Source organism: Flavobacterium hiemivividum (genome assembly GCF_004349145.1).
Classification (GTDB): Bacteria; Bacteroidota; Bacteroidia; order Flavobacteriales; family Flavobacteriaceae; genus Flavobacterium; species Flavobacterium hiemivividum.
Genome location: NZ_SMFO01000003.1, coordinates 1 through 57671 on the forward strand (window position 1 = coordinate 1; position 57671 = coordinate 57671).

52 protein-coding genes and 1 tRNA gene (1 of these 53 running past the window's edge) are annotated in these 57671 nt (G+C 33.9%); 27 read left to right on the forward strand and 26 right to left on the reverse strand.

Going from position 1 to position 57671, the window contains the following annotated elements; translation table 11 throughout:
• On the forward strand, positions 1-264 hold a 264-nt coding region (locus tag E0F98_RS05915), incomplete at its 5' end, for an IS3 family transposase (protein WP_132109699.1).
• Between the two features lie 1058 nt (positions 265-1322).
• On the opposite strand, the gene E0F98_RS16020 is transcribed toward E0F98_RS05915, so the two are convergent.
• Both E0F98_RS16020 and folB read right to left on the reverse strand, forming a co-directional pair.
• Positions 1323-1393 (reverse strand) — tRNA-Cys (locus tag E0F98_RS16020).
• Between the two features lie 126 nt (positions 1394-1519).
• Complete coding sequence (folB, locus tag E0F98_RS05920; RefSeq protein WP_132109700.1) at positions 1520-1879, reverse strand: dihydroneopterin aldolase; 360 nt, start codon at positions 1877-1879, stop codon at positions 1520-1522.
• Positions 1880-2026: 147 nt separating this feature from the next.
• Between folB and E0F98_RS05925 the strand changes: the two genes are divergently transcribed.
• From E0F98_RS05925 to E0F98_RS05940, 4 genes are all read left to right on the forward strand, one after another.
• Entirely contained in the window at positions 2027-4129 is a 2103-nt protein-coding gene (locus E0F98_RS05925) for a glutamine--tRNA ligase/YqeY domain fusion protein (RefSeq protein ID WP_132109701.1), read from the forward strand.
• A 305-nt stretch (positions 4130-4434) separates the two neighbouring features.
• Positions 4435-4764 (forward strand): YtxH domain-containing protein, encoded by a 330-nt coding sequence (locus E0F98_RS05930; RefSeq protein ID WP_132109702.1) that lies wholly within the window; start codon positions 4435-4437, stop codon positions 4762-4764.
• A gap of 36 nt (positions 4765-4800) precedes the next feature.
• Positions 4801-5151 (forward strand): phage holin family protein, encoded by a 351-nt coding sequence (locus E0F98_RS05935; protein ID WP_132109703.1) that lies wholly within the window; start codon positions 4801-4803, stop codon positions 5149-5151.
• Positions 5152-5154: 3 nt separating this feature from the next.
• Positions 5155-5409, forward strand: coding sequence for a DUF6327 family protein (locus E0F98_RS05940; RefSeq protein ID WP_132109704.1), 255 nt, complete (start codon positions 5155-5157; stop codon positions 5407-5409).
• A gap of 32 nt (positions 5410-5441) precedes the next feature.
• On the opposite strand, the gene E0F98_RS05945 is transcribed toward E0F98_RS05940, so the two are convergent.
• On the reverse strand, positions 5442-6428 hold the full coding sequence (locus E0F98_RS05945; RefSeq protein WP_132109705.1) for an SPFH domain-containing protein: 987 nt from the start codon (positions 6426-6428) through the stop codon (positions 5442-5444).
• Positions 6429-6505: 77 nt separating this feature from the next.
• On the opposite strand from E0F98_RS05945, the gene E0F98_RS05950 reads away from it, so the two are divergent.
• The gene (locus tag E0F98_RS05950; protein WP_132109706.1) at positions 6506-7147 is read left to right on the forward strand and encodes an outer membrane beta-barrel protein; all 642 of its coding nucleotides are present in this window, start codon (positions 6506-6508) and stop codon (positions 7145-7147) included.
• Between the two features lie 35 nt (positions 7148-7182).
• On the opposite strand, the gene gltX is transcribed toward E0F98_RS05950, so the two are convergent.
• Positions 7183-8688, reverse strand: a complete 1506-nt coding sequence (gene gltX, locus E0F98_RS05955; RefSeq protein ID WP_132109707.1) for a glutamate--tRNA ligase — start codon at positions 8686-8688, stop codon at positions 7183-7185.
• A gap of 313 nt (positions 8689-9001) precedes the next feature.
• Between gltX and E0F98_RS05960 the strand changes: the two genes are divergently transcribed.
• From E0F98_RS05960 to E0F98_RS05985, 6 genes are all read left to right on the forward strand, one after another.
• Positions 9002-12151, forward strand: a complete 3150-nt coding sequence (locus E0F98_RS05960; RefSeq protein ID WP_132109708.1) for a DUF4175 family protein — start codon at positions 9002-9004, stop codon at positions 12149-12151.
• The gene (gene ybeY / locus E0F98_RS05965; RefSeq protein ID WP_132109709.1) at positions 12148-12567 is read left to right on the forward strand and encodes an rRNA maturation RNase YbeY; all 420 of its coding nucleotides are present in this window, start codon (positions 12148-12150) and stop codon (positions 12565-12567) included. Before E0F98_RS05960 ends, ybeY begins: the two co-directional genes overlap by 4 nt.
• A 230-nt stretch (positions 12568-12797) precedes the next feature.
• The gene (gene mnmG / locus E0F98_RS05970) at positions 12798-14669 is read left to right on the forward strand and encodes a tRNA uridine-5-carboxymethylaminomethyl(34) synthesis enzyme MnmG (protein WP_132109710.1); all 1872 of its coding nucleotides are present in this window, start codon (positions 12798-12800) and stop codon (positions 14667-14669) included.
• A gap of 223 nt (positions 14670-14892) precedes the next feature.
• On the forward strand, positions 14893-15741 hold the full coding sequence (locus E0F98_RS05975; RefSeq protein ID WP_132109711.1) for a class I SAM-dependent methyltransferase: 849 nt from the start codon (positions 14893-14895) through the stop codon (positions 15739-15741).
• Between the two features lie 243 nt (positions 15742-15984).
• Positions 15985-16560 (forward strand): OmpH family outer membrane protein, encoded by a 576-nt coding sequence (locus tag E0F98_RS05980; protein ID WP_132109712.1) that lies wholly within the window; start codon positions 15985-15987, stop codon positions 16558-16560.
• Between the two features lie 145 nt (positions 16561-16705).
• The gene (locus tag E0F98_RS05985) at positions 16706-18976 is read left to right on the forward strand and encodes a helix-turn-helix domain-containing protein (protein WP_132109713.1); all 2271 of its coding nucleotides are present in this window, start codon (positions 16706-16708) and stop codon (positions 18974-18976) included.
• Positions 18977-19527: 551 nt separating this feature from the next.
• Here the strand turns inward: E0F98_RS05985 and E0F98_RS05990 are convergent.
• The gene (locus E0F98_RS05990; RefSeq protein ID WP_132109714.1) at positions 19528-20463 is read right to left on the reverse strand and encodes an HU domain-containing protein; all 936 of its coding nucleotides are present in this window, start codon (positions 20461-20463) and stop codon (positions 19528-19530) included.
• A gap of 103 nt (positions 20464-20566) precedes the next feature.
• Between E0F98_RS05990 and dprA the strand changes: the two genes are divergently transcribed.
• Positions 20567-21667 (forward strand): DNA-processing protein DprA, encoded by a 1101-nt coding sequence (dprA, locus tag E0F98_RS05995; protein WP_132109715.1) that lies wholly within the window; start codon positions 20567-20569, stop codon positions 21665-21667.
• A gap of 124 nt (positions 21668-21791) precedes the next feature.
• Here the strand turns inward: dprA and trpS are convergent, their stop codons facing one another.
• Entirely contained in the window at positions 21792-22766 is a 975-nt protein-coding gene (gene trpS / locus E0F98_RS06000) for a tryptophan--tRNA ligase (protein WP_132109716.1), read from the reverse strand.
• A gap of 366 nt (positions 22767-23132) precedes the next feature.
• Between trpS and E0F98_RS06005 the strand changes: the two genes are divergently transcribed.
• On the forward strand, positions 23133-23906 hold the full coding sequence (locus E0F98_RS06005; RefSeq protein ID WP_132109717.1) for a lysophospholipid acyltransferase family protein: 774 nt from the start codon (positions 23133-23135) through the stop codon (positions 23904-23906).
• Here the strand turns inward: E0F98_RS06005 and E0F98_RS06010 are convergent.
• The 8 genes from E0F98_RS06010 to E0F98_RS06045 all read right to left on the reverse strand — a co-directional run bounded on the left by E0F98_RS06010 (position 23877) and on the right by E0F98_RS06045 (position 30354).
• Positions 23877-25277, reverse strand: coding sequence for an outer membrane beta-barrel protein (locus tag E0F98_RS06010; protein ID WP_132109718.1), 1401 nt, complete (start codon positions 25275-25277; stop codon positions 23877-23879). The two genes, E0F98_RS06005 and E0F98_RS06010, sit on opposite strands and share 30 nt — an antisense overlap.
• Positions 25274-25816, reverse strand: coding sequence for an RNA polymerase sigma factor (locus E0F98_RS06015; RefSeq protein ID WP_132109719.1), 543 nt, complete (start codon positions 25814-25816; stop codon positions 25274-25276). Before E0F98_RS06015 ends, E0F98_RS06010 begins: the two co-directional genes overlap by 4 nt.
• A 15-nt stretch (positions 25817-25831) precedes the next feature.
• The gene (locus tag E0F98_RS06020) at positions 25832-26245 is read right to left on the reverse strand and encodes a hypothetical protein (protein ID WP_132109720.1); all 414 of its coding nucleotides are present in this window, start codon (positions 26243-26245) and stop codon (positions 25832-25834) included.
• A 224-nt stretch (positions 26246-26469) separates the two neighbouring features.
• Positions 26470-26880 carry a hypothetical protein gene (locus E0F98_RS06025; RefSeq protein ID WP_132109721.1) on the reverse strand — a complete coding sequence of 137 codons (411 nt, stop codon included), beginning with the start codon at positions 26878-26880 and terminating at the stop codon, positions 26470-26472.
• A gap of 156 nt (positions 26881-27036) precedes the next feature.
• The gene (gene recA, locus E0F98_RS06030; protein ID WP_132109983.1) at positions 27037-28044 is read right to left on the reverse strand and encodes a recombinase RecA; all 1008 of its coding nucleotides are present in this window, start codon (positions 28042-28044) and stop codon (positions 27037-27039) included.
• 223 nt (positions 28045-28267) lie between these two features.
• A complete protein-coding gene (locus tag E0F98_RS06035; RefSeq protein WP_132109722.1) occupies positions 28268-28777 on the reverse strand; it encodes an acyl-CoA thioesterase in 510 nt (169 codons plus the stop codon).
• 40 nt (positions 28778-28817) lie between these two features.
• Positions 28818-29201 carry a DoxX family membrane protein gene (locus E0F98_RS06040; RefSeq protein WP_132109723.1) on the reverse strand — a complete coding sequence of 128 codons (384 nt, stop codon included), beginning with the start codon at positions 29199-29201 and terminating at the stop codon, positions 28818-28820.
• 4 nt (positions 29202-29205) lie between these two features.
• Complete coding sequence (locus tag E0F98_RS06045; protein ID WP_132109724.1) at positions 29206-30354, reverse strand: DNA polymerase III subunit; 1149 nt, start codon at positions 30352-30354, stop codon at positions 29206-29208.
• Between the two features lie 286 nt (positions 30355-30640).
• Here E0F98_RS06045 and E0F98_RS06050 point away from each other — a divergent pair, with 286 nt between their 5' ends.
• The 4 genes from E0F98_RS06050 to E0F98_RS06065 all read left to right on the forward strand — a co-directional run bounded on the left by E0F98_RS06050 (position 30641) and on the right by E0F98_RS06065 (position 35474).
• Complete coding sequence (locus E0F98_RS06050) at positions 30641-31828, forward strand: phosphoglycerate kinase (RefSeq protein WP_132109725.1); 1188 nt, start codon at positions 30641-30643, stop codon at positions 31826-31828.
• A 109-nt stretch (positions 31829-31937) separates the two neighbouring features.
• Entirely contained in the window at positions 31938-33956 is a 2019-nt protein-coding gene (locus E0F98_RS06055; RefSeq protein WP_132109726.1) for a LysM peptidoglycan-binding domain-containing protein, read from the forward strand.
• A gap of 48 nt (positions 33957-34004) precedes the next feature.
• Positions 34005-34988: a DUF4837 family protein gene (locus tag E0F98_RS06060; RefSeq protein WP_132109727.1), complete on the forward strand. Its 984-nt coding sequence runs from the start codon at positions 34005-34007 to the stop codon at positions 34986-34988.
• A gap of 39 nt (positions 34989-35027) precedes the next feature.
• Positions 35028-35474 carry a GNAT family N-acetyltransferase gene (locus E0F98_RS06065; protein WP_132109728.1) on the forward strand — a complete coding sequence of 149 codons (447 nt, stop codon included), beginning with the start codon at positions 35028-35030 and terminating at the stop codon, positions 35472-35474.
• Positions 35475-35666: 192 nt separating this feature from the next.
• On the opposite strand, the gene E0F98_RS06070 is transcribed toward E0F98_RS06065, so the two are convergent.
• Positions 35667-37304, reverse strand: coding sequence for a S41 family peptidase (locus tag E0F98_RS06070; protein WP_132109729.1), 1638 nt, complete (start codon positions 37302-37304; stop codon positions 35667-35669).
• A 97-nt stretch (positions 37305-37401) separates the two neighbouring features.
• Positions 37402-37815: a ribonuclease P protein component gene (locus E0F98_RS06075; protein WP_132109730.1), complete on the reverse strand. Its 414-nt coding sequence runs from the start codon at positions 37813-37815 to the stop codon at positions 37402-37404.
• Positions 37816-38045: 230 nt separating this feature from the next.
• On the opposite strand from E0F98_RS06075, the gene E0F98_RS06080 reads away from it, so the two are divergent.
• The 3 genes from E0F98_RS06080 to E0F98_RS06090 all read left to right on the forward strand — a co-directional run bounded on the left by E0F98_RS06080 (position 38046) and on the right by E0F98_RS06090 (position 40551).
• Complete coding sequence (locus E0F98_RS06080; protein ID WP_132109731.1) at positions 38046-38780, forward strand: lysophospholipid acyltransferase family protein; 735 nt, start codon at positions 38046-38048, stop codon at positions 38778-38780.
• Between the two features lie 10 nt (positions 38781-38790).
• On the forward strand, positions 38791-39777 hold the full coding sequence (locus E0F98_RS06085) for an acyl-ACP desaturase (protein ID WP_132109732.1): 987 nt from the start codon (positions 38791-38793) through the stop codon (positions 39775-39777).
• A gap of 120 nt (positions 39778-39897) precedes the next feature.
• Positions 39898-40551, forward strand: coding sequence for an HD domain-containing protein (locus E0F98_RS06090; RefSeq protein ID WP_132109733.1), 654 nt, complete (start codon positions 39898-39900; stop codon positions 40549-40551).
• Positions 40552-40611: 60 nt separating this feature from the next.
• On the opposite strand, the gene E0F98_RS06095 is transcribed toward E0F98_RS06090, so the two are convergent.
• The 10 genes from E0F98_RS06095 to E0F98_RS06140 all read right to left on the reverse strand — a co-directional run bounded on the left by E0F98_RS06095 (position 40612) and on the right by E0F98_RS06140 (position 51094).
• The gene (locus tag E0F98_RS06095) at positions 40612-41013 is read right to left on the reverse strand and encodes a hypothetical protein (RefSeq protein WP_132109734.1); all 402 of its coding nucleotides are present in this window, start codon (positions 41011-41013) and stop codon (positions 40612-40614) included.
• Between the two features lie 73 nt (positions 41014-41086).
• Positions 41087-43726 carry a carboxypeptidase-like regulatory domain-containing protein gene (locus E0F98_RS06100; RefSeq protein ID WP_132109735.1) on the reverse strand — a complete coding sequence of 880 codons (2640 nt, stop codon included), beginning with the start codon at positions 43724-43726 and terminating at the stop codon, positions 41087-41089.
• A gap of 6 nt (positions 43727-43732) precedes the next feature.
• Complete coding sequence (locus E0F98_RS06105; RefSeq protein ID WP_132109736.1) at positions 43733-44464, reverse strand: GLPGLI family protein; 732 nt, start codon at positions 44462-44464, stop codon at positions 43733-43735.
• Positions 44465-44510: 46 nt separating this feature from the next.
• Positions 44511-44771, reverse strand: coding sequence for a hypothetical protein (locus E0F98_RS06110; RefSeq protein ID WP_132109737.1), 261 nt, complete (start codon positions 44769-44771; stop codon positions 44511-44513).
• A gap of 83 nt (positions 44772-44854) precedes the next feature.
• Entirely contained in the window at positions 44855-45637 is a 783-nt protein-coding gene (locus E0F98_RS06115; protein ID WP_132109738.1) for an enoyl-CoA hydratase/isomerase family protein, read from the reverse strand.
• A 9-nt stretch (positions 45638-45646) separates the two neighbouring features.
• Positions 45647-47062 carry a sensor histidine kinase gene (locus E0F98_RS06120; RefSeq protein ID WP_132109985.1) on the reverse strand — a complete coding sequence of 472 codons (1416 nt, stop codon included), beginning with the start codon at positions 47060-47062 and terminating at the stop codon, positions 45647-45649.
• 125 nt (positions 47063-47187) lie between these two features.
• Positions 47188-47745, reverse strand: coding sequence for a CopD family protein (locus E0F98_RS06125; protein WP_132109739.1), 558 nt, complete (start codon positions 47743-47745; stop codon positions 47188-47190).
• Entirely contained in the window at positions 47732-49087 is a 1356-nt protein-coding gene (locus tag E0F98_RS06130; protein ID WP_132109740.1) for an MATE family efflux transporter, read from the reverse strand. Before E0F98_RS06130 ends, E0F98_RS06125 begins: the two co-directional genes overlap by 14 nt.
• On the reverse strand, positions 49088-50119 hold the full coding sequence (gene hemH, locus E0F98_RS06135; RefSeq protein ID WP_132109741.1) for a ferrochelatase: 1032 nt from the start codon (positions 50117-50119) through the stop codon (positions 49088-49090). It abuts the gene before it with no gap.
• Between the two features lie 102 nt (positions 50120-50221).
• On the reverse strand, positions 50222-51094 hold the full coding sequence (locus E0F98_RS06140; RefSeq protein WP_132109742.1) for a helix-turn-helix domain-containing protein: 873 nt from the start codon (positions 51092-51094) through the stop codon (positions 50222-50224).
• 228 nt (positions 51095-51322) lie between these two features.
• Between E0F98_RS06140 and hemA the strand changes: the two genes are divergently transcribed.
• The 6 genes from hemA to hemE form a co-directional block, all read left to right on the forward strand.
• Complete coding sequence (gene hemA, locus E0F98_RS06145; protein WP_132109743.1) at positions 51323-52579, forward strand: glutamyl-tRNA reductase; 1257 nt, start codon at positions 51323-51325, stop codon at positions 52577-52579.
• A 44-nt stretch (positions 52580-52623) separates the two neighbouring features.
• Positions 52624-53544 carry a hydroxymethylbilane synthase gene (gene hemC / locus E0F98_RS06150; protein ID WP_132109744.1) on the forward strand — a complete coding sequence of 307 codons (921 nt, stop codon included), beginning with the start codon at positions 52624-52626 and terminating at the stop codon, positions 53542-53544.
• Positions 53545-53556: 12 nt separating this feature from the next.
• Positions 53557-55299, forward strand: coding sequence for a TrkH family potassium uptake protein (locus tag E0F98_RS06155; protein ID WP_132109745.1), 1743 nt, complete (start codon positions 53557-53559; stop codon positions 55297-55299).
• 10 nt (positions 55300-55309) lie between these two features.
• Positions 55310-56017, forward strand: coding sequence for a potassium channel family protein (locus E0F98_RS06160; RefSeq protein WP_132109746.1), 708 nt, complete (start codon positions 55310-55312; stop codon positions 56015-56017).
• 2 nt (positions 56018-56019) lie between these two features.
• Complete coding sequence (locus E0F98_RS06165; RefSeq protein ID WP_132109747.1) at positions 56020-56676, forward strand: uroporphyrinogen-III synthase; 657 nt, start codon at positions 56020-56022, stop codon at positions 56674-56676.
• Positions 56677-56763: 87 nt separating this feature from the next.
• A protein-coding gene (gene hemE, locus E0F98_RS06170) for a uroporphyrinogen decarboxylase (protein WP_132109748.1) crosses the window boundary here: on the forward strand, positions 56764-57671 show its 5' portion. The gene runs 118 nt beyond the window's last position; the window shows 908 of its 1026 coding nt (coding positions 1-908); its start codon is at positions 56764-56766; the stop codon falls past the right edge of the window.

The following is a 57671-nucleotide window of genomic DNA, read 5'->3' on the forward strand; positions in this document are numbered from 1 at the left end:
ATGAAACAGTATCAATTTCTATTGAAAGAAAAAGGAATTATACAAAGTATGTCAAGAAAAGGGAACTGTTTAGATAATGCTATTATCGAAAACTTTTTTGGAATACTTAAATCAGAATTATTTTATCTAAAGAAATACAGCTCTATAAACCAATTAAAAGAAGAAATAAAGGAATACATAAACTATTACAATAACGAGAGAATTAAATCTAATTTAAACAAAATGAGCCCGATCCAATATCGAGCTCATTATTATCAAAATTAATTATAAATTTGTCTAACTTTTTGGGTTCAGTCTAATTTGAGCGGTTTTTCTATGTCATTTATAATCGTTAAAACTCCTAAGATTTGAAAAAGTTTCATAATTGTAATTGATTGAATTGAAGTATTCACGCTTTTTTGTCAGTTCTATGAAAGAGGAATCACCTCAAACTGTTTTTAATATTTGATGGTTAATTACTTTACGGAATTTATAAAGAGATTTCTCCTTTTTCGAAAATACAATTTTGAGAATTTAATCAATAAAAAACCTCCAAGTTACCGCAGTACTGAGTCTTCGGTATAGAGTCATCGTGCGTCCCGACGCTTCTGGAGAACCGCATTATTCACACTATTTTGTCATTCCGATGAAAGAGGAATCAACTCAAACTGTTTTTAATATTTGATGGTTAATCACTTTACGGAATTTATAAAGAGATTTCTCCTTTGTCGAAAATATAATTTTGAGAATTTAATCCATAAAAAAGACCTCCAAGTTACCGAAGTACCGAGTCTTCGGTATATAGGCATCGTGCGTCGCGACGCTTCGGGAGAACCGCAATATTCACGTTATTTTGTCATTCCGATGAAAGAGGAATCACCTCAAACTGTTTTTAATATTTGATGGTGAATCACTTTACGGAATTTATAAAGAGATTTCTCCTTTGTCGAAAATACAATTTTGAGAGTTTAGAGCAAAAAAAATCCTCCAAGTTACCGAAGTACCGAGTCTTCGGTATAGAGGCACCGTGCGTCCCAACGCTTCTGGAGAACCGCATTATTCGCGCTATTTTGTCATTCCGATGAAAGAGGAATCACCTCAAACTGTTTTTAATATTTGATGGTTAATCACTTTACGGAATTTATAAAGAGATTTCTCCTTTGTCGAAAATACAATTTTGAGAATTTAATCCATAAAAAAAACTCCAAGTTACCGAAGTACCGAGTCTTCGGTATATAGGCATCGTGCGTCCCGACGCTTCTGGAGAACCGTAGTATTTCTTTATCTAATTTTTATTAAAAATTAAACATAAAAAAACCTCCAAGTTTCCTTGAAGGTTTTTGAGGCATCGTGCGGATTCGAACCGCAGTAGGAGCTTTTGCAGAGCCCAGCCTAGCCACTCGGCCACGACGCCATTTGTTGAATGGATGGCAAAAGTACTTAAAAAGTTTAGAGTTTAAAAGTTTAAAGTTTAAAATTTTAAAAAAAATACTGTTTTATGTTTTACCACTTTTCCAAATCTACCTTGTTTAGTAAGATTTTAATTTCGATATTCTTCTAATTCAACGGTAACCGATTCAACATCACCACCAATAGGAGGATTTAATTTTGATACACCTAGTAGTATTCTAGAAACTTCAGGAATTTCATTAAACACGCGTGTAATTATTCTTTGTGCTACATGTTCAAGCAAATGGGAACGAATTTCCATTTCTTCGACCACAATCTTATTCAATAAGACATAATCTACGGTGTCATTTAGATCATCTGAAAGACAAGATTTTCGTAAATCAGTTTTTATTTCAAGATCAATTGAATAGTCGGAACCAATTTTTCCTTCTTCGATCAAGCAACCATGATAAGAGTAGGTACGGATATTTTTTAGTTTAATTGTTCCCATAATGAGTATAGTGTTTTATTAGTTTGTTCATTTATTTTATAAAAGTACAACATATTTAAAATTTATTGGTCGAAATGGAAATATGCAAATCCTGCATTCGCTATTTAACCAACAATTTTGATAACTTTGCTTCTTTAATACAACATTATGTCTACAGAAGAAAAATCACTTCATTTTATAGAACAAATTATAGAAGAAAATATCGCAAACGGTTTTCCAAAGGAGCAACTTCGTTTTCGGTTTCCACCAGAACCAAATGGTTATTTACACATAGGCCATGCTAAATCGATCTGTCTTAATTTTGGTTTGGGATTAAAGTACAATGCTCCAGTTAATCTACGTTTTGACGATACAAATCCGGCTAAAGAAGAGCAGGAGTATGTTGATGCCATAAAGGAAGATTTATTGTGGTTGGGATTCAATTGGACTGAAGAACGTTATTCTTCTGATTATTTTCAGCAGTTGTACGATTGGGCAGTCGAAATGATTAAAAATAATAAGGCTTATGTGGACAGTCAGTCTTCTGAAGATATGGCAATTCAAAAAGGAACTCCTACAAAACCAGGAGTAGATGGACCTTATAGAAACCGATCTATTGAAGAAAATTTGACTTTATTTGAAGCAATGAAAAACGGTGATTATCCAGAAGGAAGTCATGTTTTACGTGCTAAAATAGATATGAAGTCGACAAATATGTTGATGCGTGATCCTTTAATGTACCGTGTTTTGCACCGTCATCATCATAGAACAGGAAATGATTGGAATATTTATCCAATGTATGATTACGCTCATGGCGAAAGTGATTATGTTGAGGAAATTTCGCATTCGATTTGTACCCTTGAATTTGTGATGCACCGTGAGTTGTACAATTGGTTTTTAGACCAAATTTATGATGAAAATAGGGTTAGGCCACATCAATATGAATTTGCTCGTTTGAACTTGAATTACACCGTAATGAGCAAGAGAAAATTATTGCAATTAGTTCAAGAAAATATAGTTAAAGGATGGGATGATCCAAGAATGCCTACGATTTCTGGTTTGAGAAGAAGAGGATATACAGCTGCTTCTATTCGTAAGTTTTGTGAAATTATAGGTGTTGCAAAACGTGAAAATGTTATTGATGTATCGCTTTTGGAATTTTGTCTGCGGGAAGATTTAAACAAGACTGCCCCAAGGGTGATGGCAGTTTTAGATCCTGTAAAAGTGGTTATTACAAATTATCCAAAAGATAAAGAAGAGTCATTAGATGCTGAGAATAATCAGGAGGATGATGCTGCAGGTTTTAGAAAATTACCTTTTTCTCGTGAATTATACATCGAAAGAGAAGATTTTCTTGAACAGGCTCCAGCTAAATTTTTCCGTTTGAGTATCGGAAATGAAGTGCGTCTTAAAAATGCGTACATAATTAAAGGTGAAAGCGTTGTAAAAGACAATGAAGGTAAGATTACTGAAATCCATGTAACCTATGATGAAGACAGCCGAAGTGGAAGTGGGAGTGAAGCTTCACAACGCAAAGTAGCAGGAACCTTGCATTGGGTTTCTATCAAACATGCCATTGAAGCCGAAGTTCGTTTGTACGATCGCTTGTTTATAGATGAAGCACCAGACAGCCATAAGGAAAAGAACTTTCTAGAATTTATGAATTCTAATTCTCTCGAAATTGTAAAAGGTTTTGTGGAACCAAGTTTAGCTTCTAGTAAAGCTGGAGATAAATTCCAATTCCAACGTTTGGGTTATTTCAATACAGATAAAGACAGCACTGAAGGGAAATTAGTTTTCAATAAAACGGTTGGTCTTAAAGATGCATGGGAAGAAAAAGGAAAGAAAGAAGGTAATTTATTGATGAATACTCAAAAGGAAATCAATAAATACGTAAAGGAAAAAGACAGCTCTAATGCCGAATTGATCCTTGAGAATATTGTTGCAAATATTAGAAGTATCGATAATTTTAGCCTGATTAACCAGACAGTTGTTAAGAATGTTAAGAACGATAATAATTCTTTGTTGTTTGCTAATTTAATTTTACTTCATTCTGATAAGGTAGAAGCAAAGGATATTGAAAAGGAAGTTGTGACAAAATTATATACAATGTCATTAAAAAGCCAGTTGGCTGCAGTTAGAATTTTAGCAATTGATAATCTAAAAAATGACAGTATTAATTTTGAAGATTATAAAGTTCAACTTTCAGAAATGAATAATACTGAAAAGAATGAAAAAGTTTCAGAATTATTAAAAACACTAAATCTTTAAGTTTATTTTTTAAGAATAGAATTTAACAATACAAAAGCGCCTTTTTTAAGGCGTTTTTTTATTATTACAAAATTCTATTGTATTTTATGTATCTATAAATTTAATCAATTAAAACTGCCTTTTATTTAGCCGTTTTAAGCTATAATTAGATTTTTTTCATAGCAGAAGGTAATGATGTAGGACATTTAAGCTGAAAATCTCTTATTTCAAGGACATGACTTGTAAAAACTATTTTAACGGCTTGTTAACAAGAAGTTGTTCATAAATATCGTATATTTCATTAATATTAATTAAATCAAAAAATTATGTCAAAGAATACAGGAAATACAATTTTAGCAATTTTAACGGGTGCAGCAATTGGAGCTGGAGTAGGAATTTTATTTGCTCCGGATAAAGGTTCACAAACGAGAGTAAAAATTAAAGAGGGATATAAAGACGCTCAAAAAGATTTAGAAAAGAAATATAAAGAACTTTCTGAGGAAGTAAAAACAAAATTTTCTAGCAGTAAAGTTGATTTTGAGGGAAGCTATGACGATTTACTTTCTAGCATGAGTCATAAAACGGAAGATGTAATTACTTTCCTTGAAAGTAAATTAGCAGAACTGAAACAGAAAAACGCAAGACTTCAGAAATAATTGAAAGGCTTTAAATTTGAAAATAAAAATTAATACATGGCTTTTGAAGAATTAAAAGAGAATGTAGGTGATATTCAAGATCATGCGCAAGCGTATATTGAAAATAATCTAGCCTATTATAAATTACGAGCGTTCAAAATGGCGATGAAATCGACCACTACGATTTTAAAGTTTTCTTTGATACTTTTGGGTTTTAGTATGGTAGTATTATTTTTTTCATTAGCGCTTGCATTTACTATCGGAAATTATTTTAATAGTTATCCTGTAGGTTTTCTAATAGTTGGTGGACTTTATCTTTTTGCAACTGGACTATTATTTTTAGTAAGAGACAAGATAGTGGAAGGACCGTTATTAGAAAAATTTTCTGAAATATTTTTTAACGACTAAACTATGGGAACTAGAAAATATTCATCGTATGCGCAAATCGACAGGGAGCTGGAGATATTAAAGATTGAAAAGGATATTAGCTATCAAAGGATTGTTTTGGGCTATCATAGAACCAAGGAAAGCATTGCACCGCATCATTTGCTTAATAATTTCCTAGAATCCTTTAAAACAGCCTTTAGCGGCTCTTTTGGAACTATATTAAACATTGCCGTTCCATTTGCAATCAATTGGATCATCAATAAAAAAAGAGGCCGTTAAGCCTCTTTTTTCTGTTATAATAGTAGAAAGTATTATTCCTCTCTTTCAGAGGTATCTTCTTCCTCTTCGTCTTCTATTGGAATAATAGTTTCAGTTTTTGCTTTCGATTTTCTACTTGCTTTTTTCATAGATTCACCCACCATATTACTTGCAGAGAAGCTTGCAACCATGTTGTTCAACATATCACTTCCAGCTTGTGGTGAATTAGGTAATAAGATTAGGTTAGAATTAGTATCTGCACCAATGGCTTGTAAAGTATCGTAATGTTGTGTCACCACAATTAATGCAGAAGCTTCCTGTGAGTTAATACCAACTCTATTAAGGACATCCACACTTTCTACTAATCCTCTAGCAATCTCTCTTCTTTGATCAGCAATACCTTGTCCTTGTAAACGTTTGCTTTCTGCTTCTGCTTTAGCTTTGGCTACAATTCTAATTCTTGATGCTTCTGCTTCAAATTCGGCTACTGTTTTTTCTCTATCGGCAGCATTAATTCTATTCATTGCATTTTTTACTTGAATATCTGGATCGATATCAGTTACCAAAGTATTGATAATTGTGTAACCGTAAGTGGTCATTGCTTCGTTTAATTCTCTCTTTACGGCAATTGCGATATCATCTTTTCTTTCAAAAACATCGTCTAATTTTAATTTAGGAACCTCGGCACGAACTACGTCAAATACATAAGAAGTAATTTGGTCATGTGCATATTCTAATTTGTAGAAGGCATCATAAACAGTGTCTTTAACAACCATAAATTGCACAGAAACTTTAAGTTTTACAAAAACATTGTCTTTTGTTTTGGTTTCGATAATTACATCTAATTGTTGGATTTTAAGATTTACTCGTCCAGCCACACGGTCTATTAGTGGTATCTTTAGATGTAATCCAGATTGTCGCACGCTGTGAAATTTTCCAAATCGTTCGATGATAACTGAGGTTTGTTGTCTTACAGTAAAAAAAGAAGACATAAGAATAAATAATCCAAGTACAAGAAGGACAATTAAAATAATGTTCATAATAAATATAATTAAATTAAAATTAATCTGTTAAAGTACAAAAAAACTTTAATTTTGTTAGTATTTAGTCTAACAATATGAAAAAGCTATATTTTGCATTAGTTCTAGTTTTAGTTACAAGTAGCATTTTTGCACAATATGGCTATCGGGATTCTAATAGGATTGGGGTAACATTAGGAGCAAACCAGCTTAGTTTGAATACCGATAATTTTCAAACAAAACCAGAACTTGGTTGGAATGCGGGATTATCTGTTAGAGGAAATTTTTATGATATGTGGGATATGGTATATTCACTGCAATTCAGTGAGAATAATTTCTCAGTTCCAACAAAGAAACTTAATGTTCAAAATGTAGATGTCAATTACAAATTGGCTTCGGCTCAAATATCGTTGCAATTAAGTTATATCCTGGTCGAAAACCATTTGAGTGTAGAGTTTGGTCCGATTGTTCAAGTGAATGGAAAGTTCAAAATTGATCCAGAATATAATAAAAACACCATTAATGGCACCACTTTGCTAGCGGAGGACATTATCGATATTTCTAAATTTAATTTTTATCCAACTATAGGAATCACAGCTGGAGTCCGTCATTTTAGATTTAATGTTTCCTACCAATATGGAATCAATAACATGCTTGGAAATTTAAATACTAAAGATTCTGGGATTAATTTTAAGGGACACGCCGGAATTATCAATGGAAATATAATTGTATATTTATAAAAAAAGCCTCCGCATTAACGGAGACTTTTCGATTTTTATAAAGTTTCAATTGCTTTTTGAATTCTTTTAATTGTTTCTTCTTTTCCAATGAGTTCCACAATATCAAATAGGTGAGGTCCTTTTAAAGCTCCTACCAAACTCAAGCGGAAAGGTTGCATTACTTTTCCCATTCCAATTTCGCTCTTGGTCATCCAATCTTTTACAATTGTTTCGATATTGACAGAAGTAAAATCAGCGATTTCTTCAACTACAGAAATCAATTCTTGCATTAAAGCTGGAGTTTCTGCTTTCCAGTTTTTACTTGCTTTTTCATCGTAAGATGTTGGCGCAACAAAAAAGAAATCAGCTAGATCCCAAAATTCAGATATAAACGATGCTCTTTCTTTTATAAGGGAAACAATTTTGGTTGTTACATCTGGCGTAGTCGAGATACCTTTTGATTCTAAAATAGGAGTGAAGGCTTTCGCCAAATCCTCGTCTTTTTGCTTAATTAAATATTGGTGATTGAACCATTTATTTTTCTCTGGATCAAATTTAGCTCCAGCTTTGTGAATTCTATTTAAATCAAAAGCTTCCACTAGTTCTTCCAAAGTATAAATTTCTTTGTCCGTTCCGTCGTTCCAACCTAGTAAGGCTAAGAAATTAATTACCGCCTCGGGAAAAAATCCTTTTTCTCTGTAACCTGATGAAACTGCATCTTCCGCTTTCCATTCTAATGGAAATACAGGGAATCCTAGTTTATCTCCGTCACGTTTAGATAACTTTCCGTTTCCAATTGGTTTTAAAATCAACGGTAAATGTGCAAATTCTGGGGCGTCCCAACCAAAAGCTCTGTACAGTAAAACATGTAACGGCATTGATGGCAACCATTCTTCACCACGAATTACATGCGAGGTTTCCATTAAATGATCATCCACGATATTTGCTAAATGGTAGGTTGGCATTCCGTCACTTTTAAACAATACTTTATCATCTAGCAAGCTAGTTTCAAATTTCACATCGCCGCGAATGATGTCTTTTAAATGTAATGTTTCATCAACGGGAGTTTTAAAACGGATTACATAAGCATCTCCATTAGCGATTCTTTTTGCCGTTTCTTCGCTAGAAATCACTAGAGAAGTATCTAATAATTTTCTATTAGTGTGATTATAAATAAAAGTATTACCTTGTTCTTCCTGTTGTTTTCTGGCCGTATCTAAGGCTTCAGGAGTATCAAAAGCATAATAGGCCCAACCAGTATCGATTAATTGGTCAGCATATTGTCTATATAATGGTTTTCTTTCGCTTTGACGATAAGGACCAAATTTTTCATTTTTTCCAATCGTTTCATCAGGAGCAATTCCTAACCATTCTAATGCTTCGATGATATAAGCCTCGGCACCGGGAACAAAACGATTTTGATCTGTATCTTCAATTCGTAAATAGAAAACACCATTATTTTTTTTGGCAAACAAATAATTGAATAGGGCAGTACGCACTCCGCCAATATGTAACGGTCCAGTTGGACTAGGTGCAAAACGCACACGAACTTGCTTCGACATTTTTATAAATTTTGATGCAAATATACAATTTCAATCGCTTTAAGTGGAGATATTGAAAACTAGATTATTATAAGATTTTTGAGATTGATTTGCTTTTAACATTTCTTTAATCATATAAATTATTACTTTTAATGGTTATATCAAATATACAGTAGCTTTGGAATCTTCAAATAGTATTTATCGAAAGTTAGAATCATTTATTAGGAAGTATTACACTAACGAATTGATCCGAGGAATAGTACTCTTCATCGGCTTGGGATTGTTGTATTTTCTATTCACACTTTTCGTGGAATATTTTCTTTGGCTCAAGCCAATGGGAAGATCTATTTTGTTTTGGACTTTTGTTGGAGTAGAAATAATACTTTTATTTCGCTTTATTCTCTTTCCTATATTTAAGTTGTTTAAGTTCCAAAAAGGAATCGATTACGACCAAGCTTCAAAAATTATAGGAAATCACTTTTCTGATGTCAATGATACTTTGACTAATTTTCTTCAACTTTCAAAAACAGATACTGATCAAGCGTCCTCTGAATTGCTTTTGGCTTCAATCGATCAAAGAGCAAAAGCACTGCAACCAATACCTTTTGGTAATGCAATCAATTTTAATTCTAATAAGAGGTATTTGCCATTAGCGATTGTTCCCATTTTTCTTTTTCTGTTTTTCTATTTGTCTGGAAATAATGCTGTGATTTCTCAAAGTCTGCATAGAGTAGTTCATTTTAACGATAATTTTTTACCGCCCGCACCTTTTAAATTTGTTGTGCTAAATAATAATTTGCAAACGGAGCAGAATAAAGACTTCATGCTAAAAATTAAAACGGTGGGAAAGGTAGTCCCTGAAAACGCGATGATTTTCATTAATGGCGAAAGTTATTTTATGGAGAATGTAAGGCCTGGTGAGTTCCAATTTAGAATTACAAAACCTATCACTGATGTATTGTTTCACGTGGAGGGTAACAAGGTTTCTTCGGAAGATTATGAGTTGAATGTTGTTGCTGTTCCTTCGATTGCCAATTTTGAGATGCAATTAAATTATCCATCCTATTTGAGTAAAGAGGCGGAAGTGGTGAAAGGAACTGGAAATGCTGTTATCCCTGAGGGTACGAGAGTTACTTGGAGAATTAACTCAATGGCGACTAAAGATATTTCATGGTCTAATGAAACTGCACGTTTTGAATTTAGTAAGAACGATAAATTGTTTTCATTATCTAAAAAGATCACTCAAAATACAGAATACCAAATTATTACTTCTAACGAACGGGTAAAAGAGTATGAGAAACTGAATTATCAGCTAACAGTTATTAAGGATCAGTTTCCTACGATCACTGCTGGTAATGCACCAGACAGCTTAAAGGTAGCTAAAAGTTTTATTTTGGGACAAATTGCTGATGATTATGGTTTGTCTAGACTACAAGTAGTTTATTATCCTAAGAACAAACCAGGGGCGGTTAAACGTGGAACTATACCGATTAAGAAAGTTCCTTATGAGCAATTTCTGTTTTCTTTCCCTGGTTCGCTAATTGTTGAGCAAGGAGTTTCTTATGAGTATTATTTTGAAGTTTTTGATAATGATGCCCTACATGGTTTTAAGAGTTCTAAATCTTCGGTGTTTTCTAACCGTATTGCGACAGACGAGGAAGAGAAAAGTCAATTATTGCAGGAGCAAAATAATACGATTAATAGCCTTCAAAAATCTTTAAAAAAACAAGACAAGCAATTATCTGATATAGATAAATTACAAAAGACAGGGAAGGAAAAGGATCAATTTGAATTTAAAGATCAACAAAATGTAAAAGATTTTATTGAGCAGCAAAAGAGACAGGATGAAATGATGAAGGAGTTTGCTAAGAAAATGAAGGAGAATTTGGAACAATTGAAAACTGCGCCAAAAGAGGATGCAAAGGAAGAGTTGAAGAAACGTTTAGAAAAAGCAGATGAAGATTTAGAAAAGAATCAGAAATTACTTGATGAGCTGAAGGAGCTGAATGACAAAATCAAAAACGAAGAGTTACTGAATAAATTAGATCAATTTAAACAGAATAGTAAAAATCAAGTTAAGAATTTAGAGCAATTAGTAGAGCTAACAAAGAAGTATTATGTAGAAAAAAAGGCGGAGCAATTAGCCGATAAATTAGATAAGCTTTCAGAGAAACAAGATAAGTTAGCAGATAATGAAAAAGACAATTCTGCTGAAAAGCAAAAAAATATTAATGCTGAATTTGATAATATTAGAGACGAACTAAAAGAATTGGATAAGGATAATTCCGAATTGAAATCACCAGTAGATTTGCCTGATGATGCTGCCACAGAAAAAAGTGTTGTTGATGATTTAAAGAAAGCGAGTGATGAACTTCAAAAAGAAAATAAAGCTAAGGCGAAACCAAGTCAGAAAAAAGCTGCCGATAAAATGAAGAAAATGGCCAAGATGATGGCAGATAGTTTAGAGGGAAGTGAGAAAGAGCAGATGGAGGAAGATGTGAAAATGTTGCGACAAATATTAGATAATTTACTTGCTTATTCTTTATCGCAGGAATATGTTATGTTGCAACTAAAAGACTTGAGAAAAGGATCTCCATCCTTCAATAAAAATATTAAATTGCAACAAGATTTAAAACTACAGTTCAAACATGTTGATGATAGTTTGTTTGCGTTGTCCTTACGCAACCCTAAAATTGCTGAGGATATTACTAAAGAGATTGGTAATGTGCATTACAATATTGATAAATCCTTAGTAAGTTTATCAGATGCTCAAGTTCCAAAAGGGTTATCTCATCAACAGTATGCGGTATCGTCTGCTAATAAATTGGGAGATATTTTGAGTGACATTATGAATAATATGCAAATGTCTTTATCTGGAATGGATAGTGGAAAACCCAAGCCAGGCAGCGGTGAAGGAATGCAGCTTCCTGATATAATTAAAAAGCAACAAGGGCTAGGTGAGAAGATGAAGAAGGGAATGGAAAAAGGGCAAAAGCCTGGTGATGGTAATGAAGGTGGAAAAGGAGAAGGTGGGAAGAAAGGAAAAGAAGGTGCTCAGGATGGTGGAACGGGAGAAGGTGATGCAAAAGCGTTGTTGGAAATCTACAAAGAGCAACAGCAAATCCGAGTAGCCTTAGAAAATGAACTTAAGAAACAAGGCTTAGGTGGTGGTGGCCAAAATACTATAGAACAGATGAAGCAGATTGAAAAACAATTATTAAATAAAGGTTTTAAGAATGAAACCTTGCAAAAAATTCTCAATTTAAAACAAGAATTATTAAAATTAAATACTGCAATTCAGCAGCAAGGAGAAGAAAAGAAGCGTCAAGCAGAGACTAATAAAAGAGAGTTTAATAATGATTCTAAACCTTTGCCAGACGCATTGTTAGATTATTTAAATAGCACTGAGATATTAAACAGACAATCGTTACCTTTGCGCTCCAATTTTAACCGCAAGGTTCAAGAATATTTTAATAAAAAATGATCAATTTTAATTACGAAAGTGAATTCAACTTAGAGAATGAAGAGGCTATTGGAAACTGGCTATCTGCTGTTATTTTATCTGAAGGTAAGAAAGAAGGCGAAATTAATTACATCTTTTGTGATGATGAGTACCTCCATAAAATCAATCTAGAGTATTTAAATCACGATGACCTTACTGATGTAATTAGTTTTGATTACACGATGGGGAATGAAATTAGCGGAGATGTTTTTATTTCTGTTGAACGAGTTCAGGATAATGCAGTTGATTTTAATGTAGCTTTTGAGGAAGAATTAAGAAGAGTAATTGTTCACGGTGTTTTGCATTATTGCGGATACAAGGACAAAGGAGAGAAGGATGAGCAGTTGATGCGATCTAAAGAAAACGAAAAATTAGCGCTGTTCCACGTGGAACAGTAAATAATTAATTCTTTTAAGTTTGTAATGTTTCACGTGGAACAAAGTGTGGTTGGTTTAGATTTTATCTCAATTGTTTTAAAATGTTTCACGTGGAACAAACAGTAAGGATGTTGTAATTGAACCAGGGTTAATAGCCGTAGTGTAAAATTAATAAATAAAGATTTCAATTCTAGCGATGCTTTGGTGTTGGGATCTTACCCCCGAATCTCGGGTCAAATTAATATAATAAAATGTTTCAAGAAGAATATGATGTGATTGTAGTGGGTGCTGGACACGCCGGTTCTGAGGCTGCTGCTGCTGCTGCAAACTTGGGTTCGAAAACCCTATTGGTTACCATGAGTCTACAAAACATTGCGCAAATGTCTTGTAATCCTGCTATGGGCGGAATTGCAAAAGGACAAATTGTGCGAGAGATTGATGCGCTTGGTGGATACTCTGGAATTGTATCAGATAGAACGGCAATTCAATTCAAGATGTTGAACAAGTCGAAAGGTCCTGCAATGTGGTCGCCACGTGTTCAAAGTGACCGTATGCGTTTTGCTGAGGAGTGGAGAATGATGCTAGAGGGAACTCCAAATCTTGATTTTTATCAAGAAATGGCTAAAGGCTTATTGATTGAGAACGGAAAGATAAAAGGAATTGTTACTGCACTCGGAATCGAAATTAAAGCAAAATCGGTGGTACTGACCAATGGTACTTTTTTAAACGGTTTGATTCATATTGGCGATAAAAACTTCGGTGGAGGTAGGGCTGGCGAAAGTGCTTCTCATGGAATTACTGAAGATTTAATTAATGCGGGTTTTGAAGCGGGAAGAATGAAAACGGGAACGCCTCCAAGAGTTGATGGGCGTTCTTTAGATTATTCGAAAATGAATGAAGAGAAGGGAGATGCTAAACCAGATAAATTTTCTTATTCTGATATTACTACTCCGTTGGTTCATCAAAGGTCGTGTCATATGACCTACACTTCTTTGCAAGTACACGACATATTGAGAGAAGGTTTTGATCGTTCGCCAATGTTTAATGGAAGAATTAAAAGTCTCGGACCTAGATACTGTCCGTCGATCGAAGATAAAATTAATCGTTTTGCTGATAAAGAAAGACATCAATTGTTTATCGAACCAGAAGGATGGAAAACTTGTGAGGTGTATGTGAATGGTTTTTCTACTTCACTTCCAGCCGATATTCAGTATAAGGCGATGCAATCTGTAGCTGGTTTTGAAAAGGTAAAATTCCTTCGTGCTGGTTATGCAATCGAATATGATTATTTTCCGCCAACGCAATTAAAACATACTTTAGAAACTAAGCTTGTTGAAGGTTTATATTTTGCTGGACAAATTAATGGAACTACTGGTTATGAAGAAGCGGCTTCTCAAGGTTTGATGGCAGGTATTAATGCGCATTTAAAAGTACACGAAAAAGCGCCTTTAATCTTGAAAAGAGATGAAGCTTATATCGGAGTTTTAATTGATGATTTAATTACCAAAGGAACAGAAGAACCTTATCGTATGTTTACTTCAAGAGCGGAGTATAGAACTTTATTGCGTCAAGATAATGCCGATTTCAGATTGACGCCTATGTCGCATGAAATAGGTTTAGCTTCTGAAAAGCGTTTTCGCCGTATGGAGCATAAACTTAAAGAATCAGAAAAAATGGTTTCGTTTTTTAGAGAGACTAGTATTAGTGTTGCAGAAGCGAATCCAATATTAGAATCAAAAGATACGGCGCTAATTACTCAAGGTGATAAATTGTTTAAAGTGTTCTCTCGACCTCAAATTGATATGGAAGATATCATGAAGTTTGAGAAAGTGAAAAATTATGTTGAAGAAAATGATTTAGATCAGGAAATTCTAGAGCAAGCCGAAATTCAAGTTAAGTATTCGGGTTATATCGACAAGGAAAGAAACAATGCTGATAAATTAACTCGTTTAGAAGACGTGAAAATTCCTGAGGATTTTGATTACGAAAAAATTAAGTCAATGTCTATTGAAGCAAAACAAAAGCTGAGTAAAATTCGACCAGTAACAATTTCACAAGCATCTAGAATAAGTGGCGTTTCGCCAAGTGATGTTTCGGTACTGTTGATTTATATGGGAAGATAAGGAAGTGTTCAGTATTCAGTTTTTTGGATACTTGATATAAATTTAGTTTAAAAAATATTGGATCTCCGGAAACTGAATACTAAAAATATGTTCCACGTGAAACTACGGCCGAAAGCCTTGTTATTACTAAGAAAATTGTAATTTAAAATAATAATAATTTAATATTTGTTTTTCTATCTTAAAAATTGAACTGAAGACTGAAAACTGCGAATGATGACTAAAAATGGATATTTCGAATAAAAAACATTTCCTCTCTGTAAAAGATCATTCTGTTTCTAAAGAAACATTTGATTTGTACCATGATGAAACAATGGATATGTTAATTACATCTCCGCAACCAAACTTAGAAAACTTGGGTAAGTATTATGAAAGTGAAGATTATATTTCGCATACAGATTCAAAACGATCGTTATTTGAAAAAGCATATCATTTTGTAAAAAGCATTGCTTTAAAAAATAAATTGGATCTTATCAATTCGCAGCAGCCTAAAAAAGGAAGAATTTTAGACATTGGCGCTGGTACTGGAGATTTTTTGGCTGTGGCCAAAGACAACGGTTGGCAAACAGTAGGAGTGGAGCCAAGTGATAAAGCCAGAGCAATTGCTTTGAAAAAAGAAGTTTCCTTTGTTGAAAATACTTTGGGATTAGAAAGTCATTCATTTGATGTGATTACAATGTGGCATGTTTTAGAACACGTTCCTAATTTGAATAATCAGATAAAAGAATTAAAAAGGTTGCTCAAACCTTCTGGTACTTTAATTGTCGCTGTTCCTAATTTTAAATCTTTCGATGCAAAACATTATGGAGCTTTTTGGGCAGCTTATGATGTGCCAATTCATTTCTGGCATTTTTCGAAAAAAGCAATAAAACTGCTTTTCGAAAAAGAAGACATGAAATTAGAAAAAGTACTTCCTATGAAATTTGACTCTTTTTATGTGAGTCTGTTGTCAGAAAAGTACAAATACGGAAAAATGAATTTTATTAAAGCATTTTTCATCGGATTGCAGTCGAATATTAGAGCCAAGCGAAATTTTGAGTATTCGTCCCATATTTACGTTCTAAAAAACAACTAAATTGAATTTTAGCCCTATTTAAGCTATGATTTTCCGCGTAACTAATATTTGTGTTGCTTATTTTTAGTTTGCAGCTCATTTAGTCGCTATTGAAGTCGATTTTTATAGGAATAAGTTATAAGTTCATCTTTATTAATAATAAAATCTGATAGTATAATTTTAAGCCAATTTTTATAGTTTTTTAGGATACTATCTATTTTTTTATATTTTTGCTATACATACATAAATTAGAAACAAACCAAAATGAAAAAAGTATTATTAATTATCGCAATTTCTATTTCAGTTATTGCTTGTAACAAAACCGCAGAGGTTAAAGAAGTAAAAACGGCATACGTTGACACTTCGGAATTAATGAAAGAATATACAGAGGCGAAAGATCTTGAAGCGAAATATAAAGCACAGTCTGAAGAAAAAGGCCGACAATTAGAAGCGGAGATTAATCGTTTTAAACAAGATGCTAGTAATTTTCAATCGCAAGCACAAGCTAACGGACAAGAATGGGCGCAGAAAAAAGGTGCTGAATTGCAAAAAAGAGAGCAACAATTGAGTTATGCACAACAAGCATTAGCGCAACAATTGCAACAAGAAAGCGGTACAGAAATGGATTCTCTAGTAAGTGGAGTGAAAAAATTCATCAAGGCATACGGTAAAGAAAAAGGTTATGCTTATATCTACGGTACTGGTGATGCAGCTTCAATCTTATATGCTGAAGATAAGTTTGACATTACAAAAGACATTATTAAAGGATTAAACGACAAATACAAAGCGACTGCTAAAACAGAAGCTAAAGTGGAAGATAAAAAAGAAGAGAAGAAATAATTTTCTATTTTTATAAAACTCAAAAGCCTTCATTCTTACTTTAGAATGAAGGCTTTTTTATTGTTTTTCGAATTATAATTGTGATTTTTTACTCTTAGAAATAACGTACTTTTACGTTTTTATTTTCCTCAAATATATACGCCTAATGCAAACCGTTTCTGAAGCAGCTGCTTATACCTTACAATTCATCAACCAAACGCAACGCTCCGTTTTTTTAACTGGAAAAGCGGGAACAGGAAAGACCACGCTTCTAAAGGAAATCATCGCAACGACACACAAAAATACGGTTGTCGTGGCGCCTACGGGTATTGCTGCTTTAAATGCGGGTGGTGTTACCATTCATTCTATGTTTCAGTTACCGTTTGGTGGATTTATTCCTGCCTTTGGTGTCGATTCTCAGTTTACAGATACCGTAAAATTTGAATCTAAGGATACTTTACGTCGCCATTTTAAAATGAGCGGATTGAAGAAATCGGTTATTCGAAATATGGAATTACTAGTCATTGACGAAGTGAGTATGCTACGCGCTGATTTGCTGGACGCTATGGACTACATGATGCAAACAGTGCGTAAGAACGCAACTCCTTTTGGAGGTGTTCAAGTATTATTTATCGGAGATTTATTACAATTACCTCCGGTCATTCGAGATGAGGAATGGCGTACGCTGCGGAATTATTACAAAGGAAAATTCTTTTTCCATTCGCATGCGGTACAACAAAGTCCGCCATTGTATATTGAGTTATCAAAAATATACCGTCAAACGGATACCGAATTCATCTCGGTTTTGAATAATTTACGGAACAATCAGATTACAGCAGCCGATGTTCAGGCATTGAACAAATATGTTAAACCTGATTTCGATTTAAAAAATAACAAAGGCTATATTACGCTAACGACCCACAACAACAAGGCTGATGCTATGAACGCACAAGCTTTGGAAGATTTAAAAGGGGAGTTGATTACCTATAAACCTGATATCGTAGGCGATTTTCCAGAGAAGATTTTCCCGATAGAGGAAAGTTTACAGTTAAAATTAGGCGCACAGGTGATGTTTGTGAAAAACGATCTTTCTTTCGAAAAAAACTATTTCAACGGAAAAATGGGAATTATAAAATCACTTTCGAGCCAGGAAATTCTGGTTCATTTTCCCGAAGAAGATAAAACCATAGAAGTTGAAAAATACGAATGGCAAAACATTCGTTATAAAATCGATCCTGCGACAAAGGAGATAGAGGAGGAGGTCTTAGGGACTTTTGTACATTATCCGATCAAGTTAGCTTGGGCGATTACAGTGCATAAAAGCCAGGGATTAACTTTTGACAAGGCTGCAATCGATGTTTCACAAGTTTTTATGCCAGGACAAGCGTATGTTGCTTTATCTCGTTTGCGTTCCTTAGAAGGGCTTATTTTGCTTTCTCCGCTGCGTATGAACGGCATTTCTAATGACCAAGATGTCATGGATTACTCTTTAAACAAGGCTTCAGAAGAATTGTTGAAGAACTCGCTGCATTTTGAAACTAAGAATTTCATTCATAACTATTTGATGCACAGTTTTGACTGGGCTAATCTAGCTCAGGAATGGCGGAACCACAAGTATAGTTATGGTGAGCAGTCGGAAAGTTCTGCTAAATCCAAACATGCGCTTTGGGCAACAAAGCAAATGGAAGCCATCGATTCTCTTTTGGATCCATCCAAAAAATTCATGGGCCAACTCAATAAAATATTCAATAATGAAACCGTCGATTTAATTCATGTTTCTGAGCGGATTGAAGCTGCTATTGGTTATTTCTTAAAACCCATGGACGAGCTAGTTTTTGAAATCCTCTGGAAACTGGAGGAAGTGAAGCGCGTCAAGAAAAGCAAGGCATATTATGACGAACTTATCGTGCTCGAAGAATTACAAACCAAAGCCGTTTTGCGATTGATGAAAGCCAAGCTATTGATAGAAACCGTTGTCGCAGGCGAACCTATTTCGAAGGAAAAACTAACCTCTAACGAGATCAAGAAATATATCAGTAGAAAAACTGAAGCGATTCAGAACCAATTTAAGAAAGCAAATATCACCTTGATCGAGGACGAAGCCGACTTGCAACGCTATACTTCTAAAAAAGGGACCAAGAAAGCACCTAAAAAATCGACCGTTCAGGAAACCTATGAGTTGTGGGTAGAAAAAAATTCAATTGCTGATATTGCTACCATTAGAGTGCTAACAATACAAACTATTTACTCGCATTTTGTCCAGCTTATACAAACCAAAGCCGTATCTATTACGGACGTTTTACCCGAGGATAAAATTCAGACATTAGCGCAAGCTTTCCAAGGTTATAAAGAGGAATCGCTAAACGCATTAATGGAGAAAAACAGCGGTAAATTTACTTGGGACGAAGCCAGAATGTATAAAGCGACTTTGAATTAGTTTTTAGTTTTAGCTTTTTAGCAGCACATTGATTACGGTTTTTAAGAACGAATCCTCCCGCTATACGTTGCAATCTTTTCTTTTTTAATAAAAAAAGAAAAGGATTTTCTCTCGAGGCTTCGGGACTATCGGGGAGAAAGTTTGGTTTTCTTGGATCAATTTAGCGGTAACTAGTCATTTCTTCGCCTATTCGGGGAAACCTTCGAGTCCGACGTAGGAGGAATCTAATCAAACAAATCTGCAACTCTCGGCTGCGCTGATAATTTTGTACACGAATAGATAGCGGATTTTCAATCCGTGCCAGAAAACGGTGTCTTTACTGTGTGGGCACGGAATACAATTCCGCCTATCTTGGTTAAAAATGCATTATTTGGAATGATATTCGTGTCGTTATTCAATTGCCTAGCCCAGATAATAGCGGCATCCTATTATGGTCTCCTCTTTTTTGAGACTACAAGAGATATAGCGGTTAGCTGGAAATTGCTCCCAAAAAAATACCCCCAAATAGCTTTTCGCTTTTTGGGGGTAGTCTAAACCATTACGGTTTTATTTTATAGTGATTCTATTAAAAGCCAAGCTTCTGGATTGTCATTTTTCTGGATTTCTCGCTTCGCTTTATCTGCTTCGGCAAATGTGGCATAACTACCATAAAGGACAGGGTATAGACCGTATTTATTAATACCAATGCGTCTGGCTTTGTAACCTTGGTCAGAAAGACGTTTGTATATTTTTTCAGCATTTTTTTCCTCTCTAAAAGCGCCTGCCATAATATGATAGGACATTTTGCTTTCTTTTACAGAAAGAGTTACAGCTGGTATTGGACTTTTTATAAAGAAAGTAGCCTCTTGAATTTTATTATTTACTTGTTTCTGAACTGATTTTTCCACCAAAACAGTTTCAGTAGCAATCTGGTTTTGATACGAGGTATAACCCACGCTGCTTACTAAACCTAATCCTAAAACAAAAATTGCTGCATATTTAAGGTACGAACGACTGCTTCTTTCTTCAGTGTCTAAAGTGATTACAGTATTTTCTTCTAGAGCTTCGATTTTTTGTTCGAAAATTTCTCTCTTTACAGCTGGAGAAACAAAGGCGCTTAAACCGAAAGAACTCGACAAATAATTGGTCTGATCTGATGGTTTGAAAACAATATTATTGTCAGCGTTAAGACTGATGTCTCCAATGTTTTTTATCGAAAAACTACCCTTTGCCTCCAATTCTTTTTTCCAATTCAAAACTTCATACTGAATAGCACTAACGGCATAGTCGTATGAGGTTTTTTCTGCCTGGGCAATATGGTTGGCTAAAAGGCCATCGTTATTTTTCAGATTGGCATTGAAAGAAATCATCTTTTTTGGAGGAAAAAATGAATTTGCACTTTCAATCCACTGTGCCGATTGGATTTCAGTCAAAAATGCACCGAATCCAGGAACGGTAACACATTGATAACGATATAAAAGCTGCGCGATGTAAGGTTCGATGTTCATACAGACAAAGTTATACAATGAAAATAGTTATCAAAATTTTATTCACAATTTTTATTAACAATCTGCGTAATTTTTTTATACATTTCAACTACAAATATTTAGCATGACAGAACAAGATTTATTTTATTTATTGGCTTTGCAAAGAGTGGAGGGCGTAGGTGATATTATGGCCAAAAAACTGCTCACGCATTGTGGCAGTGCCGAGGCAGTTTTTAAAACCAAAACAAGCCAACTTGCCGCTATTGATGGTGTGGGCTCGATGACGCTTAAAAATCTAAAAGACCAAGCTGTTTTTGATAAAGCAAATGTAGAATTGGAATTTATACGTTCAAATGACATTAACGTAGCACATTTTCAAGACGAGAGTTATCCCGAACGATTAAAACATTGTATCGACGGCCCTTTGTTATTGTTTACTTCTGGAAAAATTGATTTAAAAAATCGTCGAATAATCAGCATCGTGGGGACTCGTCAAGTCACCTCTTATGGTATGGAATTCTGTCGAAAGCTGATAGAGGATTTGGCTCCGCTGGATCCTGTGATCGTGAGTGGTTTTGCGTATGGTGTTGATATCGTTGCACATCAGTTGGCAATGGAACAGAATTTACAAACGATAGGAGTGGTGGCTCATGGTTTAAACCAAATCTATCCCAAAACTCACAAAAAGTATGTAGCTAAAGTAGAGGAGAATGGCGGATTTATAACGGAATTTTGGAGTTCCTCAAATCCCGACAAAGAAAATTTTGTGCGTCGCAACCGAATCGTTGCGGGAATGAGTGAAGCTACGATTGTAATAGAATCAGCAGATCGAGGTGGTTCTTTGATCACGGCTAACATTGCAAATGATTACAATCGTGATGTTTTTGCGGTTCCTGGTCGAGTAACTGATAAGTATTCTCAAGGTTGCAACAACCTGATCAAAACCCAAAAAGCAAACGTACTCACCAGCGCAGCTGATTTAGTTTATATCCTCAATTGGGACATTCAGAAGGAATCTAAATCAGTACAAAAACAATTGTTTGTGAGCCTAGACGACGACGAACAAAAAGTATACGATTATCTGTTGAAAACAGGTAAAGAAGTTATGGATATAATTGCCTTGCGCTGTGATTTTCCCATCTATAAAATTTCAGGAATGCTGTTGAATATGGAACTGAAGGGCGTGATTAGGCCCTTACCGGGAAAATTATTTGAGGCGATTTGATTTTATATAAAATCCCCTTCAGGGTTTTAAACCGAGAAGGGGATGAAAGTAAAGAATTGTAATTAAAAAAACAAAACCCTTTCCGTTTTGAAGGGAAAGGGTTGCATATAAGTAGATTTAAAGATTAAACCTCAAATCCTAATTTCTCTCGAACTCTCGCAAGAACACCATTAGCAACTGCAGCTGCTTTTCCAGCACCTATCTTCAATAACGAATCTACTTCCTCGAGATTATTCATATAGTAATTGTATTTTTCTCTTTCTGTTTTGAATGTTTCACAGATTAACTCAAACAAAGCTTGTTTGGCGTGTCCATAACCGTAATTTCCGCCTAAGTAATTAGCAGTCATAGTGGCCAGTTGATCTTCATTAGCTAATAATTTATAGATTGCAAATGCGTTACAGGTTTCTGGATCTTTCGGGTCTTCCAGTGGCGTGCTGTCGGTTTCAATACTCATCACCTGTTTGCGAAGCGTTTTATCGTCCAAAAATATATTGATAAGGTTATTGGCTGATTTGCTCATTTTTCCGCCATTGGTTCCGGGAATTAGCTTGCTGTCCTCCTGAACTTTAGCTTCGGGAAGTACAAAGGTTTCGCCCATCTGGTGGTTGAATCTTGAGGCTACATCACGGGTGATTTCAACATGTTGCAATTGATCTTTCCCGACTGGAACAAACTCAGCATCGTAAAGTAATATATCGGCTGCCATCAGCATTGGATACGAAAATAAACCTGCGTTTACATCATCTAAACGATCCGCTTTATCTTTAAATGAATGTGCTAATGTCAAACGTTGAAAAGGGAAAAAACAACTCAAATACCACGACAATTCTGCTGTTTGCGGTACATCAGACTGTCTGTAGAAAACTACTTTGTTCACATCTAGTCCACAAGCCAACCAAGCTGATGCTGTGCTGTAGGTGTTTGTACGCAAGGTTTCGCCATTTTTTATTTGCGTAATCGAATGTAAATCAGCTATAAAAAGGAATGATTCGTTTTCAGGCTTATTCGATAATTGTATTGCCGGTATAATTGCGCCAAGTAAGTTTCCAAGATGTGGAGTTCCTGTACTTTGAACGCCTGTAAGTATTTTTGCCATTTTGATTTATTTCTAATTCGCAAAGTTCGCAAAGTTTTTTATTTTTTTGTGGTAAAATTAAAAAACTTACGCAAAGCTTCTCAGAGGTTAAAGGCAAAGAAAATTCGTGAAGATTTGTAGTTTTTTTGGTGTATAGCTATGATTTTAATTTGTGGATATATGCGAAATATAATTATTGCAATAAATTCTCTTGCAGGTTAACAGAGTAAAAAGATATTGGATACAGGCCAAGACTGATAAAACCATAGACTTTGTGCATCTTTGACTCTTTCTTTGCGCATCTCTGCGTAATATCAGTCAATATACTTATCCTATAATTCGAAATTTTATAATGAAGATAACATTGCATTCCTTACTTTTGGGCTTATGAAAGGAATAAAAATAATTTTCTGGACTCTATGGCGTATGTGGTTTTATGTATTATTTACTATTCCCATAGTGGTTATGTTGCCATTATTAGTGTTGTCCATTATTTCTGAAAAAGGCTATCCTTATTATTTTAAAATGTCGCGAATTTGGGCGAAATTCATACTCTTCGGAATGGGGTTTTATTATAAAATCGAAAAAAATCAAACTTTTGAACCCAATAAAAGCTACATGATTGTGGCCAATCATACTTCGATGGCCGATATTATGCTCATGCTTGCTACGGTAAAAAATCCTTTTGTTTTTGTTGGAAAATCGGAGTTGGGTAAGATTCCCTTATTTGGTTTTTTCTACAAACGAACCTGTATTTTAGTGGACAGAGGTTGTTCTAAAAGCAAAATGAAAGTTTTTAATGAGGCACAAAAAAGATTAGACCGCGGGTTGAGTGTTTGCATTTTTCCAGAAGGCGGTGTTCCAAATGATGAATCCCTACTTTTAGATACATTCAAGGACGGAGCTTTCCGCCTGGCGATTGAACACCAAATTCCGATAGTCCCTATCACTTTCGCTGACAATAAAAAGAGACTTTCTTATACTTTTTTCAGTGGAGGTCCCGGATTAATGCGCGTAAAAATTCATCCCCAAATTCAAACTCTTGGAAAAACTGGAGCTGACAGAAGACAGATCAGAGAGGAAGTTCGGGATGTAATCTACAATCAGTTAGTAGAATTTGAAAGCAGTAATTTAAAAACGGTAACTGATACCGGAATATAATCCAATGTAAATAGGGTTGAAATTACTCGAATCATTAGAATAACTATTCAGTTGGTATTTGATCATCGGTTCAAAATTAATTTGGAATGATTTCACAAATTCATATTCGAAGCCAAGTCCAAAATTAGTGCTGAAATGTATTGTATTTAAATTGCTTGCCTCTCCTAATTTCACATTTGCCTGAGGAGCAATTAAGGAAATTTCGTTTTGATTCAAAAACAAAGTACTAACACCACCAATGATATTGATACCAAATTTTTTGTCTAAAATTGCGTAGGAAAGCTCAACTGGAATTTCATAGTAGCCCATTTTTTGATTGATTGAACCTGTACTAGTTTTTTGTAAATCTTTTTCCAACAAAGTTAGTCCGTTAAAACTTGCTTGATTTAGGATTTCTATGGATTCATTTGAGGTATAATTAACGTTGGCTAAGCTGTGTGTATTTAATCCAGCTGCATAAGCAACGTCATTAGTGTTATATCCCACTGAAAACGCATTAATTCCTGAACGTAAGGCAAGTTTATTACTCAAAGCATAGTTTATCCCAATTCCCACACTAAAGCCGTTATCGGCGGTTTTATTGTTGGTAGATAATTGCGGGTCGATTGCTGAGCCGCTAGCCTTTGTATTGATATACATAGCGGCTATATTTGGCACTATTTCCCATTTATTTTTTGTCTTATTAACAACAACTTGTTCTTTTGCCTTAAGAAGTTCCTCAAGCTCATTAGGACCAGATTGTTTTGCTTCAATATTACTTTCAGCAATTTTAGAATCTTTTTTATCTTTTAAAATGATCTCGTTATTATCTTTTTTCGAAAGAGATGCTGTTGACGAAGCATTTCTTGGATTGCTTTCTTCAGTAATAGCTTGATCTTGGGCGGTTGTTCCGTTTATAAATGTAGGTTCTTTTTGAAAAGCGGTAGCCTTATTTTTATGTACAGTTGCATTAGCCTTGCTTTTTTGTTTCCTCTTTTTAGAAGCCGGAGGTAGCTTTTTTCCTTTTATTTGCTCATCATCAGACAATGCTATTTGGGCTGTTTTTTGTGGCTGTGATTCTTTGGCATCGTTTGTTGATTTAGTAGCAATGGAATCAGTACGTAATGGGGGAGTTATGACAATTTCAGAATCTAAAATGATAGGACTTTTAGGTTCGTTACTCGTTTTGAAAATAGTATTCAAAGCAAAGAAACAAAAAAATAAAGCAGCGGCCATACCAGTATATTTAAACCATATTGGTAGTAGCTTTCGTTCCTTATTCTCTTCCTGCAAAGCAGCTTTAATGTTTAACCAAGCTTGCTCATTGGGCTCTGTTTCAAAATCTTTGAATTTTTCTTGAAACAATCGGTCTATGTTTTTTTTATTTTTCATTTTGCCGATGATTCGTATTTATTTTCAGTAATAATTTCTATTTTTTCTTTCAAAATCATTCGTGCTCTAAAAAGATTTGATTTTGTTGTTCCTGTCGAAATGTTTAACATTTCACTTATTTCTTTATGCGAATAGCCATCGAGTACATACAAACTAAAAACAATTCGATATTGATCTGGTAATTCATGAATGATTTGCATTAGGTATTCGAGAGAGATGTTTTCGTCGTCAACTTCAGCTTGTACATCTTCAATTGTATCGTCTACAACCTCCATAAACCGAACTCCTTTGTATTTTTGGAGTGCATTATTTATCAGTATTCTTTTGGCCCAGCCTTCAAAAGAACCTTTGCCACTGTACTGTTCTATTTTTCGAAAAATAATTAGAACACCATCCTGTAGATTGTCTTGCGCATCTGCATAGCTGGCTGAATATTTTAAACATACCCCAAAGAACTTCTTCGCAAACAATAGATATAGTTGTTCTTGAGCCTTGGGGCATTTTTTTTTACATTCACTAATTATTTGTTCTAATACCACAGAATTATACTATATTTAGTCTACAACCTGAATTTCTACTTCTTCAAATAAATCTTTTCCGTCAATATCTTTTCCTTTATAAAACTTAAAAATATAAGTTCCTGTATTTGTTACACTAAAATTAAAAGAAACTTCTGACTCAGCAGGAACTTCGGTAGTACATGTTTCATTGTTTTTTACTGCAGCTTGTATTGCAATTGTCCTAGTATTTAAATCTTTAGCATAATAGATTCCTTGATATAAATGGCATGCTGTAGGTTTTTGATACTTCAATTTAATTTCATAGGTTTTTCCTAATTGGAAGCTTTCAGGAAGTGTATAGCTCTCAATAGCTAGAACTTCATATTGATAATTATCTTGATAATCATCATTGATACTGCAACTTAAAAAAGTTGTTACTGTTACTAATAGTAAAATAATTCTTTTCATCTTTTCAATAATTTAATTTATTATAAATAAGGGAGTTTTATTAGAAAATAATCCGCCCACTTTTTCATAGATGCTAGTTTGTATAAAAGGTTGCGTTAGAAAAGCGCTTTTTTTTTTAATTGGTTTAATTTTATATTCAATTGAGAAAAATTATTCGTTTAAAATTGATACAAAGGTTGTAAAAAAAAGAGGTTGTTAAGTGAATAACAACCTCTTTTAAAGAATTATGAAGCAGCGCTTACAGTTATGGTTTGCGTTACAAACTCTGTTTCTGATTTTTTAAAGTTTAGAATGTAAGTTCCTTCAGTTGCAGCTTTAAATTTGTAAGTTGTTTTTTTAGTAGCTGGAGTGGTGTCACAAGTAGTTCCTTCTTGTTTTGTTTCAACTTCAATAGTCTTTGTTTTTTCTGCAGAAGTTTCAATAAATTTATTAAATACTCCACAATTGTTTTCTACTGCATACGTTACTTCAAGAGCAATTTCTTCATTTAATTTTGCTGTTGTAGGTCCAGTTACCTCCGTTACAAATGTCTTTTTAGTTACAATTGTTGGCGTATCATCGTCATTACTACAAGAAGCTAATCCAGCTGTTACAAATAATACTAATGCCGCTGCTTTTAATCTTAAATTTTTCATTTTTTTAATTTATAAGTTAATAATCATATACAAGATGATTACAAAATGAAAAGGTTGCTTCAAAAGTATTTTTTCTTTCTAAAAAGTGATAAATAGCTAAAAAAAAGATGCTCGAATAGTATCCGAGCATCTCTTATTATTTGCCATAAAGAACTATTAAGCGTCAGCTAATTCTTTTATTCTAGCTTTAATTTTTAGTTCAAGTTCATCCGCTAATTCTGGGTTGTCTTTTATTAAAGATTTTACAGCATCACGTCCTTGTCCTAATTTAGTTTCACCGTAACTAAACCATGAACCTGCTTTTTTAATGATTTCAAACTCAACAGCAAGATCTAAAATCTCTCCTGTTTTTGAAATTCCTTCACCGTACATGATATCAAATTCAGCGATTTTAAAAGGTGGAGCTACCTTGTTTTTAACAATTTTCACCTTTGTTCTGTTACCAAGAACGTTATCACCATCTTTAATTTGTGTAGAACGACGAATGTCTAAACGTACCGAAGCATAAAACTTCAATGCATTTCCACCGGTAGTTGTTTCTGGATTTCCAAACATTACACCAATTTTCTCTCTCAATTGATTGATAAAGAAAACGGTACAATTTGTTTTACTGATTGTTCCTGTTAATTTTCTTAACGCTTGAGACATTAAACGCGCATGAAGACCCATTTTAGAATCTCCCATTTCACCTTCAATCTCACTTTTTGGAGTCAAAGCAGCAACGGAGTCAATAACCACAATATCAATTGCACCTGAACGGATCAAGTTTTCAGCAATTTCTAATGCTTGCTCTCCATTATCAGGTTGAGAAATAATTAGGTTTTCGATATCTACGCCTAGTTTTTCAGCATAATTTCTATCGAAAGCATGTTCGGCATCAATAAAAGCGGCGATTCCACCTGCTTTTTGAGCTTCTGCAATAGCGTGCAGCGTTAGTGTAGTCTTTCCAGATGATTCTGGACCGTATATTTCGATTATTCGACCTCTTGGATAACCATTAACACCTAATGCTAAATCGATTCCTAAAGACCCTGAAGAAATAGTTTCTACTTCAACAATGGCTTTGTCTCCCATTTTCATAACCGTTCCTTTTCCGTAGGTTTTATCTAGTTTGTCAAGGGTAAGTTGTAGCGCTTTTAATTTTGCTTCTTTTTCTGTACTCATCTTCTCTTTCTCTTTTACTTTTTCTACTTTTTCTTTCATCTATATGTATTATTTTTCTATCTGTAACAAGCTAACAGCGTGTATTTTTACACAGTTAGTTTTATTTAAAAGCAATTGTACCTTATCGTAAAAATACTTCTTTTTATGATGTGAAAATTCCCTTTCAAGATTATTTTTAAATCCTTGGATTTCTTCTAAAAAGACAGTGCTAAATTCTCAATTCTTACATGAACAATGCTTTCAATTCTGTAGCGTCTGCGGGTTTGATTTTTCCTGCCAATAGTAAACTCAATTGCTTGCGTCTTAGCGCAGCATCAAAGCGCTGTTGCTCTAATTCTGTTTCTGGGATTATTTGGGGTACTTCTACTGGTCTACCTGTGTCATCGACGGCAACAAAAGTGTAAATAGCTTCGTTAGCCTTGGTTTTATTTCCAGATTCTCTGTCTTCTACCCAGATGTCGATAAAAATTTCCATCGAACTCTTGAAAGCTCTTGTAACTTTGGCCTCAACAGTTACCACACTTCCTAGCGGAATAGCTCTATTAAAAGCCACATGATTTACTGATGCTGTAACCACTATTCTTCTCGAATGTCTTCTTGCGGCAATACTTGCAGCACGATCCATACGCGCTAGTAATTCACCACCAAAAAGATTATTCAATGGATTTGTTTCACTTGGTAACACTAAATCTGTTAGTATAGTCAATGATTCTGAAGGATGTTTTGGTCTCATTTTATATGTCAATGTAATTACTTTTCTTAATTTTTTATTTCTAATTTAACCAATACACGGCCATTACTGCAGGTATAAAATAGATTACTATGGTTCTTGCTCCGTCATAATCTTTTGCTAATCGTTGTCCGAATAGTAACATTATTAGAGTGATACAAGAAAAAATTGCTCCGTAAAATCCAAATAGTCTACCGTTATTAATTAATAATTCAATGCAACCTACAATACATAAAATTCCAGATATCAATTCTAAAACTAGGATATTCGCTAATGCCAAAGGCACTTTGTTTCGTAAAGGAGTTTTTGCAAAATGACCTTTTAACCAAGCGATATTGTCTTTCCAATAAAACAGTTTGTCATAACCGGATTGCAGAAAAGAGATTGCTAAAAAAATTAATATTAAAATGGAGGCAACGTTGTTCATATGGTTATTTTTTATGGATTAGACGAGTGAGTTTGATTGATAAATCTGTTAAAATAATTTTTGCACTTCCGTTGCGTTCAATGTGATACATGGCATCGGAGAGTTCTTTAAAAATATCGTGAATGTTATTCCCATTTACAAAAGGAGCAAAATTTTCTAGTTTAAATTTTTCGACTTTTGGTTCAAAATAAACTAAACCTTTAGTCTCATAATTCATCATTAAAGCCTGACGGAACATTTCGATACAAAACTGAAGAAATTTCTTTTGTGTTTCTCTTCCCAATGCAGCAATTTTTTCACTCCAAAGAATCAAATCTTGAATCGCAGCAGCGTTTCCTTTTGCTTTAAATGCCGCTCGAACCCAAGTTACAAACCATTGTTCAAATGGATGTTCCTCGTCATCAGAGCGAAGTAAATGTAAGGCAATGTTATAATTCCCTTGTGCCTGATGTGCGATTTTTGCCGCTATTTTTGGATCAACTTGTTCTCGAGCCACCAGCGCTTCTGCGATAATTGGTTCACTCAAACCATTAAAATGTAAAATCTGGCAACGGGAACGAATCGTTTGAATTAAATCCTCTTCATTTTCAGTAATCAAAATAAAAACCGTCTTTTCTGGCGGTTCTTCTAGCAGTTTTAATAATTTATTGGAAGCAGAAATGTTTAGTTTATCGGCCATCCAAATAATCATAATTTTATAACCGCCTTCGTATGATTTTAAAGATAGTGATTTTAGAATTTCCTGAGCATCATCCACTCTTATTTCGCCCTGCTTGTTTTGAACGCCTAATATGGCGTACCAATCAAATAAACCACCATAAGGAGTTTGAGTTATGAATTGCCTCCAATCAGTAATAAAATCAATACTTTTTGGGTTTTTCTTCACTTCTTCAGTCGTTACAGTAGGGTAGGCAAAGTGTAAATCAGGATGTGATATTTTTTCGAACTTTAGATTACAGGCTTGGTTACTACCTGTATTTTCTCCGTTTTGATTGCTACATAAAATATATTGGGCATAGGCAATCGCCATAGGCAAAGTCCCCGAACCTTCTGGGCCAACAAACAATTGTGCGTGCGGGATTCTACCCAAATCGGCACTGCGTGTCAGATGATTTTTAATGTGTTCTTGCCCTAATATTTCTGAAAATTGCATAAAGCAAAGATAGAAGAAATTGGGTTAGTCTAAAATTTTAGTTGGCAAAGTTTATTTAATATAAGGATTGGAAAAGACGGTGCATTCTTGTTATTTGGATTGACTGACTTCCCGTGTCTTTTTTAAATAATAATCACATTCAATATAAAAAGAATAAAGTAGTTGTTGATTTACATCGTTTTCGTTACGAATAATCACTAGTTTTTGACTTTTTCGAATATAGTAATACTCTAAAAGTTCTATATTTGTTACACTTTCAAAAAACAATAAATTAAAAATATACCTGATGAAGACTTTAAATGATTTCGATTTCAAAAATAAAAAAGCAATAATACGTGTTGATTTTAATGTGCCTTTGGACGAAAATTTCAATGTTACCGACGCTACTCGTATTGAAGCGGCAAAACCTACAATAGATGCAATTTTAGCGCAAGGTGGAAGTGTGATTTTGATGTCTCACCTTGGTAGACCAAATGGAGCTGAAGAAAAATACTCGTTAAAACATATTTTAAATACAACTTCTGAAGTTCTTGGAGTACCGGTTAATTTTGTTTCAAACTGTATTGGTACAGAAGCTGAAAATGCAGCTGCTGAATTACAGCCAGGTCAGGTTTTATTATTGGAAAACTTGCGTTTCCATGCTGAAGAAGAAGCTGGAGATGTTGCTTTTGCAAAACAATTAGCTGCTCTAGGAGATATTTATGTAAATGATGCTTTTGGAACTGCGCACAGAGCACATGCTTCAACTACGATCATTGCTCAATTTTTCGAAAACAAAAAATGCTTCGGATTGCTATTGGCAAAAGAAATAGAGAGTTTGAACAAAGTATTAAAAAATAGCGAGAAACCAGTAACAGCAGTTCTTGGTGGATCGAAAGTGTCTTCAAAAATCACTGTTATTGAAAACATTCTAGATAAAGTGGACCACATGATCATAGGTGGTGGAATGACATTTACGTTTGTAAAAGCATTAGGAGGAAAAATTGGTGATTCAATATGTGAAGATGACAAACAAGAATTAGCATTAGAAATTTTAAGATTAGCAAAAGAAAAAGGAGTGCAAATTCACATTCCTGTAGACGTTGTTGCAGCAGATGATTTTTCAAATACAGCAAACACAAAAATTGTTGATGTAAAAGAAATTCCTGATGGATGGCAAGGTTTGGACGCAGGACCAAAATCATTAGCCAACTTTGAAAAAGTAATTATGGAGTCTAAAACGATTCTTTGGAACGGACCATTAGGAGTTTTCGAAATGGAAAGTTTTGCAAATGGAACTATCGAATTGGGGAATTTTATCGCAGCTTCTACTGCAAAAGGTGCTTTCTCACTAGTAGGTGGTGGTGACTCAGTAGCAGCAGTAAAACAATTTGGACTTGAGGACAAAATGAGCTACGTTTCTACAGGTGGAGGCGCAATGCTAGAAATGCTTGAGGGTAAAGTATTGCCAGGAATAGCAGCCATTTTGGACTAAAGATTTCATTTTTAACAATTTTTAGTGATTATATTAGTTATAACATATTAAGTTTGTAAAAATAATCAGTCCTTAATCGTTTAGAATTAAGGATGTTGACAACAATAATATGACTATAAAAAATATCGCACTATCCTTCATTTTTTTAACATCAATTCCTTCGTTTTCGCAACAAGTTGTAGAAAGTGATGGAATTGTTAGTATAGAGACAAATCTATCTTATTTAGATTCTATCAAAAAGACCTTCGTTAAAAATGAAATGGCTGCTCAAATAGACAGTTTATGGATGAAGGAATTGACAAATCTAGAACTATACAACGACATCACGTCTGATATTGAAAACATCAATTTAGACACGAAGGTAGATTATGAATTGTCGACAGAATTGTTGAAATCAAGGTTAGAGGCCATGAATGCCAAATCGCCTTTCAAGATTGTTTACAATGAGAGTCTAGAAAACGTAATTAAATCGTTTTTAAAGTACCGCAAACAATCATTTGGACGATTAATGGCAATGTCTGAATATTATTTCCCCATGTTTGAAGAGGCTTTTGCCAAAGGAAACGTGCCTTTAGAAATAAAATATTTGTCCATTGTCGAATCAGCATTAAACCCAAAAGCGGTTTCTAGAATGGGAGCTACCGGACTTTGGCAATTTATGTATCACACCGGAAAACAATACAATTTAAAGATCGATTCTTATGTAGATGAACGCAGTGATCCCTTAAAATCGACAGCTGCAGCGGCAAAGTACATGTCTAATATGTATGCTGTTTTTGGAGACTGGGAATTGGTATTAGCATCTTACAACTCAGGACCAGGGAATGTGTCTAAAGCAATCAGACGATCAGGAGGAAAACAGAGTTATTGGGACATTAGAAAATACTTACCAAAAGAAACGCAAGGGTATGTTCCTGCTTTTTTAGCAACCATGTATTTATACGAATACCACAAAGAACATGGAATAAAAGCGGATAAAGCAGTGGTGCAGCACTTTGCCACAGATACTATAATGATCAAAAAGCAAATGTCATTCAAGCAAATTGCTGATTTATTAGATGTTCCGGTTTCGCAATTGCAATTATTAAATCCATCATACAAACTAAATGTGGTTCCTTTTTATCATGATGAGAATCATTATATAAGATTGCCGCGAGAAAAAATTGCGACTTTCGTTTCTAATGAAGATAAAATGTATGCTTATGTTCAACACGAAATCGATCGCAAGGAAAACCCTTTCCAACATTCAAGTGCAGTTGCAAAAAATGATGAAAGTAATACAGTAACAAAAACGATTTCTCGATCAAAAACAAAATATTACAGGGTAAGACGTGGAGATAATCTGGGTTCAATCGCCAACAAATATGATGTTGATGTTGCCACAATTAAAAAATGGAACGGACTACGAAGCAATACCATCGCCTACGGAAAAACGCTAAAAATCATTTCTACAGAAAGTGTTGCTCAGGCAATTAAGAAAGAAGCTAAAGTAGAAATTGCTGCTGTTGACATAAAAGCAGGGAAGGAAGTTAACAATAAAAAAGACACTAAGGCTGATACTTTATCGACGAAAGCCGCGACTGTATACGTTGTTCAAAAAGGGGATAATCTAAATAGTATTGCGCAAAAAAACAATGTTACAGTGGCTGAAATTAAAGAGTGGAATAATCTCTCGAGTACAACAGTTCAATTAGGCGCTTCTTTGATGGTTGCCGAAGTAATTACCAACAAAAAAACGGAAGCTGTTGCAGAACTTGAACGTAAAGATATTGAGTATACCGTCAAAATGGGGGACAATCTGGGAAATATCGCCAAGAAATTCGGTGCTTCTGTAAATGATTTAAAAGAATGGAATCAGTTATCAGGTAACAACGTCGTTTTAGGCAAAGTTTTGATTGTTGCCAAAGATGAAATCGCGATTAATACGGCTCAAGCTTCGGTAGATTCATTTAAGAAAAAAGACAATGCAAATAAAAAAACAGCAAGTAATTATTATGTTCAAAAAGGCGATTCTTTGTATAGCATTGCCAAAAAATATCCTGGAGTAACAATATCCGATATTAAAAAGTGGAACGATATTCGCGATGAAAATATTAAACCTGGAATGAAATTAAAAATTAGCGGATAATATGTTTAACTTCTATAAATTTGGGTTTTATTTCATAAATATTTTAAAATGAATAAAGCCCATTTTTTATTTCTACTTATTGCTCTTCTGTTTTTTTCCTGTAAAAAGGAAAATACTGATGTTATTCAAAAAGCAACAGGAAAAATCAATAATATCTCTGTAATTATTGATGATCAGTTGTGGAATGGCGAGGTAGGGGACAGCCTACGAAATAAGTTTGCTGCTCCAGTAATTGGGTTGCCTCAAGAAGAGCCTCTGTTTACCATAAATCAATATCCCGCCAAACTTATGGAAGGGTTTATGACGGACAGTCGCAACATCATTATCGTAAAAAAAGAAGATAAGAATAAATTTGAAATAAATAAAGATCAATATGCTACTCCCCAAAATGTTTTCCATATTTCCGGGAAAACTACTGCTGATATTTTAAAAATTATTGAAAAAAACACCTTTCAAATCATTCAAATTATCAGACAGACTGAAATTGAGGAATGCCAAAGACTTTATAAAAAGTCGCTCCTTGATCCTAAGATTATTAGTAAAAAGTTCAATATTGCCCTAGATATCCCATCGGATTATGAATATATGGTTCAGGATTCTAATTTTGTTTGGCTGAAGAAAGAGTTAATAAGTGGGAACACCAGTTTATTAATTTACCAAGTTCCATTTTCTGCTATAAAAAATAAGGCTAATTTGGTTTCGAATATCATTAAAACCAGAGATTCGATTGGCGCTTTATACATTCACGGTAAAGAACCTGATACTGATATGATTACCGAAGAAGCCTACTCTCCCTACTTTTTTAAGATCAAACTCGACGGAAAACTTACCTATGAAACCAAGGGAAATTGGGAATTAAGGAATGATTTCATGTCTGGGCCTTTTATTAATTATGCTATTTTTGATGAAGAAAGTAATAGAGTGCTGTTTCTAGAGGGGTTTTGTTATTCTCCATCCAAAGAAAAAAGAGATTTAATGCAGGAATTAGAATCCATCATTAAATCAGTTACAATATTTAAGAAGGAGCTGTAGGTTAAAAAAATTACTAAAATTTAAATATAAAAACTATCCATGGCAATACAATGGAAAACAAAGCCTTTTGAGGCACTTTCAGTAAATGAGTTATACGATTTGCTTAAATTAAGAAGTGAGATCTTTGTAGTGGAGCAAAACTGCGTCTATCTTGATCTTGATGGCAAAGACAAGTTTGCCTTGCATCTTTTTGGTGAATTTGAAGGTAAAATTGTGGCTCATGCACGCCTTTTTAAGGCTGGAATTAGTTTTGACAACGCTTCGATAGGTAGAGTTGTGGTAGATATTAATTACCGTGACAGGAAATGGGGACATGATTTAATGCGCGAAGCGATCGCCGGAATTGCTAAGCATTACGATGAGGTTAAAATAACCATTGGTGCGCAGTTGTATTTGAAGAAATTCTATGAAAGCCACGGCTTTGTGCAAAGCAGCGAAATGTATCTGGAAGACGATATTCCACACATTGAGATGAAAAGAGAGTAATTATAACATCTTAGTATAGAAATTACGATAAAATTTTCCTACCCAAAATTAAATATTTATTTTATCATTCCGTCTCGTTTTTTGGAACGAGACGGAATGACAATTTTGTGGTTATGATTTATAATAGCATTTTCAAAAGTCAAATAGTATTGCTTTTAATTCAATCAGTACTAATAATCTTATCGTAAAGTGCTATTTTTTCAGGATGCTGTTGTATTCAGTTGTATTGTTCAAAATGCTAACTGATTTTTTAATTTCGGAATTTGTTTTTACATAATACTGATAAAGTCCTTCTTGATATTGGTATCGCTTAATAATTTCGTCAACAATTAAACCTTTAATTTCTTCCTGGTTTTTATCTAATAAGGTTTCTTCGCTTTTCTGAAGGGCCGAAAGAAGTTGTTGGTATTCGGTGTTAATAGTAGCGTCTATATTTTCTTTTTTGGCTACAGCCAAAGTATTTTTTAATGCCTTTTCTGTTTCTGTATCGAAAGAGATTTTTTGGGTTTTTAAAAACTGTTTGAAGTTTGCAAAGTCCGAATTTGAAAATGTAGGTATCTGTGAGCCCAAATTTGGATTTTTATAATAATAATCGGTAGCGTAATTAAAAATCCCGTCGTTGTTCAGTAAAGCTTTGGCAATGGTGCTGGTTTTGGTTTCTTCCAGTTGAATATCTGGCAAAACGCCGCCACCGTCATAAACGGTTCTTCCTTTTCGGGTTTTAAAGCTGTTATAATTTTTTTTATCGGTTCTAGTCGCTACGCCATCTTTGTCTTTATGAGCATAGTCTAAAGCTTGAATACATCTGCCGGAAGGCGTGTAATATCTTGAAATCGTTACTTTTAGTTGGGTGTTGTATGTTAAATCAATTGGTTTTTGAACCAGTCCTTTTCCAAAACTACGGCTTCCCACCACCACGGCGCGATCTAGATCTTGTAAGGCACCTGAAACAATCTCTGATGCCGAAGCACTTCTTTCATTTATAAGAATTACCAACGGAATTTCAGTATCTACTGGTTCCATCATTGTTTTGTATGTGTTGTTGTGTTTTTCGTTTTTCGATTTTGTAGTTACAATAACTTCGTTTTTTGGTACAAATAGATTGCAAATGTTTACAGCTTCATGCAACAGTCCGCCAGGATTTCCTCTTAAGTCTAAAATAATTCGGTCAGCGCCTTGCCTTTTTAGTTCTTCTAATGCTTTTTTGGTTTCAAAGGAGGCTTTGTTATTAAAATGTGCCAAAACAATGTAGCCTGTTTTTTCGTCTATTTTCGAAAAAAACACTACCGATTTTATTTCGACTTCATCAAGAACAATTTGTGCGGTATTTGTTTTTCCCTGACGGTTGAATTTCACGTCGATTTTAGTGTTTTTAGCGCCTTTCATCAGTTGAGATGCATCATCTTTAAAATCAGATAAAAGGACATCGCCAATTTGGATAATTTCATCTCCGGGCTTCAAACCAGCTTTATCGGCAGGGAAATCTTTGTAAATCTCGCGTATAATGATTTTATCATCTTTTCTAGTAATTAGAGCACCAATTCCGGTATATTCTCCAGTATTGTTAATTTTAAACTTTACCACATCCTGCTCGTTGAAGTAGACGGTGTAAGGATCTAGACTCGCTAACATGCCTTTGATGGCACTATCCATTAATTCGCCAGGATTTGCATCGTCCACATAATTAGTGTTCAATTCCTTGAAAAGTGTTGTGAATATTTCGATTTGTTTTGCAATTTCGAAAAAGTCGTCTTTAAAACTAGCACCTAGAAACAATAAGCCCGAGGCAACAACAGGAAGGATATATTTTTTTTTCAGTATCGAAATCATGATCTTTATTTAAGGAGTACTAAAATAGCAATAAATCATGAATTATTAAGAGCGAAGACGAGTATTCTCATTTTCATTGGTTTAAAATAAGGAAGAATTATTCCTTTTCAGAATCGTCTTTTACTTCCACGGCTTCTTTTTTAGCGTTTTGAGCTATAAATTTCTCAAATAATTGGATGGTCTTAGTGTTGATTTCTGCATAAGACAAGCGGTCTTTCGTCTGGTAAAAAAACATGAAAGAACAGGGTTGGTCTAGGTTGTCAATAAGGATGTGTTTGTTTAGACGATAGGTCTCGCGAAGGAGACGTTTGAAATAATTTCTGTCCACCGCTTTTTTAAAGTTCCTTTTAGAAACAGAAACTCCCATTTTAATTTTCGATCCATCACTTATCGGTCCACAATGGTAAACGAGTCGCAATGGGTATTTTGAAACTGATTTCCCTTCAGAAAACAATAGGCCAATTGTGATCTTACTTTTTAGTTTTTCTTTCTTTGGATAAGTGAAATTCATTTGTATTAAAAGACAGGGATTAAAGCAGACAAAGGTACAATTAATACTAATTATAGTTATTTATTAGTTAGAAAATGTAAAGTATGATGCCGATATAGTATGAAAATAGTCTAATTTTTATTGGACTATCATTGAATACATAATCGGTATAAACCATAAACCTATTATTGTTTCGAAAATAAATAGCGGTAAAAATATAATTTCCTACTTTTGTCGCTAATTTTTTAAGCATGGAAAAGATAATATCGTATCCGATATCTGTAATTTATTATTTATTATTTGGTCTTACGTTGGTCATTTTTCACCCTATTCAATGGGTTTGTTTGAATGTTTTTGGATACCAAGCTCATAAAAAGAGTGTGGACTACATGAATTTCATTTTGTTGAAATGTACTAATCTTCTAGGAACTACTTTCCATTTTGAAAATATAGAAGGAGTTCCAAAAAATGTACCTATTATATTTGTCTCCAATCATCAAAGCATGTACGATATCATTGCCATGATTTGGTATTTACGTAGATTTCATTGTAAATTTGTAAGTAAGAAAGAATTAGGGAAAGGAATTCCAAGTGTTTCCTTTAATTTGCGTCACGGAGGTTCTGTTTTAATTGATAGAAAAGACCCAAAACAGGCAATTCCTGCAATTAAAGGGTTGGCTAATTATATCGAAAAATACTGCCGTTCAGCAGTAATTTTCCCCGAAGGAACCCGCAGTAAAACAGGGAAACCAAAAGAGTTTGCACAAACTGGTTTGAAAATATTATGTAAGAACACTCCAACGGCTTATGTTGTTCCGATCAGTATCAACAACTCTTGGAAAGTGGTAAAGTTTGGATTTTTTCCTTTAGGTTTAGGAAATCGCCTTACCTTTGTATTACATAAGCCATTAGCGGTAAGTGAATATGACTTTGCTGCATTAATGGAAAAGACGGAAAGTGCAGTAGTGAAAGGAATAAAATTTTAATTTATATAAAATGTCAATAAAAAACATTCGATTAGAAGTAATGCAGTTTTTAGAAAAAAACGTGACGAGCTATGTGGATCAATATTTGATACCAGTTGAAGAAATTTGGCAGCCATCTGATTTTTTGCCTAATTCTGAAAGCGATAATTTCTTAGAAGAAGTAAGAGAACTACGCGAAATATCTAAGGACTTACCTTATGATTTTTGGGTAGCAATGGTAGGAGATACTATTACAGAAGAAGCTTTGCCAACCTATGAAAACTGGTTGATGGAGGTAGAAGGAGTAGACAATTTAGAGAGAAATGGTTGGTCAACTTGGGTTCGTCAATGGACAGGTGAAGAAAACCGCCATGGTGATTTGTTGAATAAGTACTTGTATTTATCTGGTCGTGTAAACATGCGCGAGGTCGAAATTACAACTCAGCATCTTATCAATGATGGTTTTGACATAGGTACCGGAAGAGACCCTTACAAGAACTTTGTTTATACTAGTTTCCAAGAATTAGCAACTTATGTATCGCACAATAGAGTTTCACAATTGGCTAAAAGCTACGGAGATAAAAAATTAGCAAAAATGTGCAAAATGATTGCTGGTGACGAAATGCGTCATCATCATGCTTATAGCGAATTTGTAAATCAGATTTTCAAGGTAGATCCTAGCGAAATGATGCTTGCTTTTCAATACATGATGAAAGCTAAAATCGTTATGCCAGCGCATTTCTTGAGAGAATCTGGACAAAAGATAAGTTCTGCTTTCGAGCATTTTTCAGACTCGGCACAAAGAATTGGGGTTTATACTGCCAATGATTATGTCGATATTATGCAAAAATTGATTGAAAAGTGGGAAATAGATAAAATTACCGGTTTAACAGATGAGGCCGAAAAAGCACGTGATTATCTAATGAAATTACCAGCTAGAATGGCTAGAATTTCAGAAAGAATAGTTATTCCACAAGAATCTCATATTTTCAAATGGGTAGAGCCTGCAAGACTTTAATTTTTTGAAATACAAGTCTCGAATGCGGGTAATGGAATCACCATTAAATTAAAATACAAATGTTGATTTTTAAAGTGTAGCCACTTTAGAAATCAACATTTTTTTATAAAATCATAAAAGATGAACAACATAGATATCATTAGCAAAACAATAACTTTTGTTAAAGAAAAATTGAAAAATGCCGAAGGCGGTCACGACTGGTTTCATATAGAAAGAGTCTATAAAAATGCCTTGTTGATTGCAAATGATGAGGTTTGTGATGAAACTGTTGTTAAGCTAGGAGCTTTGCTTCATGATATTGCAGACAGTAAATTTAATGATGGCGATGAAGCTGTAGGGCCAGAAATTGCGAGAACATTTCTAGAAGCAGAAGGTGTTGAAGAAGAAATTACAAATCATGTGATTAAAATCATCGAGAACATCTCTTATAAAGGCGGTAATGTCAAAAAAGATTTCTCTTCTATCGAATTAGATATAGTGCAAGATGCAGACCGTTTAGACGCCATTGGAGCCATCGGAATAGCTAGAGCGTTCAATTATGGAGGTTTTAAAAATAGAGGGATGTACGACCCTAAAATCGCGCCCAATTTAAAAATGACAAAGGAGGAATATAAAAAGAGTACTGCTCCAACATTTAATCATTTTTATGAAAAACTATTGTTGTTGAAGGACAAAATGAATACTGCTTCTGGAAAAGCAATTGCTGCCGAAAGACACCGTTATATGGAAACGTTTATGGCACAGTTTTATGCAGAATGGGACGGGGAAAAGTAAGTGAGCAGTGTTCAGTTTTTAAGTGTTCAGAACTACTGAATACTTAAAAACTGAATACTACTATATTATTCCTTTTTCTTTCATTTCGATAATTACATCCGAAGCGTTTTTAAACGTAGGTGGCTGTTCTATAATGCTTCCCACTCTTTTTTTGTTGAGTTTGAAGGTGATGTCGTTTTCTGTAGTGAATAAAAGTGCCGTCAAAAACGGATTGTTCATATATGGAGCCAAAACTATAAAAGCTTCGTCTAGGGTATGAAAACTTTCTATTTCCTCGGTTTTATACTTTGCGCTAAGGGAAAGACTAAAAACATCATCTTCTAATAGTACAGGGCGTACATAGATGTTCTTCAGTTCTGTATCACCTATGGTCTTCGCCAAAGTTAATTTGGCATACGTACCGTTTTGGATACTTTGTTTTACACTTTCCCAAAAAAGGGCAAATATTGGTTCGTATGACATGAGTTCAATTTTAATGTTAAGTTTCTGAGCTGCAAAATTACATTATATACCTTAAACGAGTACTAAAATTTGTTTAAAACTTGAAGGCGATACTTGCTAGGAAAAATCTATTAATAAGGTTGTAGGAAGCAATACTTTTTGAATAATCCGAAATATTAATAGTTTCAAAAGTCTTGTTATTTGTCAGATTCCTGCCAATAATCGAATAATCGAATTTTTTATTTTTTGAAGTAAAAGTAATTTCACAATCCAAGAATAAATAGTTTGTATTCATGGTTAAATCTGGTATAATAAATTGAGTAGTTAGGTTTCCTTTAAATCTATCTGTAAGTTTTAAAACAGTTTTAAATGAATTTTTTATTGAGCTAAAGGTGTTGCTACTGTTTCCCTGTAGTAATATTTTATTCGAACTGTATGAGATATTATTCTCAATAAACATGTGTTTTACTATTGGAGTATTTGTTGTTAACTCGATTGTGAAATATTTTGATTTAATATCTCTTAAATCTGAGTTGTTTACAATGTTCTTGTTAAGTGATATGGAATAATTTGATCTTAATTTAAAATTTGAATTTAGTGAGCGGATAAATTTTTCACCCTTAAAATTAAAATTATAATTTTCATTTCCAGAGTTCAACATAAATGAAGTGGTAATTACATAGTCAGGGTTTATATAATTTTTATAGAAATAATTATTATTACGATGATTATAATTAAATCCTAGAGACATATTTGTAAGGTAGAAGGAGTCCCCATAGTTAAAATTAATACTATAATTATGAGTTTTTAAAAATTGCATATTAGCTTCGTTGTTACGAAAACTACCAAAGCCAGTTTGAACAAATCCTTCAAAAAGATTAGTTTCTTCTGGTGCAACTTGATTAAAGCTGTAGGTTGAGACTAAGTTTGTATGACGTGAGAAACGGTATAATAATTTTAAAGATGGGTTAATGATTGTATTATTTTGATTGCCGGAAATACTATTATTAAATTTAAAATATTGAGTTCCTATTCCTAGTTTAGCAGCAAAAGCATCTTTTTTGTAAGTAATATCGCTATTAATATATGATAATGAATATTTGTAAACGAGATCATTTTGAAAGTTAAGATCTGTTGATGGTATATTATCACTATTTATGGTTTCTAAGAAAGAAATGAATTTATTTTTTTCATAATGAAAACCGGCATGAACTGCTAGTTTGAAATTGCTAAATTTAGTCAAAAATTGAGTATTGCTCCTTAATATTTCTTTACTAAACCTACTTTCTTGATTATTCTCTTTTATATTTGTTGAAACTGTAGAATCAATACTTATTCCAGGTGCTAAATTATATTTTTGAGGAGCTGAACTATTGCTATAAAATGTAGATGAAGTGATAGCACTATTATCATTGATGCGTTTTGTTAGATTTAAGTTTTGTTTTGTAAACCAGTTTTTTGTGTTTACATTATTTGTTTGTCGTACTTCGTTATTATAGGATACACTTTTATAATCAACTTTTTGAACATTGAATTTCCCTAGGTATTCCCAATTTAGAGTTTTACTAACATTTTTATTCAACTGAATATTAGCATTGTACAATTCTGGAGATTTTACCGCATTTTCTGTCTGACTATTGGTAAATACTTCATTATTGATTGTGTAGTAGGTCTCTTGTTTGTTGAAACGGGATAGTTTATCAGTATAGATACCCAAATTTAACTTTAAGGATGTTTTTAAATTTAATTTGTATAATGTATTTAAACTGGTATAGAAATTATTGTTAATTCTGTGCAATTTATCTTCTAATGGAGAATAAAATTGGCCTTGATTGATAAGTTCGCTTGCTTTTAGTTTTTGTTCAGATAAAGATTCAAGTGAAATACTTGTTGAATTAAAATCATACGGGGTATTGTTTATACCTGTATTATTAAAACTGGAAACGATAAAACTTTTGTTTTTGGAATTAAGAAGTATACCTGTAATAGTAAGGTTTTGTTTTTTTTCAATTCCCAAACCTAAATTCGCGTTTCCTGAAAAGTCTGATTTCCCCTTTTTTAATTTTAAATTGATAGCGACTTCATCGTTTGACGTAAGTCCTTTAAGTAGAATGTTTTCTTGATAGTTTTCAATTGCTTCAACCTTGTCAACAATATCTACATCAATATTTTTTGAACCTATTGTATATTGACTATCAAATAAATCATCTCCGTCTAGAAGAAGTTTTTTTATTGTTTTTCCTTTAAATTTAATTTGTCCATTATCTTCAACCTCTATTCCAGGTAATTTACGTAATAAATCTTCAACGACCTTTTCTGAGCCATTTTTAAATTTATTGGGATCATAAACAATAGTGTCTTTTTTTACTTTTATAGGTTTGTCATCTCCTATTATCACTTCTTTGAGCTTGATTATACTGGGGTTAAGTTTAAAATTGAGAGTAATTATTTTGTCTTTTTCTAAAACAAAACGCACTTTTTTATAAACAGTCTCATATTCATAACTATTGACCTCAATTAATAAACTGTCCTGAGGTTCTTTTAAACTGATAGAAAAATTACCATTCTCATTTGCTCTGCCAAATTGATAAATGAGATTTGGATTAGTTGTTTTTTTTATTAAGATATTAGCAAATGCTATAGGGCCTTTGTCGTCATATACGTTCCCTTTGATGGTTTGTGTATAGCATTGGTTTACAAAGAAGCAGAAAAAAAATAAAATAAAAAATTTCATATCAATTTACTCAATAATATATAGTTCTTTGTACCCTTTAGGCATGCCTCCAGAGCCTCCGTAAGATGATATTTTAGCTTTAGTATCGGCATATTTTTTTCGGTATGTCGTTACAAATTCCTCATATGTTATTGTCTGTTTTTCATGATATGGATTTATAATTTCATTAATGTTAGCGGTTATTTCTACTTTTGTTGCTATTGCATTGTACATCCCTGCATTATTATTAATTGTATATTCTAAAATCATACCAGGTAAGCCTGATAGTTTCCATGGGCCATCTGAAAAAGGGATGTCTTTTGTAAAATAAACTTCAATAGTACGTCCTCTGAAAAATAAACTAGCTTTTTGACAAGAATAATTAAGAATTGTTTTGGTTTCGGGCAAAATTTGCCAATCGAAATTTTCAATTTCGTCTTGTATATTAAAAAATTTCAAACTAACCATGTCTCTGTACGTAACTTTGTTATCTAACAATTCTTTGTAGAAAACAGGATTGCTTTCAGTCTTGATATTTAATGTGTTCGGATTATTATTATTGTTTTGGGAAGCGATGAAATCTTCTACATATAGTGATTTTTTTCCATCACCTGTTAGATAGGTCTTGAGGTAGGTGTTCATAGAGATTTCCCCATTGTCTTTTACAGCAATATGGTAATCGTAAGTGATTTTATATGTTTTTTTTTGAGAAAAAATAGGAGCTGAGAAAAGTAGTAGGAGCAGTATATAATGTTTCATGGATTTTTTTTGATAATTATAGCCCGAAAATTTCCGGGCTATTGTGTTATTGTCCAAGAGGATCTGATAATCCGGTATCTGGATGTCTTTCTAATAATTTATGAGCTGCCATATTACAATTGTCTCCTGTAGTAATCAGACCGCAAATTGTTTCTGTATCTACTTTCACCCCATCATAGTATAAAGTAGCTGTACAGCATTCGCTTACGGTTTCTTTTTTATTTGTTAGAGTTTCTTTCTCTTTCTCATTTGCAATTGTACTAGAGCTCACTAGTAAAACACTTGCAAAAAAAAATAATTTCTTCATTTTTATAGGTTTTTTAGTATTAATAAAGCTAAATATATATCTAAAAACCAAAATAAATCTTACTTTTTTTTACATCCACTAATCTATGCTCCTGTAAAAACTGCCTTTCTTTTTTCTAAAAAAGCGGTAGTTCCTTCTTTAAAATCATCGGTGCCAAAGCATTTTCCGAACGATTTTATTTCAGTTTCAAAACCATTTTCACCGTCTTTGTAATTAGCGTTAATCGCTTTTATTGCTTTACTGATGGCTACTGGAGAGTTTTTCATGATTTTTTGCGCCATTGCATTACAGAATTCTAAAAGTTCTGGTTGTGGTACCACATGGTTTACTAAACCGGTTCTGTAGGCTTCGTCAGCGGTAACCATTCCTGCGGTGAGTATCATTTCCATGGCGCGTCCTTTCCCAATTAATTGTGGCAAACGTTGCGTTCCACCATATCCTGGAATTACTCCTAAGGATACTTCTGGTAAGCCCATTTTGGCATTATCGGAAGCGATTCTAAAGTGACAAGCCATTGCCAATTCTAATCCTCCTCCAAGTGCAAATCCGTTAACGGCTGCAATAACTGGGATTTTTAAGTTTTCGACAAAATTGAATAAAATATCTTGTCCTCGCGCTGCTAATTGAACTCCTTCTTCCACAGAAAAATCTGCAAATTCAGCAATGTCAGCTCCAGCTACGAACGCTTTTTCGCCACTTCCAATTAAAATAACTACTCGGGTTTCGTAATTTTTTTCCAACTCCTCAAAAGCCTGATGTAGTTCTTGAATTGTGGCTTTATTTAGGGCATTTAGTTTTGTAGGGCGGTTTATAGTGATGGTTGCAATACTATTTTCTTTTGCAATTAGAATGTTTTTGTAGCTCATTTTGGTAATTTAAGAGTTAATAATAGGAAGCGAAACCGTAAATCGGGTTCCTTTTCCATATTCTGTATCAAAGGTAATTGTTCCTTTATAATTTTCTATGATGTTTTTAATAATACCTAAACCTAGTCCCATACCGCTATTTTTAGTGGTAAATTTAGGTTCGAAAATGCGACTTATGTCTTCCTGCTTAATCCCGATTCCATTGTCACCAACGATAATCAAGACATTGTTCAAGTCTTTTTTTACGGCTACAAAAACGATTTTATTTTCCTGTTGCTCCGGGATCGACTGAATTGCATTTTTAACTAAATTAGTGATAATTCGGATAAGTTGTGTTCGATCCATCTTAGAAATTATTTCGGGAGAATCACTTTCAAAAATAATATGCTCCTCATTGAATATTTCTAATGCCAGTTCGACCACTTCCACAACGTTTAGCGTTTCATTTTGTTGGGCTGGCATCGAAGCAAAATTAGAAAATGCAGAGGCAACCGCATTCATAGTGTCAATTTGCTGAATCAATGTTTCCGAGTAATCTTTCATCTTTTGTATGATGTCTGGATCTTCAGGATTGAATTTTCTTTCGAAACTTTGAACCGTCAAACGCATGGGCGTCAACGGATTTTTAATCTCGTGAGCCACTTGTTTTGCCATTTCGCGCCAAGCTTCTTCTCTTTCGCTTTGGGCTAATTTTACGGCGCTGATCTCGAGTTCTTCCACCATTCGATTATAAGCCGTAATCAGTAAGTTAATTTCTTTGCTGCTTGCTTCTAATACTATTTTCTTATTTTTTTGACTCAAACTAGTCTCGTTCAAACGGTCAGAAATAGTCTTTAATGATTTTGTAATGTAAGAAGATAAGAAATATGCCAGTGCAAACGCCACAATCAACATGAAGGAATAAACTTGTCCTAAACGAATTAAAAAGCTGTTGAGCTCCTTTTCATAAAAGCCGTCATCCTCTAGGTAAGGTAAGTTTAAAACACCTAATGGTTTGAATTTATCATCCTTTATTTGGGTAAAAGAAGATCTGTTTTTAACGCCATTTATGGTTTTGATGTCTACATATCTTTTTTCGATCGAAGAACGAACTAGTTTTAATATGTATTTTGGAATAGGAGGTGAAACCTTATCAACAGAAAAGGACTCTTTTGAGGATTTTAAGAGCTTTCCTTCTAAGCAATAAATATTTATTTCAATATTGTGAATGTGCGCCAGTTCATGGATTTTATCCTTGAAAATTAAGTCTAGATTTTCAGTGGTTAGCGGGTAAGTCGTTGTCGAAAGAACGTAATTTATATGTTCGCGCACCGCGTTTTCTTTCCTTTCTAGTCGTTCTTGATGGTATTCTTTGGCTTCGTTTTTAAATTGGATAATCGAGATAGAAGCTAGCAAAACAGAGGCTACAATTATCAGTACGATCATCGAAAGAAAAATCCGAATTCGTAGTGACAACATAGACATTCTGAAACTTTTTAGCATATTGTTCTGGTTTTGGCATTCTGACTTTTAATTTTCATCGATCAGGAAAACTGAACTCTAAAAACTGATTACTGATTGCTATTTTTCTCTCGTATTCTTCTGTAAAATTTAAAACCTAACATGATCGTTATCGAAAATAAAAATATTCCGAGAACGCCATAAATCCAGTTGACTGCATTTTTTAGTACCACCAAAAAAACGACTGCAAAAAGAATGATGGTAGCTCCTTCATTCCATAAACGCATAAAATTAGTTGTGTATTTCACTTGGTCGTTTTGCAATTGCTTGAATATTTGCTGGCATTTACCATGATATAAATACAACACAAATACAAAGCCAAGTTTTACATGCATCCATGGCATTTGCAACCAAGACTTTCCTAAATCAGTAAAAAACAGCATCCAAAAAGCGAAAATACTTGCCAAAACTGCCGATGGCCAAGTGATAATATACCACAAGCGATAGGTCATTATTTTGTATTGTTTTTGTAAAATTTCTTTCTCTGGAGATGGTTTATCAGCAGCTTCAATTTGGTACACAAACAATCGCACAATGTAAAACAAACCTGCAAACCAAGTGATAACAAAGATAAGATGTAGGGATTTAAGGTAGTTATAATATTCCATCAGTGGTTTTAATCAATTTTGTATTCATTTCTTTTTTTAGAAAATAGGCCGTTAGTAATGTTGACAAAACATCAGCAATAGGGAAGGCAACCCAGACTCCAAAAATACCGAAAAAATTTGGTAGTAGTAGCACTAATGGAATTAAGAAAAATCCTTGTTTGCTGAGCGTTAGTAATAATGCTTTTTTAGCTTTTCCTGCTGCTTGAAAATATGCTGCTCCAATTAATTGAATGGCAATAATAGGAGAAGCGGCAAATACCCAGCGCAGTGCATTAGGTGTTTCGGCAATAACCTTAGCATCAGTAGTAAAAATCGCTACTATTGGTGTGGCATAATAGAGAATGACAACAAAAATTAAGGACGCTAGCAGTGCTGCATATTTAATGGATATTTGAACACTTTCTTTTACTCTTTCATAATTTTGGGCTCCATAATTATAACCAGCAATTGGGATGAAACCCTGGGTGATACCAAGAATAGGGAATAGGGCAAACATTAACATTCTGCTGATTATTCCGTAAACGGCAATTGAATGTTCGCCGCCGTAGGAGTACAGAGTATGATTCAGAATAATTGCTAAAACAGCTATCACTCCTTGTCTTGAAAAAGTAACAAAGCTTAGCCCGGTAATTTCTTTTAAAATTGGAATATGGAGTTTGAAATGCCTTGGTTTTAGTTTTAATTCACTTTTATAGGCAAAAAACCAAAGGACAAATAAGAAGCATATAAAATAAGAAATGGATGTCGCTAATGCCGCTCCAAACATTCCTAGTCCCATCACTTTTATAAAAACAATATCTAATATTATATTGACAAAAGCGGGAATAATCATGGCAATCATTGCAAAGGAGGCTTTGCCCTCTGCCCTAATAATATTATTTCCCATCATGCAAAGCGCCAGAAAAGGAACTGCAATGATAATAGGTTCGAAGAACTCTACCGCTGGAGTCATTATAGCTCCTTTTGCACCAAAAAGCAATAGCATTTCAGTACTGAAAAAGAGACCAAAAAGCACAAAAACTGATGCAAGAATAAAGGTCATCATGATCTGATTAGCAAAAGTAATTTTTGCTTTTTCAGTGTCTTTCGAACCTAAAGCTCGCGATAAAACAGAACCTCCACCCACGCCAATAGCCATTCCTAAGGATGAAATCAAGAACGTTATTGGTAAGACTACGGTAACGGCCGCAATTGCAAGCGAACCGATCCATTGTCCTACAAATATAGTGTCAATAAGAATATTGACGGACATAAATAAAATCCCAATAGAAGCTGGCACAGCCTGCTTTATCAAGAGTTTTTTAATGTCCTGAGTTCCTAATTCATCGGCTGAAATTGCCATTTATGCAAGCGTTTTTTCGACAGCTACCCATTCGCTAATCCAATTTCCTACGGTTTTACACCAGTCATCACTATCATTCAAACAAGGAATAGCTAAGAATTCCTCGCCTCCATGTTCTTTGAATTCGTGGTTGGCTTCCATCGCAATTTCTTCTAATGTTTCTAAACAATCAGACACAAAAGCTGGAGTTACTACCGCTAATTTTTTGATACCTTTTTCAGGCATTTTATTTACTTCGACATCTGTGTAAGGTGTTAGCCATTTGTCGCCCGCTAATCGCGATTGAAAAGTCTGGCTGTATTTTCCTTCGGGTATTCCCAATAATTTAACGACTTGTTTTGTGGTTTCATAACATTGGTGACGGTAGCAAAACTCATGTGCCGGTGAAGGCGTGTTGCAACAAGATCCGTCAATCTTACAATGTGATTTAGTAATATCCGTCTTGCGAATGTGACGCTCGGGAATTCCGTGATACGAAAACAATAAATGATCGTAATCAAAATTTTCTACGCTGTTTTTGATAGAATCAGCAAGGTTTTTTATGTAGTCTGGTTTGTTATAAAAAGCAGGAACGATGGTAAATTTCATTTCTGGAAAGTGCTTTTTACGTAAATCTTCGGCTAGTTCTAAAATGGTAGTTGTAGAAGCCATCGCATGTTGTGGGTATAATGGAAAAAGCATCACTTCGGTCACACCTTTGTCATGCAATTCTTGCAAACCAGATAATAGAGATGGATTTCCGTAACGCATAGCCAATGAAACTGGAACGTCTACTAATTGCTTTACTTTCTCGTGCATTCTTTTAGAAATAACTACAAGTGGCGAACCTTCGTCCCACCAAATTTTTGCGTAAGCAGCAGCTGACTTTTTAGGTCTTGTTTGTAGAATGATACCGCGAACTAATAATGCTCTTAACAAAAACGGAACGTCAATAACGTATTTGTCCATTAAAAACTCATCTAAATACGGTTTTACATCTTTGGGAGTTGGACTTTCCGGCGAACCTAAATTGACTAATAATACACCTTTCATTTTATTTTTTTTAGTGGGTTCAAAAGTAATTAAACTTACTTTTTTATAAATTGTGATTAACTATTTTTTATTTATTGTTTAATATATAAAACTGATAACTAATTAAGTATTCGGATTTATTGACATTAAGTATTTCTTTGGAGTTGTGGCAAATTTCTTTTTAAATGCTGCGATGAAATGACTTCCGGTGCTGTATCCTATTTTTAATCCTACCTCATTTACATTATAAGAACCACTGTCGAGTAACTTTCTAGCAAAATCCATTTTGTAATCAAAAAGAAAACCATAAACAGTATCACCATAAATTTGTTTGAAACCCATTTTTAGCTTCTTCAAATTCAAGCCTATTTCATCTGCTAATTCTTGCAATCCAGGCGGTTCGGCCATATTAGCGATGATGATTTCTTTGGCTCTTCTAATTTTCATTACATTATCTTCATCAATCAAAAACGGACATTGTTCTGCGTTTGGATCCTCCGTTCTATTGAAGTACAAACTTAATAATTCGTATCCTTTTCCTTTGTAATATAGGTTTTTTATAGATGGATGCAGGCTGTAATGAAATAATTGCGACAAGACAATAGCCATAGAAGGGCTGATATTTCCCTCGTTATAATATTTCTTGTCTTTATTATCACCACTTAAAAAGGTGATGTAATCTGCTTCTGTCGAAAATAAAGCGTGAAATTTCTTAATCGAAATGATAACCGAAATCACCCAGGAATTGGGTGCTAATTCTAGATTTAGTGGCAGTTCCTTTTGCGGATTGTATAAAAGCAATGATTTTTCTTCTTTCAATTCCAGAGCATAACTGCCTTGGTTGAATAAAAATTTAGCACTTCCTTTAAGTCCAAAATGAAATTGAATGAGTCCGCTGTCCAATTCCCGTTGCGCATTAAAAGATTCTAGACCGTCATTTTGGAACCGAATTAACGTAAAATCGTCTTCAATTTTTATAATTTCTTGTGAACCCATAGCGATATTTTTTAGGTGAAATCCTGACAATTATCAGATCGTTTTATTTAGAACAACTCTAAATAGAGTGCTTAGAATGACGTGATTTCATTGCAAAAATAGATTTTTTTACTAGAAAATAGGCAATTAGAATCAAAAAAACATTTAGCGATACAAATAGAACTTCTAGCGTTACTTTTATAAATACTATAGTGATAATTTTGTTCCACTTTCTTGAAAAGTGCAAATATGGAAAACAACAACACAGCAAAGCATCAATATTTTTACTCCGTTGGACTGAGTTATAAAAAAGCAGATGCTGAGATTAGAGGAAAGTTTAGTTTAGATACCGCAGCCAAAACGCGTTTATTAGAGCAAGCTAAGCTAGAAGGGATAGAGAGTTTAATAGTTACTTCTACCTGCAACCGTACCGAAATTTATGGCTTTGCGGAGCATCCTTTTCAATTAATTAAATTAATTTGCGAGAACAGCCAAGGTACAGTTGAAGCATTTCAAAAAGTAGGTTTTGTTTATAAAAATCAAGAAGCAATCAGTCACATGTTTCGTGTAGGAACAGGTTTAGACAGTCAAATTCTTGGTGATTTCGAAATTATAGCTCAAATAAAATCCAGCTTTAGCCAGTCAAAATTTTTAGGTCTTGCCAATAATTTCATGGAAAGACTAGTAAATGCCGTAATTCAAGCCAGTAAAAAAATAAAAACAGATACGGAGATAAGTTCGGGAGCCACTTCGGTTTCTTTTGCAGCTGTTCAATATATTTTTAAGAACGTAGAAGACATTGGAAACAAAAACATTCTATTGTTTGGTACGGGGAAAATTGGTAGAAATACCTGTGAAAATTTAGTGAAACACACTAAAAACGAGCATATTACTTTAATAAACAGAACGAAATCTAAAGCCGAAAAAATAGCTGGAAAGCTAAATTTAATTGTAAAAGATTATTCAGAGCTGCATCTTGAACTTCAAAAAGCGGATGTAGTAGTTGTAGCTACAGGCGCTCAAAACCCTACGGTAGATAAAGCGATTCTGAATTTGAAAAAACCATTATTAATATTGGATTTGTCAATTCCGAAAAATGTAAATGAAGATGTACAGGAATTAGAAGGCGTTACATTGATTCACATGGATTATTTGTCTCAACTTACAGATGAAACTTTAGAAAACAGGAAGAAAAGTATTCCCGCTGCTGAAGCAATTATCGAAGAAATAAAGGAAGAATTTATTACTTGGACAAAAGGCAGAAAATTTGCTCCTACAATTAATGCTTTGAAAGCAAAATTGAATGCAATAAAAATCTCAGAATTGGATTTTCAAAGTAAGAAAATCTCAAACTTCAATGAAGAGCAGGCAGAAATTATCAGCAACAGAATTATCCAAAAAATAACAACTCATTTTGCCAATCATTTGAAAGATGATAGTACAATGGTAGATGAAAGTATCGAATGGATTGAGAAAGTTTTTAAAATTGGCGTTACCGCAAAATAAAACCAATAAGTAATTTTAGTTTCTTAAGGGTTTAAAAAATAAAAATGGCAGAAAAAATCATACGTATAGGAACTCGAGACAGTGAACTCGCGCTCTGGCAAGCTCATACAGTCGAAAAAAAACTAAACGATCTAGGTTATAAAACCGAAATTATTGCGGTAAAATCACAGGGCGATATTATTCTTGACAAACCGCTCTATGAACTTGGAATCACAGGAATTTTTACAAAAACATTAGATATTGCCATGATCAACGGTCAGGTCGATATTGCGGTTCATTCCATGAAAGATGTTCCTACGGCTTTGCCAATAGGAATTGTTCAGGCGGCTGTTTTAGAAAGAGCCAATACCCTCGATATTTTAGTTCACAAAGGAAATCTTGACTTTCTTAATGGAGAAGGAACAATTGCCACAGGAAGTTTACGCCGTCAGGCACAATGGCTTAATAAATATCCTGCGCATAAAGTAGTTGATTTGCGTGGAAACGTAAATACCAGAATGCAAAAATTGAAGGATAGCGAATGGAGCGGAGCCGTTTTTGCAGCAGCAGGACTAGAAAGAATCAACTTAAAACCATCAAATTATATTAATCTTGATTGGATGATTCCAGCACCAGCTCAAGGTGCGATGGTTATTGTTGCGATGGCAAATGATGATTTTTGTAGAGATGCAGTTTCCGAATTAAATGATATAGAAACCGAAGTGTGTACGCACATAGAAAGACAGTTTCTAAAAACACTTGAAGGTGGTTGTACAGCGCCGATAGGTGCTTTAGCAGTTTTTGAGGAAGATGAAATTATATTCGATGGAGTTTTGTTTTCGCTTGATGGAAAAGAAAAAATCGAGGTAAATAAGAGAGTTCCATTACAAGATTGGAAAAAATTAGGATTTTTTTCAGCAAAGGAAATTTTAGATAATGGTGGAATTAGTTTAATGGAAAACATTCGTAAAGATTTAAAAAAGTAATTTTATTTCAATATGAAGAAAGAATCCTTACTCAATTATTTATATCGCTTTTTTGATATTATAGTATTGCTTTTTATAGTTTTTGACTTCGGATATGATTTTGAAGAAAACTATAACTCGCCTCATGTTGTTGGATTAATTCTGCTTTCAGTTGGTTTATTAGCTTTTAATTCCTTTAAATTTTTTAATTATTCATTAAGAAGCAATAAAAAAGTAGTGCTAATCAATATGGTATTACTGTCCATAATTTTGCTAATCTGTGGATTTATTTCATTGGTAAACAGTAGTTTGCATTCCGTTTTTATCCTGCAAAAAATTAAACCAGTTCTCGAAGGCGGATTGATTTTGTATTTCTTATTAAGGCTAATGGTTTTTGTACGTCATATTTATGACATCTATTTTAATCCAGCCATCGTTTTTGTTGGAAGTTTTATGATTTTAGTTTTAATAGGTGGCTTTTTACTCATGCTTCCCAGTGCTACTACAAACGGAATTACCTTTACAAATGCGCTTTTTACGGCCACTAGTGCCGTTTGTGTTACCGGTTTAACCGTAGTTGATACAGCAGTCGATTTTACTATTGTAGGCCAGTCTATAATTATTGTTTTAATACAATTAGGTGGAATAGGAATATTGACATTTACATCTTTTTTCGCCTTCTTTTTTAGAGGGAGTACTTCGTTTAAAGAAGGTTTAAATACTAAAGATTTTATTGCTCATGAAGGTCTTAAAGATGTTTTTAGAGCAGCACTAAACGTTGTGATTTTTACTTTAGGAGTTGAGCTGGTAGGAGCGATATTTATCTATTCTTCGATTATCGACAATCCAGCCATCACTAATGAATTTTATTTTTCAATTTTTCACTCCATATCCGCTTTTTGTAATGCAGGATTTTCCATTTTACCAGGAGGAATAATCAATGAAACAGTCCGTTTTAATTATTATTTACAATGGATTTTAATGTTGATGATTATTCTGGGCGGATTAGGACATAACATCGTCTTCAATTTTTTTCATTATATAAAAACGTATGTAATTGAGTTGTTTAAGCAAAAGGTAATCCATAAAAAAATAAGAATAATTACCTTAAATACTAATATTGTAATTTATACTACACTGATATTATTAGTAGGTGGTTTCCTTTTTCTTTATGTCTCAGAGTACAACAATACCTTGCTAGAACACAAAACTGTTTTTGGAAAAGTAACAGCGGCAAGTTTTAATGCTGTTTCCCCAAGAACAGCTGGTTTTAATGCTGTTGATTATACACAGATGAATGTTCCATCTTTACTTTTTATTATCTTTTTAATGTGGATAGGTGGATCGCCAGCTTCTACCGCTGGTGGAATAAAAACGAGTACTTTTGCACTAGCAACTTTAAATATATTTACAGTAGCTAGAGGAAAAAGTAGAATTCAATTGTTCGGAAGGAGAATATCGTCAGAATCTACAGCGCGTGCGTTTGCAATTTTATCAATCTCGCTAATTACTATTGGTATTTCGATTATGGCTCTTTTAATTTTCGAACCAAAAGATACGCCTTTATTAACGGTAGCTTTCGAATGTTTTTCAGCTTATAGCACGGTGGGGTTAAGCTTGAATTTTACTCAAACGTTAACAGAACCGAGTAAATATGTTTTGATTGCATGTATGTTTATAGGTCGAATAGGAATGCTCAATTTAATGGTAGGATTATTACGTAGATTGAACCATCAATTTTATGAATATCCAAAAGCGAATATATTAATTAACTAAACTTGGCTCAATGAAAATAATCGTATTTGGTTTAGGAAACTTCGGAATGTCACTTGCAATAAGTCTTACCGAAACTGGAAATGAAGTTATTGGCGTAGACAAAAACATGGAGAAAGTCAATCTAGTGAAAGATAAAATTTCACTAGCCATTGCGATGGATTCTACTAACGAATTGTCATATGAAGCTTTACCCTTAAAAGATACTGATAAAGTTGTGGTTGCCATTGGAGAGAACGAAGGAGCTGCGATTATCACTACTGCAATTATTAAAAAATTAAGTGATGTAAAAATCATTAGTAGAGCTTTATCGCCTATTCACGACACGGTTTTAGAAGCGATGGGAATACATAGCATCGTACATCCTGAGCAAGAATCAGCGGATAGATTGACAAAGCAAATTAATTTTAAATCGACTCTCGAAAATTACCAATTAGACGATAATTATACTATTTCTGAAGTAAAAGCAAAACCAGAATTTTACGGTAGAACATTAGCTGAATTAGATACAATAGATAAATATCGACTGACTTTAATTACGATTATTCGAAAAAGAGAAAAGAAAAATTTAATTGGAAAGAAATCTATTGTAAAAGAAACCATTGGCCGTCCCTCTCCTGATACTATTATATTAGAAAACGATATTTTGGTCGTTTATGGATACAATAAAGATATAGAAACCTACTGCCTAGGACAAGAAGAACATCAAATAAGAAGTTAATAATGATTCAGATACTATCTACAAAAACGCTTTTAGACAATCAAAGGGAAGCATTGACAAATGCAAATTTCAATGTCATTGAAGTGGACTTTATTGAAACAAAAAGTCAAGCTTTCGAATTAAATGAAATCAATGATAATTTGATTTTTACGAGTCAAAATGCAGTTCAAAGTTTTTTATTGGATCCAAAATCGGAAGATCTAAAAACAAAAAATGTTTTTTGCGTGGGTTTAAAAACCAAGATTCTGTTATCAGAAAGCGGATTTAATGTGATTGCTTACACTGGGTATGCAGAAGATTTAGCTGAAATTATCACTTTGATTTACTCAAGTGAAAGCTACACTTTCTTTAGTGGAAACTTAAGAAGAGAGACTTTACCACAAGCCTTAAAAGAAGCGAAAGTAAAGTTTAATGAAATCCAGGTTTACGAAACTAAGTTGACACCACAGAAGATTAAAACTCCTGTTGACGCCATTTTGTTTTTTAGTCCGTCTGGTATTGAAAGTTATTTGAAAGAAAATAAAATCAAAAATGAAACCTGTTTTTGCATCGGAACAACTACTTCCAGTGCTTTGGACGGAATAACAAAAAACATAATAATCGCAGATCAGCCAACAATTGAAGATGTGATTGAAGAAGTAATTGCCGAGTATAAATAAAAATTTGCCTGTAGCTTTTAGCTTTTGGCAACAAAAAATAATCAGAATGCTTTAAGCGAATAGCTTTAAGCCAATAGTCAATAAATTATGATAAAGAACGACCTATTTTTAAAAGCATTAAAAGGAGAAACAGTACAACGTCCGCCAGTTTGGATGATGCGTCAAGCTGGAAGATATTTGCCAGAATTTATCGCTTTGCGTGATAAATATGATTTCTTTACTCGTTGTCAAACGCCAGAATTAGCTGCCGAAATCACCGTACAACCGATAAGAAGAATAGCTCCGGATGCTGCGATTTTATTCTCAGACATCTTAGTAATTCCACAAGCTATGGGAATTGAAGTGTTGATGAAGGAAAATTTTGGTCCGTTTGTGCCTAATCCTATTCGTACGATTCAGGATGTAGAGCGCGTAATTGTTCCAGATATTCATGAAACTTTAGGTTATGTGATGGACGCTATTAAATTGACTAAAGAAATGTTGAACGATGAGGTACCGTTAATTGGTTTCGCTGGTTCACCATGGACAATTATGTGTTATGCAGTAGAAGGACAAGGGTCTAAGAGTTTCGATAAGGCAAAAGGATTTTGTTTCCAACATCCAGAAGCGGCTCATGTTTTATTGCAAAAAATTACAGACACGACAATTTTATACCTAAAAGAAAAAGTAAAATCGGGCGTAGATGCTGTTCAGATTTTTGATTCTTGGGGCGGAATGTTGTCTCCGGCTGACTACCAAGAATTCTCTTGGAAATACATAAACCAAATCGTTGAGGCTTTGGCCGATGATGCTCCTGTGATTGTTTTCGGAAAAGGATGTTGGTTTGCCTTAGGCGAAATGGGAAAAAGTAGAGCTTCTGCATTAGGAGTGGATTGGACTTGTTCTCCAAGAAATGCAAGATATCTATCTGGAGGAAACATTACTTTGCAAGGTAATTTTGATCCATCACGATTGTTGTCACCTATTCCTGTTATTAAGAAAATGGTACACGAGAT

Bases quoted from the DNA above. Each gene is read 5' to 3' on its own strand.
- mnmG (WP_132109710.1), top strand. From the start codon at position 12,798: ATGTTTCAAGAAGAATATGATGTGATTGTAGTGGGTGCTGGACACGCC.
- hemH (WP_132109741.1), bottom strand. From the start codon at position 50,119: ATGAAAGGTGTATTATTAGTCAATTTAGGTTCGCCGGAAAGTCCAACT.
- E0F98_RS05960 (WP_132109708.1), top strand. From the start codon at position 9,002: ATGGGAAGATCTATTTTGTTTTGGACTTTTGTTGGAGTAGAAATAATA.
- folB (WP_132109700.1), bottom strand. From the start codon at position 1,879: ATGGGAACAATTAAACTAAAAAATATCCGTACCTACTCTTATCATGGT.
- E0F98_RS06020 (WP_132109720.1), bottom strand. From the start codon at position 26,245: ATGAAAAGAATTATTTTACTATTAGTAACAGTAACAACTTTTTTAAGT.
- E0F98_RS05930 (WP_132109702.1), top strand. From the start codon at position 4,435: ATGTCAAAGAATACAGGAAATACAATTTTAGCAATTTTAACGGGTGCA.
- E0F98_RS05950 (WP_132109706.1), top strand. From the start codon at position 6,506: ATGAAAAAGCTATATTTTGCATTAGTTCTAGTTTTAGTTACAAGTAGC.
- E0F98_RS06120 (WP_132109985.1), bottom strand. From the start codon at position 47,062: ATGATCGTACTGATAATTGTAGCCTCTGTTTTGCTAGCTTCTATCTCG.
- E0F98_RS06050 (WP_132109725.1), top strand. From the start codon at position 30,641: ATGAAGACTTTAAATGATTTCGATTTCAAAAATAAAAAAGCAATAATA.
- E0F98_RS05985 (WP_132109713.1), top strand. From the start codon at position 16,706: ATGCAAACCGTTTCTGAAGCAGCTGCTTATACCTTACAATTCATCAAC.
- E0F98_RS06100 (WP_132109735.1), bottom strand. From the start codon at position 43,726: ATGAAATTTTTTATTTTATTTTTTTTCTGCTTCTTTGTAAACCAATGC.
- E0F98_RS06075 (WP_132109730.1), bottom strand. From the start codon at position 37,815: ATGAATTTCACTTATCCAAAGAAAGAAAAACTAAAAAGTAAGATCACA.
- E0F98_RS06080 (WP_132109731.1), top strand. From the start codon at position 38,046: ATGGAAAAGATAATATCGTATCCGATATCTGTAATTTATTATTTATTA.
- ybeY (WP_132109709.1), top strand. From the start codon at position 12,148: ATGATCAATTTTAATTACGAAAGTGAATTCAACTTAGAGAATGAAGAG.
- E0F98_RS06010 (WP_132109718.1), bottom strand. From the start codon at position 25,277: ATGAAAAATAAAAAAAACATAGACCGATTGTTTCAAGAAAAATTCAAA.
- E0F98_RS06115 (WP_132109738.1), bottom strand. From the start codon at position 45,637: ATGAGCTACAAAAACATTCTAATTGCAAAAGAAAATAGTATTGCAACC.
- E0F98_RS06085 (WP_132109732.1), top strand. From the start codon at position 38,791: ATGTCAATAAAAAACATTCGATTAGAAGTAATGCAGTTTTTAGAAAAA.
- E0F98_RS06140 (WP_132109742.1), bottom strand. From the start codon at position 51,094: ATGGGTTCACAAGAAATTATAAAAATTGAAGACGATTTTACGTTAATT.
- E0F98_RS05945 (WP_132109705.1), bottom strand. From the start codon at position 6,428: ATGAACATTATTTTAATTGTCCTTCTTGTACTTGGATTATTTATTCTT.
- E0F98_RS06065 (WP_132109728.1), top strand. From the start codon at position 35,028: ATGGCAATACAATGGAAAACAAAGCCTTTTGAGGCACTTTCAGTAAAT.
- E0F98_RS05980 (WP_132109712.1), top strand. From the start codon at position 15,985: ATGAAAAAAGTATTATTAATTATCGCAATTTCTATTTCAGTTATTGCT.
- E0F98_RS06045 (WP_132109724.1), bottom strand. From the start codon at position 30,354: ATGCAATTTTCAGAAATATTAGGGCAAGAACACATTAAAAATCATCTG.
- E0F98_RS06095 (WP_132109734.1), bottom strand. From the start codon at position 41,013: ATGTCATACGAACCAATATTTGCCCTTTTTTGGGAAAGTGTAAAACAA.
- E0F98_RS06110 (WP_132109737.1), bottom strand. From the start codon at position 44,771: ATGAAGAAATTATTTTTTTTTGCAAGTGTTTTACTAGTGAGCTCTAGT.
- E0F98_RS06070 (WP_132109729.1), bottom strand. From the start codon at position 37,304: ATGATTTCGATACTGAAAAAAAAATATATCCTTCCTGTTGTTGCCTCG.
- E0F98_RS05940 (WP_132109704.1), top strand. From the start codon at position 5,155: ATGGGAACTAGAAAATATTCATCGTATGCGCAAATCGACAGGGAGCTG.
- E0F98_RS05935 (WP_132109703.1), top strand. From the start codon at position 4,801: ATGGCTTTTGAAGAATTAAAAGAGAATGTAGGTGATATTCAAGATCAT.
- E0F98_RS06040 (WP_132109723.1), bottom strand. From the start codon at position 29,201: ATGAACAACGTTGCCTCCATTTTAATATTAATTTTTTTAGCAATCTCT.
- E0F98_RS06060 (WP_132109727.1), top strand. From the start codon at position 34,005: ATGAATAAAGCCCATTTTTTATTTCTACTTATTGCTCTTCTGTTTTTT.
- E0F98_RS06035 (WP_132109722.1), bottom strand. From the start codon at position 28,777: ATGAGACCAAAACATCCTTCAGAATCATTGACTATACTAACAGATTTA.
- E0F98_RS06130 (WP_132109740.1), bottom strand. From the start codon at position 49,087: ATGGCAATTTCAGCCGATGAATTAGGAACTCAGGACATTAAAAAACTC.
- hemC (WP_132109744.1), top strand. From the start codon at position 52,624: ATGGCAGAAAAAATCATACGTATAGGAACTCGAGACAGTGAACTCGCG.
- E0F98_RS06105 (WP_132109736.1), bottom strand. From the start codon at position 44,464: ATGAAACATTATATACTGCTCCTACTACTTTTCTCAGCTCCTATTTTT.
- E0F98_RS06005 (WP_132109717.1), top strand. From the start codon at position 23,133: ATGAAAGGAATAAAAATAATTTTCTGGACTCTATGGCGTATGTGGTTT.
- E0F98_RS06055 (WP_132109726.1), top strand. From the start codon at position 31,938: ATGACTATAAAAAATATCGCACTATCCTTCATTTTTTTAACATCAATT.
- trpS (WP_132109716.1), bottom strand. From the start codon at position 22,766: ATGGCAAAAATACTTACAGGCGTTCAAAGTACAGGAACTCCACATCTT.
- recA (WP_132109983.1), bottom strand. From the start codon at position 28,044: ATGAGTACAGAAAAAGAAGCAAAATTAAAAGCGCTACAACTTACCCTT.
- E0F98_RS05975 (WP_132109711.1), top strand. From the start codon at position 14,893: ATGGATATTTCGAATAAAAAACATTTCCTCTCTGTAAAAGATCATTCT.
- E0F98_RS05925 (WP_132109701.1), top strand. From the start codon at position 2,027: ATGTCTACAGAAGAAAAATCACTTCATTTTATAGAACAAATTATAGAA.
- E0F98_RS05990 (WP_132109714.1), bottom strand. From the start codon at position 20,463: ATGAACATCGAACCTTACATCGCGCAGCTTTTATATCGTTATCAATGT.
- dprA (WP_132109715.1), top strand. From the start codon at position 20,567: ATGACAGAACAAGATTTATTTTATTTATTGGCTTTGCAAAGAGTGGAG.
- E0F98_RS06090 (WP_132109733.1), top strand. From the start codon at position 39,898: ATGAACAACATAGATATCATTAGCAAAACAATAACTTTTGTTAAAGAA.
- hemA (WP_132109743.1), top strand. From the start codon at position 51,323: ATGGAAAACAACAACACAGCAAAGCATCAATATTTTTACTCCGTTGGA.
- E0F98_RS06025 (WP_132109721.1), bottom strand. From the start codon at position 26,880: ATGAAAAATTTAAGATTAAAAGCAGCGGCATTAGTATTATTTGTAACA.
- gltX (WP_132109707.1), bottom strand. From the start codon at position 8,688: ATGTCGAAGCAAGTTCGTGTGCGTTTTGCACCTAGTCCAACTGGACCG.
- E0F98_RS06125 (WP_132109739.1), bottom strand. From the start codon at position 47,745: ATGGAATATTATAACTACCTTAAATCCCTACATCTTATCTTTGTTATC.
- E0F98_RS06165 (WP_132109747.1), top strand. From the start codon at position 56,020: ATGATTCAGATACTATCTACAAAAACGCTTTTAGACAATCAAAGGGAA.
- E0F98_RS06155 (WP_132109745.1), top strand. From the start codon at position 53,557: ATGAAGAAAGAATCCTTACTCAATTATTTATATCGCTTTTTTGATATT.
- E0F98_RS06160 (WP_132109746.1), top strand. From the start codon at position 55,310: ATGAAAATAATCGTATTTGGTTTAGGAAACTTCGGAATGTCACTTGCA.